Origin of the sequence: Flavobacterium panacis (genome assembly GCF_024649945.1) — a bacterium.
In the GTDB taxonomy this organism is placed as follows: domain Bacteria; phylum Bacteroidota; class Bacteroidia; order Flavobacteriales; family Flavobacteriaceae; genus Flavobacterium; species Flavobacterium panacis.
In genome coordinates this window covers 288,356-346,026 of record NZ_JANKMS010000003.1, presented here as the reverse complement: position 1 = coordinate 346,026, position 57,671 = coordinate 288,356, and the positions used below count along the sequence as shown (strand labels likewise).

Genomic DNA, 57,671 nt, shown 5'->3' with positions numbered 1-57,671 from the left:
CTGCCTCATTTGAAAAGAAAACTTTTGGAAACGAACTTGTAGCTTTTGATTTCAATGCCAATAAAAAAGATGATGCTTTTTGGAATGAAATTCGTCCAATTCCTTTAACACTTGAAGAAAGCAACGATTACGCTAAAAAAGACAGTCTTCAAACCATTAGGAAATCAAAAAAATATACCGATTCAATTGACGCCAAAAACAACAAGTTTAAAGTTTGGGATATTTTAATGGGTTATGATTATAAAAACACTTTTAAAAAATATGCTTTTGACTATAAAGGCCTTTTAAATATTACTTCTTTGAGTTTCAATACCGTTCAAGGTTTTAATCTGGATTCTGGTTTTTCTTTTAGAAAATGGAATGAAGAAGAAGGAAAAAGTACTTCCATAAGTACTACTTTCAATTACGGATTCTCTGATGAACGTTTTAGAGTTACGGGAGAATTCAGTCATCGTTTCAACACTACCAATTATGCCACAATTTGGGGATCTGGAGGAACCAAAACAGCGCAATTTAACAATGCTGAACCAATCAGTAAATTGGTCAATTCTATAAGTTCTTTATTCTTTAAAGACAATTATATGAAATTGTACAATTTAGAATTTGCTCAAATTAATTATGGTCAAGACATTGCAAACGGAATAAATCTTACTGGAAGAGTAAGCTACGAACAACGAAAACCTCTTTTTAATACAACAGATTATTCCTTCTTTAAAAGAGACGATCTTTATAGTTCTAATAATCCTTTGGCGCCAAATGATTTTACAAATCCTGCTTTTGATCAACATCATTTATTTAAAGCTCTTGTAACAACCAAAATTAACTTTGGAAATAAATATATTTCGAGACCAGACGGAAGATATAATTTTAAAGATGACAAGTATCCAACCATCTATTTAGCCTTTGAAAAAGCTTTTGCTGCAAGCGAAAAGAAATATGAATATGAAAGAATTGGCGCTTCTATTCAATATGATTTATCTTTAAATAACAAAGGAGTTCTCGGAACAAATTTTAGAGCTGGAAAGTTCTTTAATGCAGAGAATATTTCGTTTATAGACTACAGACATTTTAACGGAAACCAAACACATATTGGAACAAGCAGTCGTTACTTAAATGTTTTCAATTTAATGCCGTACTATACAAACAGCACCAACGACAGTTATTTTGAATTGCATTCTGAATACAATGACACTGGTTTTATTATGAATAAAATTCCTCTTTTAAATCTTTTAAAATCAACTCTTAACTTGGGATTTCATTCTCTAGCTATTCCAGACAAAAAACCTTATTCTGAATTTACGGTTGGTTTAGACAATTTAGGTTTCGGGAAATTCAAATTATTCCGTGTTGACTATGTGCATTCTTACCAAAGCGGCATACAGCAAAATGGAGTTGTGTTTGGAGTGAAGATTTTGAATGTATTAGACTAAGGTTCAAAGTAACAAAGTAACAAAGGGACAAAGTTATTACTGTCTTATAAAAAAGCCGCTTAAATCTTTATGTCTGGTTTCACGCAGATTTTACAGATTTAAGCGGATTTTTTTAAATTTGATTTTCTTTACGCAGGCTTCGACTTCAATCAGCCTGACAAAAATGTGATTTTTTTCAAAAGGAAAAAAAACTTAATTTCTCAGAACCTTTGTCCCTTTGTCCCTTTGTTACTTTGTTACTTTGAACCTCTAACAATGATAATCATCTGGTTCAATATGAATCAAGACATTTCCTAACTGTGGGATTTCTTCTTTTAATTTATCTTGTAATTTATGCGATAGATCGTGTCCTTCTTTTACAGAAATTTTAGCCGAAACTATTGCATGAAGGTCAACGTGGTAACGCATTCCCGCTTTTCTGATGTAACATTTTTCAGTACCTAAAATCCCTGGAACTTTTAATGCAACAACACGAATTTCTTCTACTAAATCGTCATTAAGATTTTCGTCCATGATTTCACCAAGTGCAGGTCTGAAAATTTTGTAGCTATTGTACAAAATAAAAAATGCTGCAAAAAGTGCTGCCCAGTCATCTGCAGATTCGTAACCCTTTCCCATAAGTAGCGCAACCGTAATACCAATAAATGCCGCAACAGAAGTAATTGCGTCGCTACGATGGTGCCAAGCATCTGCTGCTAAAGAAGAACTATTCGTTTGTCTACTTCTTTTCATCACCAAACGGAACGAATATTCTTTCCAGATAATAATAGCTCCTAGAACGTATAATGTCCATGATTTAGGCAACTCGTGCGAAGTTCCAATATTAGAAATACTTTCGTAACCGATAATAGTAGCTGAAGTAATTAAAAACCCAACAACCAAAAAAGTAATCAAAGGTTCAGCTCGACCATGACCGTATGGATGATTTTCATCTGCGGGTTTATTAGAATATTTGATTCCGAATAAAACCAAAAATGACGAAAATATATCTGTAGTTGACTCAATTGCATCTGCAATCAAGGCGTAAGAATTGCCAAAAAAACCTGCTAATCCTTTTATCAAGGCTAAGCAGGTGTTTCCAACTATACTAAAAATAGTAGCTTTTATAGCTTTTTGTTCGTTTGTCATATAACGGACATTTTATTTTTTTGCCACGAATTTCACAAATTATACGAAATAAACTTTGTGCTTTATTACACTAATTTTTAAAACAAGTTCGTGTAATTGAATTTCAAAGTTAAAAATTAGTGTAATTCGTGAAATTCGTGGCTAACTTTTTTATGCTCTAACAATTTTAGCACCAATTGCTCTTAAGCGCTCATCGATACGCTCGTATCCACGGTCGATTTGTTCAATATTTTGAATGGTGCTTGTTCCTTTTGCAGAAAGCGCCGCAATCAATAATGAGATTCCTGCACGAATATCTGGAGAAGACATTGTAGTTGCTTTCAATTGAGATTCGAAATTATGTCCCATAACCACAGCTCTGTGTGGATCACACAACATAATTTTTGCTCCCATATCGATCAATTTATCCACGAAGAATAAACGGCTTTCGAACATTTTTTGGTGAATTAAAACGTCTCCTTTTGCTTGTGTTGCTACTACCAAAACGATACTTAATAAGTCAGGAGTAAATCCTGGCCATGGCGCATCTGCAATCGTTAAGATAGAACCGTCAATGTCTGTTTTTACTTCATATCCATCTTTGTGAGCTGGAATATAAATATCGTCGTTACGTTTTTCGATTGTAATTCCTAATTTTCTGAAAGTATTCGGAATCAAACCTAAGTTTTCCCAGCTTACATTTTTGATTGTGATTTCGCTTTTTGTCATAGCCGCAAGACCAATCCAAGAACCGATTTCAATCATATCAGGAAGAATTCTGTGCTCACATCCACCAAGGCTTTCAACACCTTCAATAGTCAATAAGTTAGAACCAACTCCAGTGATTTTTGCTCCCATAGAGTTCAACATTTTACATAACTGTTGCAAGTAAGGCTCACAAGCAGCGTTATAAACTGTAGTTGTTCCTTTTGCTAAAACAGCTGCCATAACAATGTTAGCAGTTCCAGTTACAGAAGCTTCGTCTAAAAGCATATCTGTTCCTGTTAATCCTTCTTTTGGAGATTCTACTCCGTAAAAATGATCTTCTCTGTTATATCTGAATTTTGCTCCAAGGTTGATAAAACCTTCAAAGTGCGTATCTAATCTACGACGACCAATTTTATCTCCACCCGGTTTTGGAATATATCCTTTTCCGAAACGAGCCAAAAGCGGACCAACAATCATAATAGAACCACGAAGTGCTCCACCTTCTTTTTTGAAAGCTTCTGTTTCTAAATATCCAACATTAACCTCATCAGCCTGAAAGGTAATTGAACCTGGCTCGTTACGTTGAATTTTCACCCCTAAATTCCCCAACAAAGTGATTAATTTATTGATGTCTATAATATCAGGAATGTTATTAATTTTTACTTTCTCTCCTGTCAGCAGCACGGCACATAAAATTTGTAATGCCTCATTTTTTGCTCCTTGCGGAGTGATTTCTCCTTTTAAAGGAGTTCCTCCTTCGATTTTAAAAATTCCCATAGATTTTTTTTAGGTTCTTTCAAAGTTTCTAAGATTCTGAGACCCTAAGATTCTAAGTATAAACTCAGCAACTTAGTAGCTTAGCAACTTAGTAGCTTTTTTATTTCTGATTATTATTTTTTTGAAACGTCTTTTTCTGACCGCCTTTATTGTTGTTTTTGTTATTTTGAATTTTTGGCTGTGGACCTGAAGCTGTTTTGTTAGACATGCGTTTGTTTGTACGCATTAAATCTGTTGTATTTAACAATTCTTCTGTACTATGCAATAAATTAATCTTACCTCCCGACAATTCATATAAATGCTCAAAAATTACATCATCTTTTACTGTGTCTTTGTTCCAGCTTAAGAATGATTTTTTCATGTGGTTGGCAATCACCATTACCAATGCATTTTTCATCTCTCCGTCTTCCCATTTATTGGCAACATCAATCATGTATTTGATGTTATTTCCATAAAATCTGTATTTTGGAAAATTCTGCGGATATTGTAAAGTTTCTGGCTTTAGCTGCAAAACATCTCTTGACGGAATAGGATATGGCGATTCTACATTCAGTTTAAAATCAGACATAATAAAAAGCTGATCCCAAAGTTTGTGCTGAAAATCGGGTACATCACGTAAATGCGGATTTAAGCTTCCCATAACCTGAATGATGTATTTCGCCGCTTTGTTGCGCGTTTCATCATCTTCAATTGCAGTAGCTTGATCGATCAGTTTTTGTAAATGACGACCATATTCAGGAATAATTAAACGTTGTCTTTCAGAATTATATTCTAGATTGTAGACAACATCACTTGCGGCTTCTCTTTTATATTTTTCGATCATAAGTTTATAATGAAACTATACCTTCTATTGTAGAAACTTCTTTGTATTTACTGATTACATCATCTGAGCTGTGCATCGTAACATCTACAGAAACGCTGGTAAATTTACCTGTTTTTGATTTTGTTGTTTTAATAACTGCTCCCATTCGATCAAAAGCTTTTTCAACACGCTCTACATTATCTGCTACAGAAGGCACAATAAATTTGTACAAGTATTCTGCTGGCCAAGTATTTGCATTATCAAGCTCTACTTTTAATCTTTCGTAAAATTCGGCTGTATTTTTTTCTTTATCGTTCTCCATTCGTAATTAAAAATAAACGCAAATATACGTTTTTGATTTCAGACTTTTTAGATTTTTTCTTTCGAAAAAAGGTTCAAAGTTACAAAGTTACAAAGGTGCATAGAAAAAAGCTTTACAAGATTATTTGATTGTAAAATTTCATCTTATATTTGAGAAAACAATCTGCCGAAATCTCTCGCAAAGTCGCAGAGATGCAAAGATTTATTTTATTAAAATTATAAAACGTAATTTTTGCAAAAAAACTTTGCGTCTCTGCGACTTTGCGAGACTAAAAACACAATACAATGAAAAAAATTATCTTCTTACTTTTTACCTTTTTTACTTTTTACAACAGCAATGCACAAGAAGTCAAAACATTGACTTATTTCCAAAATGACACTTTAAAACTTGATTTAGATTTATATCTTCCAAAGAAAAAAGCAGGTGAAAAGATCCCGTTGATTCTGTTTGCTTTTGGCGGAGGATTTTCCGGCGGAGAACGCACAAGTGAAAAAGACTTCGGAAAATTTATGTCGCAAAACGGTTATGCGGTTGCGAGTATTTCATACAGTTTATACATGAAAGGAAAAGATTTTGGTTGCAAAGGAACTTTGACTGAAAAAATAAAAGCGATTCAAATTGGCGTGAGCGATATGTGGCAAGCAACAGCTTTCATGATTGAGAATGCAGACAAATACAATCTAGACACTTCAAAATTCTTCATTTCCGGAATAAGTGCTGGAGCCGAAATTGGTTTTCATGCTTCTTTTTGGGATTATAAATTAATGAATTTATACAAAAACAATCTTCCAGAAAACTTTAAATACAAAGGTTTTATTGGTGGCTCGGGCGCAATTCAAGATATTAACTTAATCACGAAAGAAAAAGCAATTCCGATGTTATTAGCTCATGGAAATAATGATGATACGGTTCCATACAGCGCAGGTTCTCACCGTTCTTGTCCGACAAATTCTTCGGGTTGGTTGATTCTTTTTGGTTCTTATGCCGTTTACAATCAAATGCAAGATTTACACAAAGACATTGAATTGATTACTTTCTGTGGAGGCGGACATGAATTTTCAGGTTATCTTTTTCATCAAGGCCAACAATATGTTTTAGATTTTGTGAATGATGTTTTGAGAGGAAAAAAATTTCAATCGCATTTGATTATTCCTTCCGATAAAAAAGGAAAGGATTCTGGAAAGTATTTGTTTTGCGAGTAAAATAAAACCTTATGAGAATGAGAATGAGCATAAAAATAATATTGTCAGTAATTATTTTGGGATTAAGCATTCAATGCAAGCAGAATGAAGAAAAACAAAAAAACAAACCGCAAAAAATTGAAAAAATATTAGCAATAAACAATTACAAATTTATAGGAAGTACAAGCTTAAAATTTCAATTCTTCTCCGATAGCTCTTACACTTTCACAATCATAAAAAAAGAAGATGACTACGAAAAGTTAGAAATTTTTAAAGGCTCTTGTTTTGTAAAAAATGACACAATTTACTTTAAACCATTTGAATTTAAATTTGATAGAAGTAGTGAGAAAGCAGTAATTAAAAACAACTTTATTGAGTTCGACAAATCAGCATTAAAAATAGAAATCAAAAAAAATCTGTTTAAGACAAAAAATGAATTAGACTTTACAAAATTTAAAGATTATGCAATTTTTAGCTTCAACCAAGAAATGCATAGTTCAGTATATTATGGTTATGAGCCCAACACAATAAAACCTTATGATCTAACACAAAAGGAGTTAGTTGAAACGGATCTAATCCTAAAGAAGTGTTTCTCTGAAAACAAATCAAAACTTGAAAAATTTGACCAATACATAAAACAATGTATTGTCGTTATAAACAAAAAACAAGAGAAAGAGGTTTGGATAAGCTGTTATTGTAATGATTTTTATTTTAAAGATACTTTCAAATATGATTTAATCAGAATGAATGACGGTGGAAATTGTAATATTAATTTAAAAATCAACTTAACCAAACACAATTACTCAGACTTAAATATTTCTGGAAGTGCATAAAAAGTTTTCAATTTCAGAAAATGCTCCAGCGGAGCAAAATATTTATAGCAAAATTCAATTTAACCCAATCAAAAGCTCCAGCGGAGCGACATAATTTAGATAGTTATATGTCGCTCCGCTGGAGCTTTTTCCCTATTGTGTTTATTTTTCTATAAATATGTCGCCCCTCTGGGACTTTTCACTTTTACTTAAAACCAAACCATTTCTTCTCCTCAATCAGCAACTTTTGTTTATTAAAATATCAAATCTTTCGTTTCTAATAAATATTCTTTTTAATTATAAATAACTTTAGGTAAATTTGCGCTTTATTTTTAGAATAGTGCAAAAAGAAATTATAGTCTTACTTGGCGGACCCGGTACTGGAAAATCAACACTTATTAACGAATTGGTAGCTCGTGGCTTTTGTTGCTATCCTGAAATCTCAAGACAGGTTACCATGAAAGCGCAAGAAGAAGGCATCGAACAATTGTTCTTAGAACAGCCTCTTTTATTCAGCCAAATGCTTTTGGAAGGTCGTATTGAACAATATAAAAATGCTCTTAACGAACCTGACAATGTAGTTTTTATTGACCGAGGAATTCCTGATGTTGTAGCCTACATGGATTATATTGGAGACGATTATCCAGAATTTTTCACCAAAGCTTGCGAAGATTATAAATATTCTAAAACTTTTATTCTACCGCCATGGGAAGAAATTTACCAAAGTGATGCAGAGCGTTACGAAAATTTTGAACAGGCAGTTAAAATTCAGGAACATCTTATTGAAACCTATAAAAAATATGGTTACGAATTGATCGAAGTTCCAAAAGATACAGTTGAGAACAGAATTCTTTATATCTTAGACAAAATTTAGCAAAAGGTTTTAAAGTTGCAAAACTAGAAGCTGTTTTCTAAATTTTTAACTTTAAAACTCACGCAATGCTCGGAGCGCAGGATATTCTTCTAAAATACTGGAAACACGACAGTTTTAGACCGTTGCAAAAAGAAATTATCGATTCTGTTTTAGAAGGACAGGATACTTTTGCAGTACTTCCGACAGGCGGAGGAAAATCGATTTGTTTTCAGGTTCCTGCCATGATGCAGGAAGGTATTTGTCTCGTAATTTCTCCATTAATTGCTTTGATGAAAGACCAGGTAATGAATCTTCAAAAAAGAGACATTAAAGCAATTGCTCTTACAGGCGGGATTCACACTGAAGAAATTATTGATCTTTTAGACAATTGCCAATATGGTAATTACAAATTCCTTTATCTTTCCCCAGAACGTTTACAATCGGACTGGATTCTGGAACGAATCAAAAATCTTCCTATCAATTTAATTGCTATTGATGAGGCGCATTGTGTTTCGCAGTGGGGGCACGATTTTAGACCGGCTTATCTTAAAATTTCGGAGTTAAAGAAATTTTTTCCTAAAATTCCGTTTTTGGCTTTAACCGCAACCGCAACTCCAAGAGTTATTGAAGATATTAGAACGCAGTTGGAATTAAAAAATCCGAGACATTTTCAGCAGTCATTTGAGCGTAAAAATATTGCTTACATGGTTTTTGAAGTGGAAGACAAACTTTACAGAACCGAACAAATTCTTAAAAAAAATCCGCAACCTTCTATTATATACGTCCGAAATCGCAAATCTTGCCTAAACATGTCTTCGCAATTACAATCGCTGGGATTTACATCGACTTACTATCATGGTGGACTTTCGGCAAAAGAAAAAGACAAAAACATGCAGTTGTGGATGTCGCAGCAAGCACAGGTTATTGTAGCAACAAATGCTTTCGGAATGGGAATTGACAAAGACAATGTCAAAACTGTTATCCATACTCAGCTTCCTGAAAATTTAGAAAATTATTATCAGGAATCTGGTAGAGCGGGTCGAAACGGCGCAAAGGCTTTTTCCGTTTTACTTTATAATAATTCGGATATGATCCAGACTGAGCAACAGTTTTTAAATATTCTTCCCGATAAGAAGTTTTTAAAAACGATGTATATAAAACTCTGTAATTATTTTCAGATTGCTTATGGCGAAGGTTTAGACGAATCATTTTCGTTTAAAATGAATCATTTTTGCAATAAATACGACTTCCCTACTGTAAAAACCTACAATGCATTACAATTTCTGAATCAGCAGGGAATCATTACGATGTCTCAGGAATTTTCAGAGAAAATCAATATTCAGTTTTTAATTGAGTCAAAAGAAGTGATTCGCTATATGAGTTTAAATCCGAATGACGAGGAAATTATTCTTGCCATTCTAAGAACTTATCCTGGTGTCTATGAGGTTAAATCTAATTTGAATTTAGGTTTGATTGCTAAAAAATCGAATCGTTCAGAAGAACAAGTTATTGCTCTTTTAGAAAAATTAAAAGAAAAAGAAATTATTGAATATAAATCTAAAAACAACGACGCTACTATTTTATTTAATGAAGTCCGCGAAGACGATCATACCATAAATAGAGTTTCAAAATATTTAGAAAAACAAAATCTAGTTAAAAAAGAACAACTTCTATCTGTCCTTCATTATATAAAAGACTCTAAAACCTGTAAAAACAGATTGGTCTTGGATTATTTTGGAGAAGAAACTAACGAAAACTGTGGTATTTGCTCCTATTGTATTACCCAAAAAGGAAAAATCACTGAAGCAGATTCTATTGCTGACAAGATTCTATCTTTACTAAAAACAGCTTCTTTAAGTTCAAGAGAAATTGAAAACCAGATCAACATGGACACTAAAGACATTGTTTCGGTTCTTCAGGAATTACTTGAAAACAATCATATTATCATACAGGCGAACAATAAATACACTTTAAAATCATAATGGAGAAATTGAGAATTATATTTATGGGAACACCAGAATTTGCTGTAGGCATTCTGGATACCATTATTAAAAACAACTATGAAGTTGTTGGCGTAATTACTGCTGCAGACAAACCAGCAGGACGCGGACAAAAAATAAAATATTCGGCAGTTAAAGAATATGCACTTGCCAACAATCTTACGTTATTACAACCTACCAATTTAAAAGACGAGAATTTCTTAGCTGAACTAAAAGCTTTAAATGCCAATTTACAAATTGTAGTCGCTTTTAGAATGCTACCAAAAGTAGTTTGGGAAATGCCCGAATTAGGAACTTTTAATCTTCACGCCTCTTTATTACCAAATTATCGTGGTGCTGCACCAATTAACTGGGCCATTATTAATGGAGAAACCAAAACCGGTGTTACTACTTTCTTTATTGATGATAAAATTGATACCGGAGCAATGATTTTAAATTCTGAAATTGCTATCGAACCAGAAGAAACGGCAGGACAATTACACGATCGATTAATGCTTTTAGGAAGCGAAACTGTAATTGACACTTTAAAAGTCATTGAAAATGGAAATGTAACAACGACAATTCAGGAAGATCATGACGACATCAAAACAGCCTATAAATTAAACAAAGAAAACTGCAAGATTGACTGGACAAAATCAGGAGCCGAAATCAACAATCTGATTCGAGGTCTAAGTCCGTATCCTGCATCTTGGTGTTTCTTAAAAGACCAAGCAGAAGAATTAAGCATCAAAATTTACGAAGCTAAACTAGTCTCAGAATCACATTCTTATGAGGTTGGAAAGTTAATTAACAGTAAAAAAGAAATCAAGATTGCAATAAAAGACGGCTTTATTCAGTTATTAAGTCTACAATTTCCAGGAAAAAAGAGAATGCTTGCCTCCGAATTATTAAATGGAGTAAGCTTTTCTGACGCTGCAAAAGTCTATTAACATCAGTAAAACAGGGGTTTGTACCTAATTTTCATCGATGAACAACATTCTTTATGAACAAAAAAAGCAAGTTATCAACAATTTTTGCTAAAATTAAAGAAAAGACTTGCACGCAACGGATTTCCTACTAAATTTGTGTATTAACAATTTTTTTTAACCAACAATTAATAACTAATTATTATGAACAAATCAGAATTAATCGATGCTATCGCTGCTGATGCAGGAATTACAAAAGCTGCGGCGAAATTAGCTTTAGAGTCTTTTTTAGGTAATGTAGGAACAACTTTGAAAAAAGGAGGAAGAGTTTCATTAGTAGGTTTCGGATCTTGGTCAGTATCTTCTAGAGCTGCTAGAGATGGTAGAAACCCTCAAACAGGAAAAACTATCAAAATCGCAGCTAAAAACGTAGTAAAATTCAAAGCTGGTGCTGAATTAGAAGGTGCAGTGAACTAAGTAAGAAAGTTCTCTAAACTTATAATATAATTAAAACCTTCCTTATGGAAGGTTTTTTTATGCGGTTTAACGATTTTTTTTGTGATTTTAATTTTTTTATGATTAAATTTAATAAAAATTGTAACCGTATGATTTCAGAAAAATTAAAAAAAGGACACCTGCTTATTGCCGAGCCTTCAATAATTGGAGATTTATCTTTTAACAGATCGGTAATTTTATTAGCAGACCATAACAAAGAAGGATCAATAGGTTTTATAATCAATAAGCCATTAAAATATACTATTAATGACTTAATACCAGAAATTGATGCTAATTTCAAAATATACAACGGAGGCCCTGTAGAACAAGACAACCTTTATTTTATTCACAATATTCCTGAGTTAATCCCAAATAGTGTTGAGATTTCGAACGGAATTTATTGGGGAGGCGATTTTGAATCAACCAAAGATTTAATAAATAGCGGTGCTATCAGCAAGAATAACATTCGCTTTTTCTTAGGTTATACTGGTTGGGACGAAAATCAGCTTGAAAATGAAATGCAGGGAAACTCTTGGATTATTGCTGATAATAATTATAAAAATAAAATTATCGGAAAATCTACCACTCATTTTTGGAAAGAGCAGATTATAGAACTTGGAGGCGACTATCTTATTTGGTCTAATGCACCAGAAAATCCATATCTGAATTAATTTTCAGAAATGGATTCATTTAGTTTTTGCACTAATAAATGCGCCAAATTTATTTTAAACTCCTTTTTTCGATATTTAGTTATCGGCTGTATCCCTGTGATTACATTGGTTAGAAATAATTCGTCTGCTTTTTGAAGATCAAACGGCGAAATTATTTCTTCTAAAACTTCTATGCCCTCTACTTTCTTAGCTAAAGCTAAAATTTGTTTACGCATTACACCATTTAAAGCTCCCTCTGAAACTGGAGGCGTAATTAGTTTATTTCCAGAAACCATAAAAATATTCCCTTGAAGGGCCTCTACTACATTTTTACTGTCATTCAGTAAAATACAGTTTGCAAGGTCGTTTTCGTGCGCGTAAATACTTCCTGTTATATTAACCATCTTATTGGTCGTTTTAAGCGACGATAATAATTGCTTGGTTACATAGAAGTCTTTGTACAAATCTACTTCGTATTCTTTTGTACTTACTGAGTAAGAAGTATTTCCAAGAACAATGGCGTTAATTAAAAATGAAATTTCGTTGCTTTTTGGAAGATATAAACCACCATCTTTTCTAAAAACAGTAATTCTAGCTCTTGCTGAAGAAGCAATATTTAGTTCTTTAACTAAGTTAAGAATTTGCTCCTCAAAGTATTCCATTGTAAAATTCATTGGAATCATCATTCGAACAACACGCATTGAAGCCATCAACCTAAAGTAATGATCTTCAAGAAACAAGATTTTTCCGTTGATAATTTTTACTGTTTCAAATATCCCATCACCGTATAAAAAAGCACGATTTTGAGTTAATACATTCTCTTCTTGCCCGATGTTTCCGTTAAAATTAATCATAAAAAAACCCTGAATTTTGTTCAGGGCAAATATAAGGTATAAAAAAGACTTTTACTAAACAGATCCAATAAGATGTTTCAGATCTGAGATCTGATTCTCCCACAATTGTTTAGCTTCGCCTATTTCTTCTCTATCCGCAAAATCAACCACCATAAGCGATACATCTTTAGTCAATTCATCCACTAAAATATGGAGTTCAAAAAAGTAATCAGTGTCTTTACTGCTTTCATCTACCCATTTAAACTTTACTTTTTCACCAGACTTTTTAGACGCTAAACGCGCTTTTTCTTGCGAATCATTCCAGATGAAAGTAAAAAATTCCCCTCTTGAGTTAACGTTGTCAGCAAACCATTCTTGTAAACCTGACGGCGTTGATATATATTGATACAATAATTGCGGCGAAGAATTGATCGGAAACTCGATTTCGTAACGTATTTTTGAATCCATGTGCTACTTTTAATTTTTTCGAAATATAAGAATATATGTCCAAAAACAATGCTTTTTTAAAAATATTTTTTTTTCTTTCTTTTTTGCTTGTATGCTTTAATATTATTTCTATCTTTGCACCCGCAATCAGGAATTCATGATAGCAGTCCAGGCGAGGTAGCTCAGTTGGTTAGAGCGCAGGATTCATAACCCTGAGGTCACGGGTTCAACTCCCGTCCTCGCTACTTAGGTAAGAGACACCACTTTTTTAAGTGGTGTTTTTTTTATTTAAAAATCTTCGTAATTTGTAGTAGATTTGTGTTTTATTTTTCAATAAACAAACCATTAAAACCGCTTTTTTCGAACTAAGTAATTTATAACCAAATGGATATAGTTAAATTCAAGATCACATCAAAAACGATAAAAGTCGAAGTACGCAATTCGAACAATTATGTTTTTAATTTTAATACTGCTTTAGAAATCGATAAAGCAGACAAAGATGTTTTATTGAAACTATATAATGCCTTAGATCTTCTTTTTAAGAAAGAAGCCACAATCGAAAACAAAAATTATATTTCTCCAAACCAAACCAATATCTTAGATCAGATTTCTGCTGCTGATTTGGAAAAGGAGGATAATAACTAAATTTACAAGAAAACACTACTTCTTGTAAACTGAAGTCATTTTTCGTTAATTCTTCAACCAATATCAGATGGCCAATAAAACCATTTCCAAAAGAATCATTGAGCTGAAAAATGCCGATCTCGAGCTGAGAGCTAAACTTATTGAAAGTAAAAAGCTTTCTGAAGGATATAAAGAAGAAATGGAAAAACTGCATCTTCAAAACGCAGCAATTTTAGAAGAAATAATAAATTCAATCGGCTATCCAACTATCGACAAAGTAGGTAAAGAAGCTAGTGAAGCCGCCTGGCTCATCATTCAGCATTCAATCGGACTGCCCGATTTTATGAAAAAATGTGCTGATCAATTACAAAATGAAGTTGATCAAAAGAAAGCAGATCCAATCCATTTAGCTTATTTAAGTGATAGAATAGCAGTCCTGGAAGGAAAACCTCAACTTTACGGAACTCAATTTGATTGGGATGAAAATGGAGATTTAAGTCCGAATTTGTTTGATGACTTATCAATATTAAATCAAAGGAGACAATCTATTGGACTCAACTCCTTGGAAGAACAAACAGAAATTATTCGCAAACGAGTAAAACAAGAAAATCAATTACCACCGAAAGATTTCGAAAAACGAAAACAAGAAGTTCTGGACTGGAAAAGAAAAACAGGCTGGATAAAATAACTTCAAATTCAACAGTAGTTCTGAATCAATCCTTCATTCAATAAAAAACTTAACGGTAATTTTTACAGATTCAATAAAAACACTACCTTTAATCTGTATCCGTAAAAAAAGTATTTTCTGTATCTGTACCCAAATCTTTAATAGCAATAATTTTGCTAAAAAAAGATATGAAATCTAAAGCATTACTACAGAAAAAACTAACATTTAGAGAAGTGTATATATTTGATATGGAAATTTTACAAAACATTTTCAGTCAAAACAAGTCTGTAAAAGCCGAAGATCAAATGCTTTTTGGTATTCCTTTTTTACTCGTTGAAAAAGAAGGCAAAATCAATTCGTTTGCCACTTTATTACTGAATTCGAATAACGAAATCGTACATCAAATTTACGATGACGGAAGTTTAACCGATAAAGACAAAACACTATTTGAGGAGTATATTTCAAATTTTCTAAAGAAAAAAAGAAGTGCGAATTTCAAAAATCCTCAACAGCTTAAACACAGCACGGATTATTTTATGCATTCTTTAAACTTTTAAACCATTAGCAAAAAGCGTCAATGAAAAATCGCGAAACATTATATTTAAAAATTGCCAAAATAATAGAAGATCAAATTCATAATGAGATTCTGGTGCTCGGCAGCAAACTGCCTTCTGTACGAAGTGCGCAAAAATTATATAATGTTAGTTTAAACACAATCAAACAAGCTTATTTAGAATTAGAAAGCCGTTCGTTGATAGAATCTCGTCCAAAAACGGGATATTACGTTAGCAAAAGTTCACAGCGTACAACAGCGCTTCCAACAATTGCCAGCATTGACAATCACGAAACCGAAAATACTCCTGAAGAACTTATCGATAAAGTTTTCAGTACCATCAACAGATCAGATGTGACCCAATTTGCATTGGGATTACCTGGAAAGAATTTTCTTCCCGTGGCCAAACTCAACAAAGGTATTATCAATGCGGTTCGCAATAGAGACGATGCAGGTACAGCTTACGAACCCGTTCAGGGATCTGAAGAACTTCGACGCGCTATTGCAAAATGGGCAATTGTGATGGAAGGAAAAATTACTGAGGATGATATTGTAATTACTTCTGGCGCTATGCACGCCATGTACAATGCACTTATGGCTGTGACATCTCCGGGAGACAGTGTTGCTGTAGAAAGTCCTGCTTATTTTGGAATACTCCAAGCCATTAAAGCATTAGGTTTAAAAGCAGTTGAAATTCCGACTCATCCTTTGTATGGAATAGATCTCGACGCTTTAAAAAAAGTACTACCTGAAATAAAAGCCTGTTGTTTTGTCTCCAATTTCAATAATCCAATGGGGTTTCAAATGCCAGACGAAAACAAACAAGAACTGGTAAGACTGATTACACAATATAACACTCCATTGATTGAAGACGATATTTATGGTAATCTTTATTTTGGTTCAGAACGACCTAGACCTTGTAAATTTTATGACGAAGCTGGCTTAGTTCTATGGATCGGATCGGTTTCTAAAACTCTTGCACCAGGTTATCGCGTTGGATGGATTGCGCCAGGAAAATTTAAAGATAAAATTATACGTCAAAAGCTAGTTCAAACGGTTTGTAATTCTTCTTTATATTCAGATGTAATTGCAGACTTCTTGGAACACGGTCGTTACGATCATCATCTGAGATCTTTTAGAAATAAGCTTTACAATAATTATCTCCAGATTAGCCGAACTGTAGAATCTTATTTTCCAGATAACACTAAAATCGCACAGCCAAAAGGCGGTTTTATGCTATGGGTAGAATTAGACGAAAGGATTTCCACAACAGAATTATATAACACTGCCCTAGCCCAAAAAATTGTATTTGCACCAGGAAGAATTTTTTCGCAGTACAATCAATACAATAACTGCATGAGGTTGACGTATGTCCTAGAATGGAATGAACGTGTAGATGCTGATTTGAAAAAATTGGGCAGAATAATAAAAAATAGTATTTAATAGCATTATGAAAAATAAGGAACAAGTAGAAATAGCGACCTATAACCCAAAGTATAAAAAAAGTTTTAAAGACTTAAATATAGAATGGATTTCAAATTATTTTGTAGTTGAACCCAACGATGTAAAAGCACTTGATCATGCCGAAGAATATATTATAAACAAAGGCGGAGAAATTTTTGCAGCTGTTTTAAATGATGAAGTTTTAGGTGTTTGCGCTTTAATAAAAAGTGATGGAAAAGATTACGATTACGAATTAGCAAAAATGGCTGTAAGTCCGAAAGCACAAGGAAAAGGCGTTGGATTATTATTGGCCGAATCAGCAATAAAATGGGCTAAAGAAAAAGGTGCTTCTAGAATTTATTTAGAAAGCAATACAAAACTTAAACCTGCAATAAAGCTATATGAAAAGTTAGGATTCAAAGAAATAACAGGTCTTTCTTCAGCTTATGATAGAGTCGACATTCAGATGATGCTTACGTTGAATTCTTAAATCTGGACTATTTCAGTAAAAGAAAAAGTGGACTATCAAAAACGTTCTTTATCCTACTACATTTGTTGTAATTTTTAGATCGAATGAACATACACTTTATACAACACGAAACATACGAAGCTCCAGGCGCGTATTTGAATTGGGCAGAAAGCAGAAATTACAAAACAACTTTCTCTAAAGTTTATAAAAATGAGGTGCTGCCAGATTCAACTGATTCTATAGACATGCTAATTGTAATGGGCGGACCTCAAAGTCCAAACACTACGCTTGAAGAATGTCCGCATTTTAATGCAGAAGCCGAAATTGCTTTAATTCAAAAATGTATTACTGCAGGAAAAGCCGTTATTGGCGTTTGTCTGGGTTCACAATTAATCGGACAAGCTTTAGGATCAAACTTTGGTCATAGTCCTGAAAAAGAAATTGGCGTTTTCCCGATTACTTTAACCGAAGACGGAATAAAAGATGAAAAAATAAATCATTTTGGATCAATTTTAAATGTGGGGCATTGGCACAATGACATGCCTGGTTTGACGAAAGAAAGTAAAGTTCTAGCTTTTAGTGAAGGCTGCCCGATTCAAATTGTTTCTTATTCTAATCTTGTTTATGGTTTCCAATGCCATATGGAACTTACAACTGAAGTTGTTTCTCTATTAATCGAAAGCGAAACAGATTTATTAACGAAAAGCAAAAAACATCGATTTGTTCAAAATCCAGAAGAAATTCTTTCTTTTGATTATAACGAAATGAATAAAAAGCTTTTTCAATTTCTTGACAAACTTGTTTTGGCTTATAACGCATCAAAATAAAAAGAAAACCCTTAGATTTCTGTCTAAGGGCTTTGATTTATTTAAAAATATTTCGAATTACTTTTCCTATCTCAACAAAATCGTCGTGACTGCTAACAGCTCTCTTTTCGGTCGTATTTTTTTCAGTTTTTGAAAAAGGATAAATCAGCATGTAATTATTATTAATTACTTTTTTATTAAGCAAATCAGGCACATCGCGCATTTGCTGAAAGTAAGAATACATTCCTTTATCTGCCATCATAATGATCAAACCTTCATCTTCTCCCAAATTGAAAGCAGTTTCCTGTGCCTGGTTCCAAGAATCAAGTATATTGAATGTGGCTTCTATAGTTGCTTTTTTTACAATTCTTTTTAAAAGCAACATGGTTTTCTCTTTTCCATAAAAGTTCATTTTTGCACCAGAATTTCGCCCAATATTCCAAATTCGAAGCATTGAATGAAAAAAACCAGCGTCTTTTTCAGCATTTTCAGGAATCAAAACTATATAATTTTTTATAGTAGAAACAGGCTGCACAGCATGATAAATCATCAGATTTATATTTTTATTTTTGAGATAACCGTTGTACAAATTATAAACGAAAGAAGCAGAGAATCCTTTTCCGCCTTCTAATCCTACAATTAAATCTGTTATTTCTTTTTCTTTAATGACGTTACTAATTCCGCTTGCTGTATCATTATCATGACGCGTAATCGGATTGAGTTTAACATCGGCCGCAGAAGCCGCTTTAACCGCTAATCCCAGAATCTTTTCTGCATTTTTTACCGACGATTCATTTTCTTCCTCATTAATCACATTGACAGCAAAAACACGATCTTTATTCGTAGATGTTTTTACAATCAGTCCGAGATTTACCATTTTTTCTACCGTCTCTTCGTGATTCAACGCCAGAAGAATATTCTCTTTTTCTTCGCTTTTGCCCGACACTTTATCATCTTTATCTGAGTCTGCAATTCGCTGGGCGCTGGCCATTGAAACAAAAGAAGAAACCGTACAAGAAATTAATATCAAAAGAATACTGCCGTTAAGAACATGATCGTTTAAAAGTCTTATCGGTTCACCTGCATCATTTTCTCCAATAATAATGTTATAACCTACCATAACAGAGGCTAATGTTGCAGCTGCAGATGCGGCGCTCATACCAAAGATCAACTGTCCCTCGTCATTTGTAAGTTTATAGGTTTTCTTGGTCAGCATGGCGGCAAAATATTTACCTCCAATAGAAGCTATAAGCATAATTGCGGCCACCCACAATGTTTCCCAACTCTGTATAAAAGCAGTAAAATCAATAAGCATTCCGACACTTATTAGAAAAAACGGAATAAAAATAGCATTCCCAACAAATTCTACTCTATTCATTAAAGATGAAGTATGTGGAATTAATCTGTTTAAAGCAAGACCTGCAAAAAAGGCACCAATGATAGATTCGATTCCGGCAAGTTCTGCCAAAAGAGCCGCCAAATAAATCATCACAATTACAAAAAGATACTGCGAGATTTTATCTTCCACATTTTTGAAAAACCATCGCGCAATAATAGGAAAGAGTAATAAAACAATCAGCGTAAAAAGCACCATAGAAACAGTTAGTTTTACCCAAAAAGCTGTACCAACTTCTCCTTGAGACATTCCGACCACAACAGCCAGGACAAGAAGTGATAGAACATCGGTAATCATGGTTCCTCCTACGGTTATGTTGACTGAAAGATTTTTAGCAATTCCTAATGCGCTTACCATTGGATACACGATCAAAGTATGTGATGAAAACAAACTGGCAAAAAGTACCGAAGTCAGGAACGAAAAACCTAATACATAATATCCTCCAACAAGACCGAGGATAAAAGGGACCGCAAAAGTATAGAGAGAAAAAACAATACTTTTCCACTTATTTTTCTTGAAATCGGCCATATCGATTTCCAATCCCGCCAAAAACATAATGTATAAAAGACCAGTAGTTCCCGTAACCACTACGCTGCTATCTCTAGAAAGCACGCCAAAACCATTTGGGCCAATAACGGCGCCAGCAATGATGAGTCCAAGCAAGTGAGGAACTTTAATCTTATTTAATAAAAGCGGAATGCATAATATTATAATAAGTTCGATAAGAAATTTTAAAAGCGGATCTTCAATAGGAAGACTAATATGATGTATACTTAAAAACATAAATTATTTTTTTGATGGCGTAAGTTCAACTGAGAATTTTGCCTTACAATTATCTTGTCCTGTGATAGTCTGCGTACCTTTTATGACATTTTTCTTAATATCATCGAGAACAACTTCAATTTTAATATTGTTTTTAGTGGAACTTTCTCTGGCAGAATCGAGCACTATTTTATTGACTAAATATTGCCCTCTAAAAACTCTTTTTATCTGATTATTACTCAATACGTTGGTATACATCCCTGTAGAATCTGAAACAAAATCCCAGATTTCGGTACGCTGATCACCAATAACATACGTACTACAATTCGATTCTCGGCAAATCATTTTACTGTTCCATTTGGTATTAAGAGTATCTGGCCACACTTTAATTTCAGGAACCGAATCTTTAAATTTACGAGTCAATTGAATGCTGTCTTTCATTTTCAATAACAATTCATATTCTGCTTCTTTATCGGCAAATTTCTTTTCGCGTTCCAAGAGAATATTCTCTCTTTCTGTAAGTTCTTGTTCTTTTTTATTATTACAAGAAATCAAAAAAGTGATCAGGATTAAAACTGAAAATCTTTGTAAAGTCATAATGTTTTGAATTTTGTTCTTTACAATTTAAGCATAAAAATTCTTTTATCCCTCTAAAATCAATAAAAACCGAACTTTTGTACAAATTTTCGCGTGTAAAATTTGTAACATTTATTCGTCAACAGCGTCAAATCTTAAATTAAATTACGGTTCTTTGTAACTTATTACATTCGTGATTTAGGATTACAAAATTTCTGAATACAATAATATTGAAACCAATGAGTTTAGATTAGTTAAAAACTAGTCGCGATATTTTTCGTTATGGACAATAAAAAGTTTATTTTAAGTTTAAAAAAAGGTAATGAAGAAGCTTTTAAAGAAGTTTACTTCAATTATTATGATAAACTGATAAACATTGCCAGACGATTTCATTCCTCTGTATTTACTCCCGAAGACTTTGTTCAGGAAACTTTCATACGATTATACAACAAAAGAGAATTGCTAAATGAAGAAGTTTTGTTTGACAAGCAAATATTTGTGATCTGCAAAAACATCATCATTAATCATGTAAACAGAGAAAATAAAATTGTACAACTTGATCCTTCACAAACTCATCATATCCTAGATGAAGAAACAGATTCAGGAATTTTTGAGGAAAGGCAAGAAAAATTACAAAATTTTATTAATCAGCTTCCTGAACAACAACAAAAAATATTCACTTTACACAAACTGGAAAACCTTAGCTATAAGGAGATTGCAGAGATGACGGATCTTTCTGAAAAGACCATCGCCAATCATATTTATCTTGCCAGTAAATTTATTCGAAAAAAAATCGAAAACCATTAGGAACTTTTTTGTTCTCGTTTGTTATCTATAAAAACAAAGAACAAAAATGCATATTGAAGCTTATAAAACCAATGTTAGAACAAAGAAAGATGCAAGCTTACTTGTAGCTTATTTACAGTTCGTTATTTCTGATTGTATTATAAATTTCGATTTCAAAAATCGCGAAAGAATTCTTAGAATCGAAACCAACAGAGAAATCAAAGAAATGGTTTATGGTGTTTTTACTAAACAGGGATTTTATTGTAAGAAGCTTTAACACCAAAAAAATATGGATAAGGAAAATTTTGATGATGAGTTTGAAAAGTTATGGAACGAAACTCCCTCTTCGCATTCAGAAGATGTAAAAAAAGCATCTTGGGAAGAATTTCATTCTAAAACTTTTAGTGAAAAGAAACGTAAACCCACACCTTGGCGCTATCTTGCCGCAGCGTCTGTTTTACTTTTTGTATTAATTGGAACAGGAATTTATTTTAACAATGAATCTGAGAATGAAAGTGAAGTCGTTGCCGAAAATGTAATAGAAAACCTGACTGATAAAATAAAATATGTGGTTTTACCAGACAGTTCGAAAGTAGAGTTGACTCCAAACTCTAAAATCTCTTACGGAACAGATTTCGCTTTAAACAGAAAAATAGAAATTGATGGTGAAGCTTATTTTAAAGTTAAAAAAGACAAACAACATCCGTTTCAGGTTTTCTGCGACGAAACTACTACAACCGTTTTAGGAACTTCTTTTATCGTGAAAGAATCTGAAAACGAAGAAGTAACTGTAGAACTTTTTGAAGGAAGCGTTCAAATGAGTATAAAAGGTCAGGATCAAAAATGGATTCTGAAACCGGGAGAAAAATTCACTTACGGAAATAAAACAGCTTCAGTTGCCGAATTCAGTCGATTTATAGATTTTGACAACCAAAAGTTGTCTGTGCTTTGTCAATATATTGAAAAAACCTATGGTTATAAAGTCAATATTCCGAAAGAAAATCTAGATCAGAACATTACGATCAGAATCAATAAAAAAGAAGATTTAAAAACAATTGTACAATTAATATCAGAAATGTATAACCTAAACTTTGAAATAAATGAAGATTTAAAACAGATTACTTTTCAATAGAAAAGAAAAAAGGATGTAAGCCGCGAAACTCCACATCCTCCTCATATTCAGGATAACACGAGGTTATTCCAATTAATAATTATTCAAAAATACAAAATTTCATGAAGCATATAATTTCAGCATGCTTTTTTTTATTCAGTCTCTGTATGTCTGCTCAGAACGTTACAGTAACTGTAGATCAAAATGTCACTTTAAAAGAATTCTTTAAGCAGATCGAAAATCAGACCGATTTCAAATTTGCTTTTACAGATCAAATTGATACCAATAAAAAATACTTTAACCAAAAAAGTTCTTTTAAGCAGACTGATATTCAAAAGCTAGTTTCAGAACTCAACAAAACTGCCTCTGTTCAATTTTCTATTGTAGGCAACAATATTTTTGTTAAACAGAAATCTCAAACTCAGAAACCAGCTAAAAAAAAAAGCAAGCTAAAAGGACAAATTTTTGATGATGAAAAACAGCCTGTTATTGGTGCCAACATTTATATTATAGAATTGGAAACGGGTACTGTGACAGATTTAAATGGAAAATACAGCATCGAAATTCCAAATGGAAGTTATACTGTTTCTGTAAGCTATATTGGATTTAAGAATAAAGAAAAACATATTAATCTTAATGAGGACATGAACCTCAACTTCAATATAGAATCTGACAGCCAGCAATTGGGAGAAGTGATTGTCATGAATAACAAAGCGGTTGATGTGAAAGCAACTCAAATGAGTGTAAACCGTCTTTCGATGCAGGAAATCAAAAAAATTCCTGTGGCAATGGGAGAACCAGATCCTTTAAAATCGATTCTGACTTTACCAGGAGTTACCAATGCCGGAGAAGCTTCTTCTGGATTTAATGTTCGTGGTGGTGCAGCCGATCAGAATTTGATTCTTTTGGATGGAGCGCCTGTTTACGCAGATTCTCACATGTTTGGTTTCTTTTCTATTTTTAATGCTGATATCGTTAATGGTTTAGATTTATACAAAGGCGGAATTCCATCTCGATTTGGTGGTCGTGTTTCTTCAGTTTTAGATGTAGCACAACAAACCGGAGATTTTGAAGAGTATAAAGTAAATGGAGGAATCGGAATTATTTCGAGTCGTCTTTTGGTTCAAGGACCAATACAAAAAGAGAAAAGTTCGTTCATCCTTTCCGGACGTGCTTCGTATGCGCATTTGTTCATGAAACTGGCAGACAATAAAAACTCTGCCATGTTTTATGATTTGAATGCTAAATTTAATTTTCGTCTGAATGCCAATAATACCTTGTCTTTTTCGGGTTATTTAGGAAATGATTTGTTTGATATTAACGAACGTTTCTCTAGTACTTACGGAAGTACAATGGGGATTTTGAGTTGGAAACATAAATTCAATAACAATTTAAACAGTAATCTTTCTGTTTTTTACAGCGATTACAAATTCAACTTAGGACTTTCTACTGAAAGTTTTGAATGGGATAGTAACATTCAAAGCTCTGGTTTAAAATATGCATGGAATTATCAACAATCTGAAAAATTCAAAATCAATTATGGTATTGATGGATTGTATTATAATTTCAATCCTGGTGTTGTGCAGCCAACAAGTGCCGATTCTCAATTTAATTACAAACAACTGGATAAAAAATATGCTTTTGAAGCTTCTGCTTATATCGATTTTGAAAATCAGATTACAGAAAAATTGAATTTCCGTTACGGACTTCGTTACAGTACTTTTTATCGTTTAGGTTCAGAAGACATTAGTACGTACGAAAATGGTCAGTCTGTTGTTTACAATCCTTTATATAAAATTTATGAAGAAGGAACTCCAACGGGAACTATTCATTATGGAAAAGGCAAAACAATCAGCAATTTTGGAAATTTTGAGCCAAGAGCCGCTTTATCTTACGCCTTTAATGACGAAACTTCTATAAAAGCAAGTTACAATAGAATGGCACAATACATTCATATTTTATCCAATACACAGTCTCCTTTACCAATGAGTATTTGGACACCGAGCGGACCTTTTACAAAACCTCAACTTTTGGATCAATATGCATTAGGTTATTTCAGAAATTTCAAAGACAAAGATTATTCATTAGAAACAGAATTATTTTATAAAAATGTACAAAATCGTATTGACTATATTGACGGGGCTGATGTTTTGGCTAATAACAATATTGAGCAGGTAATTCTGAACGGGAAAGCCAGATCTTACGGAATGGAATTATTGTTTAGAAAAAATACAGGTAATTTCACCGGATGGATTTCTTACACTTTATCAAGAGCAGAACAAAAAACAGCTGGAAGAACTCCCGAAGAACCTGGAATTGCAAATGGTGACTGGTATTTATCAGGTTATGACAAACTACATAATTTAAGTATTGTGGGAAGTTATGAACTGAATCCGAAATGGTCTTTTAACGGAAATTTCACTCTTCAATCGGGTCAGCCCGTAACATACGCCAATGGTTACTATGAATTTGGAGGAATCAATGTTCCGAATTATTCTTTGAGAAATGAAAACAGATTACCTCTTTTTCATCATTTGGATCTTGCTGCTACTTATACCCCAAAACCAGATAAAAAGAAAGGATGGCAGAGCTACTGGGTATTCAGTCTTTACAATGTTTACAACAGAAAAAATGCAGCTTCTATGAGTTTTACCACAAATGATGATACGGGAGCAAATGAAACCAGAAGACTTTCGATCTTCGGAATTGTACCTGGAGTTTCTTATAATTTTAAATTTTAATGCAATGAAAAGATTAAAAAAATATACAACAATGAATAAAGCATTAGCATTAATAACACTTTTTTCAGCACTCTCTTTTACTTCTTGTGAAGATGTTGTCAATCTTGATTTGGAAACAGGCGAAACCAGATTGGTAATCGATGCCGAAATTATGTGGAAAAAGGGAACTAGCGGAAACGAGCAAACTATAAAAATTAGTAAAACGGCACCTTATTACAACAATTCAACACCAAAAGTTTCAGGAGCGCAAGTACGTGTTGAAAACAGCAATGGAGATGTTTTTACTTTTAATGAAACAGAAGCGGGAGTTTACAAATGCACCAATTTTGTTCCTGTAATCGACGCCGATTACAAATTGTTTATTGAAGCAGAAGGCAAAAGTTTTACGGCTACAGAAAAATTAACTTCTGTAGTTCCCATTACAAAAGTAGATCAAAAAATGGTACCCGATTTTGGTGAAGATGTAATCGAAATGACTTTCTATTATACAGATCCAGTCGATCAGGTTAATTTTTATGTAACCGATTATCAAAGTGAGTTTCTAATTTTTCCTCAATATGGAATCACAAATGATGAATTCTATAATGGAAATGAAATCAACACACGATTTTCTGATGAAAATATGAAACCTGGAAATACAGTAAAAATTACACATAGAGGTGTTTCTAAAAACTTTTTCAATTACATGAAATTGATTTTGGAAGCTTCAAATTCAAATCCATTTTCTGTTCCTCCGGGAAATATTAGAGGGAATATTTTAAATACAACTAATGCGAATGATTATGCTTTGGGTTATTTTAGACTTTGCGAAGCTGATCAAGTTGATTATTTGGTGAAATAAATTCTTTTTATAAAAAATCACAAAACCCTTAAACATTCATGTCTAAGGGTTTTTCGTTTCTATAAATCTTTCCTTTTTATTCCACTTCAAAAACAGCCTGAATTTCTACAGAAGAATTTACAGGAATAGAAGAAGCTCCGAAAGTTGCTCTGGCGTGTTTTCCTTTTTCTCCAAAAATTTCAACTGTAAGATTTGAAGCCACATTCATTAAATCAGCGTGTTTCGTGTAATCGTCTTTGGCATTGAAAATTCCTGTGAGTTGTACGCAACGTTTTACACGATTCAAATCGCCGTCAACCGCTTCATTCAAAACGGAAATTACATTCAACATTGTCAGTTCAGTTGCCTCTTTTACCTGTTGTTCGTCCACATTCAATCCTAATTTTCCTGGATTGAGAATTTTTCCATTTTTTAAAGCCACTTGATTAATGAATACCAAATTTCCCGTACGCACATAAGGCATATAATTTCCAGCAGGTTTTGGCACTTGAGGCAAAACAATATTTTTCGATTTTAAAATCGCATTAATTGAAGATTCTTCTTTTACTGCAATTTCTTTTTTAGAAAAAGTTCCTTTTAAAGCCAATGCTACTTTTGCAAAGTTTTTCCCTTGTAATTCTGCTAAATAACGTTCATCTTTTGTTGGTCTTTCCACATCTTTTAAAGATGCCAAACTTGTTGTTCCTAAAACAGAATTTCCCTGCGGAATTTTCTTGTCGATTTTTTCATTGCCTCTAATTCCGTTTGGTACTAAAACCATTCCGTGAACCGCTAAACTATTCCAAAAAGATTGTAAAGCCAATTCTTTTCCTGCACCACTTCCAGCCGACATAAAAACCGTTGCCGGCATTCCTTCTAAGGCATGATTCGTCCATAAATTAACGGTTTTAGATAGAAACTCGCTCATTGTCGTACTAATGTTTCCAAAATAAACAGGAGATCCAAAAGCAATTCCGTCATAAGAGGTTAATTCGTCAACCGTTGCAACTGGAATATCTTTTAATTTTGAATTTGTTGATGACTTTACTTGCTTAATAATCGCTTTGGCATTTGCATCACTTTCAATTCCTTTGGCGATTTCTTTAGCCAATTCATAAGTTCCTCCGTTATCGGAATGAACCAGCACTAATATGTTTGTTTTTTTATTTTGTGCTTCAGTTGTATTCATGGCTAATACGGTTAAAATAGCTACTAAAATGAGTTGCAGTTTTTTCATGTTGTTGTAAATTATATTCATTTACAAAATTAAACATGACGTTTTTATTAAATTTGCCAAAAACTACATGCAGAACGCCAATTTAAAATGCGGTTTATCCGAAAAAAAAGAAGGTCAATTTGAAGACAACATACCAACAAACGCTTATGTTTGGTATGATCAAAACTGGCAGCATGACGATTACGTTCATACACACGAGCGTTACCAATTGACTTATGTTGAAGAAGGTTATCAATATTTTCATATTGAAGAAAAAACCTATCTCGTTCCGCAAAATCATGTTATTTGGATTCCGACGAAAAAAGAACACCGCATTTCTTCTGAATCTAAAACAGTCAACTTGATAATTGCATTATTCAAATCTGTTCCCGAACAGGATTTTTATCAAAACGTTCATGTTTTTTCAGTGCCAAATGTTTTAAAAGAAATGATTTTGTACGCTCAAAAATGGGATAAATTATTAACCAAAAATGAGGAACAAGCTGCTTTTTTAAATGCGATTTTAACGAGTTTACCTAACTTTTGCCAAGAAAATAATTCATTACAAATTCCAGTTCCTGCCGATAGTCGTTTGATTCCGGTTTGCGATTACATCAATAAAAATTATCAATATGCTTTTGATATTGACGAATTGGCCAATCTAGCTCAAATGTCAGTTCGCAGTTTACAAAGGATTTTTAAACAGAAAACGAATATTACGCTTCAAAAATATTTACAGCTAATTCGTATTCTAAAAAGCATTGAACTTTTAGATGCCAAACAATATACTTTAAGTCAAATTGCTCATTTGGTCGGTTACAAAAGTCTTTCTGCTTTTAGTGCTTCTTATTTTGCAGTTATTCAAGAGAAGCCGAAGTTTAGGAAACATTAAAATCCTCGCTTTCTAGATTCAACTTACATATCTTATCAAGCAACTCCATTTCATCATTTGGCAACAACTGTAAAGCAATTTCAACTAAAATCATTGGTTCTGAAAAAGCTTTTCCAAAATTTTCGTTTTGCAACATCAGAATGCTCGCTTTTAATAAAGAAGAAATCATCATATTTAATTCAGTATAATTTGGCACTTTTAATTCTGCAATAAAACATTCCTTTTCACTTTTTAATGTTTTGAAGAAATTGACTTTATTCATTAATTCCAAAAGTTCATTTATTGATTCTTTTTGATGTGTTTTCATATGTTAAATATTAGACAAAAAACAATGTTATCATATATGATAACCGCTTTGTGCAAATATATAACAAAATTTGAATTATCATAAAAGATAATTTCAAATGAAAGAAACCATTCAACAAAAAGTTGGAAAAAGAATTCTGGAAATAAGAACAGAAAAAAATATTTCTCAACAAGAATTGGCTACAAAGTGCAACTTTGAGAAAAGTAATATGTCTAGATTAGAGAAAGGAAATTCAAATGCTACACTTTCAACTCTTGAAAAAGTTTGTAATGCACTTGAAATAAATTATACCGAATTATTTAATTTTTAGAAGTTCAAATCTCTATTATAAAATGATTTATTCTAGCCAATTTGATTTATCAATTTGATACACAAAATTCAATTTTGGTTTTTCTCCAAAATAAGCGACTTCTTCTTCAGCAACTTTTTTTGCGCCTACTCTGGAAATAGCAATTTGCGAACGGATATTTTCTGCACCAATATGGAATTTTACTTTAGAAACATATTCAAAAAGATAATCGAGCATTGTCTTTTTTACACTTAGATTAAAACCTTTTCCCCAACACGAAACAGCATAAAAAGTATACCCAATAAAAATACAATCTTCTTCTTTATTGAAATCGTAAAATCTTGTACTTCCAACAACTTCTCCAGTTTCTTTGTTTATAATTTTAAAAGCGCCTTTGCTTTGCATCGCGCCTTCAAAAAACTTTTCGAAAACTTCTTTTTTCCATCGATCTTTATTCGGATGCTGTTCCCAAATTTTAGGATCAGAAGCCACTTTATATAATGCATCAAAATCTTTTTCTTCTAAAGGATACTGCATGCAGAGATTGTTTTCTAAAATGGGTTGCAAATTTAAAGCCATGATGTTTATTTTTTCAATTCTAAAATTAAGTAACTTTTATATTTTGTCAATTGAAAAAACAATAAAATCCAAATTACTATTTTTATCAAATAATTACGACAACTTAAGATGGAACAATTAGAAGAAATAATAAAAAATGTATCAAGTAAAAATAGAAGAAATCTGTTTACATTTTTAACCGGTGCAGGAATTTCTTCAGAAAGCGGTATTCCAACTTATCGTGGTGTTGATGGTATTTGGGTAAAAGGAACTCAATTTCATAAACCAGAAGAATTCGGAACTTTTAAATATTTCAAAGAAAATCCAGAAGAAGTTTTGCAATATTCTTTGTTTAGAAAAAAAATGTTTGAAAATGCCCAACCTAATACAGCTCATTCTGAATTAGTTGAAATTGAAAACATTCTAAAAGACCGATTTCATTTAATTACCCAAAACATTGATAATCTACATAGACGCAGCGGAACTGAGAGAATTTTTGAAATTCACGGAAACAACAGAGAAATAAAATGTTCCAACGGTTGTAAAGAAATAGTAAATCTTCCTGAAGAAATAAAAGGAAAAGATATCGATGAAGATTTAACGGAACGAGATATTGAACTTTTAAAATGCCCAAATTGTGGCAGCTGGATGAGACCCAATATTTTATGGTTTGATGAATATTATAATGAACAAACCCATAAAAAATTCAGCGCCTTGAAAATTGCTAAAAACTCTGGAATATTATTTATCATAGGAACTTCTGGAGCTACAAATCTTCCTATTGCTATTACCGAAACGACTTTAAAATATGGAGGAACAATCATTGATATCAATACAGAAGACAATCAATTTACGGCTTTAATTAAAGACAAAAAGAATAAAATCATCATTCGTCAAACTGCAACAGAAGCTTTAAAAACGATTAAAGAGATTATTAAAAACATATATCTTACCTAACTTATGTATCAAATTATTTTATGCGAAAAAGCAACAGGAATTGTATTAGAGCTTGATGGCAAAACAAGATATCATGCGGGTGAAAATAATAAACGCCCGTCCTTTTCTTTTGATAATCTGTTAGAAGCCGAGAATAAAGCTTACGATTTAATAAATGTGAATTCAGATTTAGAAATTTCGATATACGACTGTAATTGGGAGTATATAAAAACAATAACTAAAGAATAAGAGCTTTTAAACATTTACAACACCAATTCCTCAAAAATTGGATCCATTAAGAGCGCTGCGTACAAAGATTCCATCGAATGTTTAGAAGCATGCACCTGCCATTCTAAAGTAAGATGATCCAAAGTGCGACGTTGTCCTAGAAGTTTTGATTTTATTGAATGTTTATTAAATAAATCTTTGCATCGATTATATCCATCATCTGTTCTTTTAAAGGTAATTCGAAGTGTTTTATGTTCATTAATTAAATCGATTTTATCTTGAAGTATAGTAAGCAAAGTAAGAATTAAAAGAATCATTAAAGCCGCACAGGCCGAAGCAAAATAATACCCAGCTCCCACTCCCATACTTACTGCTGCTACTGACCAAATCGCGGCTGCAGTAGTAATGCCGCTCACATGACTGTCTGATCTAAAAATAACTCCCGCACAAAGAAATCCTAAACCTGTTACAATATTTGAAGCTATACGATCTGGATTTCCTGGCCCGCCGATCCATTCAGACATCAAAGTAAAAAAACAGGCTCCAACAGAAATCATTATCGTGGTACGAAGACCCGCTGCTTTTCCTCTATATTCTCTTTCAGCTCCGATAAGAGCTCCCCAGAATGCCGCTAAAAGAAGTCTTATGATGATTTCTAGTTCCATTTTAAGCTTTGTTTTTTTTAAATAAAATTAAGGAAAAAACATAAAAAAAACCTCCAGATTCAAAATTGATTCTGAAGGTTTTTCCACTTTATCTAAAACTTACAACTTACTTATATTCTGCTTCTTTCTTAGCGTACCAATCTTTCATTACATAAAAAGCTTTCTTTTTAATTCCCTGATCAGAAATTAAACCTTTACGGTTGAAGAAATCCTGAATGTTTGGCAATTGTCTTCTTGGCGATCTAAAATCAACTAAAATCCATGGAGAAACTCCAGCCAAACCTTCAATTCTATTGAACATTTGCGTATTTTGAATGTACAATTCTTCCTGATATTCTTCGTTCCAGCGTTCTTTTTTATCTCCATGAAGGCCTTGTAACGCTTCGCCGCCAAACTCACTGATAATAACTGGTTTGTTATACGGAATTACCCATTGCATGTCTTTGCAAGATTCGTTTGTTCCTCTGTACCAGCCTAAATATTGGTTAAAACTCACGATATCTACAAATTCATTCATATTATCATGAAGTGTATTGACATTGTTCGGACTTTTCGTAACCTCCATCGCCATACTAATCAAACGAGAATTGTCTTGTGTACGAGCGTATTTCGCCAATTTACTTAAGAAAAGATCTCTTTCATCACTATGCGGCGTTTCATTTGCAATGGACCAAATTACGATACCACAACGATTTTTATCTCGATAAATCATATCGTGCAATTGACGTTCTGCATTCGCATAAGTATCTGGATTTGTCCACGAAATCGTCCAATACACAGGAACTTCAGACCAAATCATAATTCCCATTTTTTCGGCTTCTCTAACCATTTTTTCGTTATGCGGATAATGTGCAAGACGAACATAATTACAACCTAATTCTTTCGCCCAATTCAACAACGTAATCGCATCATCTTCAGACCATGCTCTTCCTGATCTAAAAGGTGCTTCTTCGTGAATACTGATCCCGCGTAAAAAGACTTTTTTACCGTTTAAAAGAATTTCTTTTCCTTTAGTTTCAATAGTTCTAAAACCAATTTTATCTGTAATATTTTCGTCTGCTTTGCTTATAGTAACGTCGTATAATTTTGGTTTTTCTGGCGTCCATAAAACGGGATTGGCTTTGATTTCAAAATATGCCATTCCTTTTGCATCGGTCGTAACATTCTTTTTGATTTTCAATTCTGGTATTGAAACTGAAACTGATTGATTACCAGTTTCACTGTTTAATTTGACCCAGCCAGAAATTTTACCTTTTTCTTTTTTATCCAATTGAACCAGATAATCTTCGATATAAGTATTTGGTACCGAAGCCAAAGTTACATCTCTGGTAATGCCGCCGTAATTCCACCAATCCATGTTTACGGTTGGCACGTTGTCTTTATGACGCTTGTTGTCGACTTTTACAACTACGAAGTTATTTCCGTCGACTAATAAATCGGTTACATCAAAATTGAAAGGCGTATAACCTCCAACGTGTGTTCCTGCCATTTTCCCGTTTACATAGACTTTCGCATCATAATTGACTGCTCCGAAATGTAGAATCCCTTTGGTTTTAGCATCTTTTTTATAATTAAAGTTTTTCTGAAACCAAACCGTTCCTTCATAAAAGAACAATCTTTCATCTTTCGAATTCCAATCAGACGGAATATCCATTGTGGCCGAAGTCGCAAAATTATATTCGGTTAAATCTGTGGTATTCCATTTTTTGTTTTCGAAAAATCCGTTATTTTTAAAAGGCATCAAACGGTAATCGTAATAGCCATTTTCCAGCGGATCTACAATGTAACTCCATTTTCCGTTTAAAGTCATATTGTTTCTGGCTGAAATGTTAGAGACCAAAGGAATTTCCTGTGCCGTTGCCTTTCCCATTAAAAGAAAAGTAAAACACAGCATTACAATTTTTTTCATATTGTTTTTATTTTTAATTATCTGTAATTAAATTTTAACACATAGAGACATAGGATTTTCTTTGTGTATAAAAGGCGTTTCACTTGTTTAAATGCACATAGCTAGATTTTATCTGCTGATCTGCTAAATCTGCGGGAAAATTTTTTAGCTCGCAGATTTGGCAGATGAAGCAGATTTTTTAAACACATAGAAACATAGATTTACTTTGTGTTAAAAGGCGCTTCACTTGTTTAAATGCACATAGCTATGTGTGAAAAACTCCTTTATTAGAAAAAACAAACCTATGTTTCTATGTGTTTAAATATTTATTTTTTATCAAAATAACGTGTCAGTTCGTAAGCGTTGTCATTAATCACTTTCATCTCTTTTAACAAAGGCTGATACGGTTCGAAATTGCTGTTTACAATTCCTTTGTTTGAATCTCTGTTCGAATAATCGGTGCTTAAATCCTGCGGATCATTATCCATATATTTAAACCAATGCCAGCCGACGCTGTTTTTATTTTTAAGCAAATCCAAAGTGAAATTTTGATAGAAAAGTCCTCTTTCTTTTTGCGTTCGAACCAGCCATCCAGCACCTGTATTATTTGGTAAACCAGAATCTTCTCCTTTAGTATACCATTCTGTAATTAAAAACGGTTTCCCTGACCATTCTCCCCAATTGTTCATCAATTCCTGACTCGGTTCCCATTTTCTGTAATGATTGATAGAGATAATATCCATGTACTTTCCAGCTACTTTAAAAATCTCTGGGTTTGTCAATTCCTGTTCTTTATCCTGATTGAAACGGCAACCTAAATACATATGATTTGGATCTGCTTTTCTAAGTGCTTCTGTTACTTTTTTCATGTAAGTTTCAAAATAAAAAGCTGTAAAAGCCATTCTATCTTCTTGATTCACATCGGCTAATGATGCATTAAATCCTTTTCTTTCATCCAGCCAAGTTTTTGCAGCTAAATATCCCTGCTCATCTTTGGCCAATAAAGTTAAATGTTTATCTAATGCGTCGTTATACCACGGAAGTTCATTGTCAGTAAAATAACCCATCAAATACTTATCATTTTTGTATTGAGAAACCTCTTCTACCGCTTTTTGGACATAAGCGTCAAATTCTTTGTCGAAAACCATTACCAAATCAAAACGATAATTCTGCCAGCTGGCTTCTTTATATTTTCCGCCGTATTTTTTAATGTGATCGGAATGATACATTCCCATTGGCGAGATAATCACGGTATAAACCAACGGATTTTCTGCATTTCGAACCAAATTAATATTCGACCATGCTCCTACGCCATTGAACCCGTTATCACGCAATAATTTTGATTCTTGTTTTACCCAATTTTCATTGCTCCCGTATTTTTTGTCAAATGCTTTCTGCTGATTTACAGAACGTCCTGCGTTGAAAACTGCAATACCTTTATAAATAAACGGATAACCTTCGGGATCAATAATCCACCATCTATTGTCTACTTTTTCAGTTCTAAAAAATCCAGTTGCTTCTTTCTGCCAAACTTTAAAACCTCCAAAATTTGAAATTGGCTCCTGCTTTTTTATTTTAAATCCCGGAAGTTTATCAATTGTTTTAGCATCATAAGCCACCCATTTTGGATCTAATGCATTTTGTCTGGCTTCGACTTTCTGGTACGTAATTTTATTCTGTGCATGTAGTGAAATCAGGCTTATAAAACAGAACAATACATAAATGGAATGTTTCATTAAATTCGTTTTTTAATTATTTTATGAGAAATTATGGGACAGAGCAAAACTGTCCCATAATGGAAATAGTGTAATGGAGCAAAAAAAAATTATTTAGACAAATAGATATGATCAATATCGAAAGTGTAATTATTTAAAGCTCTTACGTCTTCTGGATCAACACTTCTTAATACTAAAATGTCTTTGATTTTAGTTAAATCCAATGCAGCATTTTGTTTTTTATAATCGGCAATTGGGATTTTAACCATGTTCCAAGCCCCGTCTCTTTTTAAACCGTACAAATTGCTTGTGGCATCAAATTCTACATAACCTGTGTTAGAAGCATCTTTCATTCTAAATCTGATTTTTCCTGTACTCGTTGTTCTTACTGCCATATTGATATAAGTGTAAGATGAAATATCAGTAAAGTTTACAAACTGTAGAATTGCCATTGCCCATTTTGCTTCTGTAGCCGGAGGTGTTGCTGGAAGAGTGAAATTTCTATAAGCACCTTCATATCCATCTGTCGCTACTTCTTTTATTACAAACTGATTACTAGAAACCCAGTTTAAAACAGGAGCTGTTTTAGTGAAATCAGGATTTTCAGAATAAATTTTCAGCGCATCTGTCGGAATAACAATTGGTGGTGTTGGTGGCGCTTCAACCTCAACGGTAAAAGTTTTCTTTTCGACTGTATTATCAGTATGTGTGATCTCAAGAGTTGTGGTAAACGTTCCTGCTTTGGTATATTTTACTTCCACAACTGGCTCGATAGAAGCTCCCGGAGATCCGCCTTGGAATGTCCATTTTATAGCGCGTACTTTTGTTGACGAATCTGTATACGTTACAGTTTCTCCTCCTTTAATCGCTGTATCGGTTGAAGTTGCGTTGATTTCTCCTTTTTTATAAAGATAGACTTCGCGAACATCGTCTTCGCAGGAAAACAAAACGGCAAAAAGTACGAAAAGCAAATATTTGAATTTGGCTATATGATTTAATTTTATTGTCATGATTTCGGTTTTTTTGGTTAATTTTTTTTTAAGATTTTGTAGAGGAAAGAAGCAATAGGAAAGACTTTCATCACAGGATCTTGTTTCTTGCTTCTTGTTTCTTTTTACAGAGCAAAGAAGAAAGACTTCTCACAAAATCTTGCTTCTTGCTTCTTTCCTCTCGTAGTCTATTTCAATCCATCTAAAAATCCTTGATAAGCTGGTTTTTTATTATAATCAGCATCTAGAAGCAACGGATATTCTTTGAAATGCCAGAAAGTAGTGAGCCAAGTATATTTGTCTGTAACTCCCCAAGTTGAAATAGCGAATTTTTGAGTTTGAGGCAATTCTTCGTACATCGATACAATGTATTTGTAGGTTTCAGATTGTTTCTGATTTTCAGTTTCATTAAAAACATAGGAATCTGATTTTCCTGTATTCACTTTAATATCCAATTCTGAAAGATGAATTAATAATCCTGTAGAGGCCATGTCTGTAAAACCCGTTTTCATCGTTTGTCTGTTGGTATCTGTCGCATAATGAAACTGATCTCCTAAACCATCAATTGGAACTCCATTAGCTTTAAATCTCGTTACCATTTTTTTGATTGAGGCTCTTTTTCCTGCATCCAAAACCACGCTGTAATCATTATAAAATAATTTTGCATCTGGATCTGCTGCTTTTGCATAACGGAAACATCTTCCATAAAATCCGATTGGATCTTTAAATAGCGAGTTAATTACAGTTTCGTTTCGCATAGCACCGCCATCAGCAAAAACTTCGTTGACTACGTCCCAGCTTTTTACTTTTCCTTTGTAACGACCTACAACATCTGTAATGTAAACTTTTACTTTTGACTCAAAAGCAATAGAATCGTACTTAGCATTTTTAAACCATTCTGGAAATGAATCGTACCAAACCAAAGTATGTCCGTGAACTTCCAATTTATTGTCTTGTGCAAAACCTACTAAATAATCGGCTGCCGTATAATTATATGCTGTTGAAGAAGTCCAGATACTCGCCATTTTCATTTCGAACTCAGCTGTAATTTGGCTGTAGTGTTTTAAAACGGCATTTTTATAATTGGCTTCTCCTTGCAGGTCTCTCATTTTAACTGCGGCGCCAATTTTAAATTTTGCTTTTTCTTTTAAGGTCTGCGTAATCGGATTTGGATTTCCCGTATCGCCTTCGTCTGCATTTATAAAAACCACTTTTTCGTCGTTGCTGCAAGAAGCAAACATCAAAGCAGTTAATGCTCCTAAAATATATTGTTTTACCATCGTTTTTCTTTTTTAAATTCGGAAGTCAGATCAGGATTACTCCAACTTCCGAATGGGTTATTACTAACTTTTAACCTTAACCTATTTTTTGTTTTAAGACATAGAATTATAGATTGTATATCTTAAATCAAACTTTAATAACCAACATTAAATCCAGCTGGTTTTCCCATTAAATCAATTTGTGATTGTGGAATCGGCATGTTAACCATTACTGGAGTCATTTTTAATTGTACTTCTCCAGAAATAGTTCCAGACGGACTTGAGCGGAAATACAGATTTTGTCTTTCTACCAAAAGCCCTAATCTTTTCAATAAAAACCATCTGTTATTTTCAAAAGCCAATTCTCTTGCTGATTCGTCTAAATAATTGTTTAAAGTCCAAGCTGTCAAATCGAAAGTGGTTACGGTACTTTCAGGATTTCCGGTGTAACCTCTTCTTCTTACTTTGTTCAAATAGGCCAATGCTTTTCCATCATTACCTAAATTATGATATGCTTCAGAAGCCAATAAATAGGTTTCTGCCAATCGGTAATACATATAATCTTTGTAGCTGTTTGACGTCATTGGCAGTTTTTCTGTATCATGATATTTTTTCAAACTCCAATGCCAAGCTCTGTAATTTCCGTTTGGCGCTGCGATTGCTGGATTCGTGATAGGCTGTCCGAATTTTGGATTTCCTGGAACATTGATTTTATAATCCTGATAATTATCTGAATAATAGTATGTCTTAAATCTCAAATCATTTGTTTGATCATAAAGTGATTTCAAATAATTGTTTGGATAAAACCAACCTAACGCCTGACCACCGTAAGCTACATCTTGAATCAGTTCGTTTGCATTCAATTCATAAGTCCTGTGCGTGAAAACACTGCTCAACCAAGAACCACCGCCTCCAGCTAAATTATCCTCAGGTCCTAATAAAAAATCTTTTTGATAGGTAAAAAGTGATTCTTTATGATTTCCGTTTTGCCCCCAAACATCTGCGAGTGCTACTAAACCATGAGTTCCGTCATTAATAATAGCATCAAATTGTGCTGCTGCTCCTGCCCAGTCTTGCTGCCATAAAGCGCTTTTTCCACGAATGTGTCTTGCAACTCCTTGTCCATATCTTCCTGGATCTACTTTGAAAGGAAGATTCGCAATTGCGTAATCTAAATCTCCATCAATTAATTTATATACATCGGCATCGCTTGCGACTTTGTATTCCACTGGATCGTTGATGTTTTGCGGCGTTGTTGGAATCGTATCAATTAGAATTCCTCCATACATTTGTTTTAAATCCAAATACAATTCGCCTCTTATGACACGAGCTTGTGCAACTAATCTTCTTTTGGCAGCATCGTCCATTTGAATTGATCTTGCCGAAGTAATAATAGCCGAACATCTGTCGATAATTTTATAGCCTTGAATCCATTTTGAACCGGTATACGATTGCGGATTATGACCTGTTCCATAAGGCGTGTTCCAAGTTCTGTGCAATCCTAAATCTGTTGCCACCATAAAAAATACGTTGGCCCACAAATCGCTGTTGTCTCCAGATGGCAGATTATAGAAACGCATCTGATTGTAAAGTGCATTCACTCCAACTTCCAAACCGGCTGGAGAATTGTAGATATAATCTACAGAAACCTGATCTTTTACTGTTTCTTCCAGAAAATCTTCACAAGAAGTAAGTCCTAAAGAAAGTCCGAAAATCAAAACAAATAGAAAATTTATATTTTTCATGATCTTGTTATTTTTATTTTATTGAATTAGAAACCTACTTGTAACCCGATAACACAAGTGACAGGTTCTGGATAATCGTATATTTCTTTCTCTGGGCTGTAAGATTGATAATCTGTCAGCGTAACTAGATTACTTCCTGTAACATACAATCTCATATTACTTAATCCAAGAGGTTTAAGAGTACTTTCTGGGAATTTGAATCCAAGAGAAACGTTTTGTAGACGAATGTAAGAGGCGTCTTGTAATCCTAAAGTGTTGATATACGGCGGATCATTTCCATCACGTGGTCTCGGCCAATTTCCTCCAGGATTTTCTGGTGTCCAATAATCTTGTTTGATTCCGTTTTTAACTCCTCTTAAAGATCCTCCACGAACATAATCGTATAAAAATGGATTGTCTCTTGTAATTCCTTGAACCGTATAGATATCTGCTGAAAAATCAAATTGTTTGTATTCTAAAGCAATAGAAAAAGTTCCGAACCAATCTGGCATTTTAGACGTAATCACACGATCCTGATCTGGATTTGGATTCGCTCCATTTGATGGATCTGCATCCCATAATTTAATATCTCCAGGATACAAAGTAGTTCCTGTAACCAGTGGAATATTTTCTCCTTCTTGATAAATTCCAATCGCTTTGTAACGGTAATAAACATCGATTGGTTTTCCGATAAACCATAAGTTTCCAACCGCATCATCTTCTCTTCCATCTCCATCAGCATCTTTTCCGTAGATACTCACGATACTGTTTTTGTTTTTAGTAAAAGTCGCTCCCAGATTCAGTCTAAAATCTTTCGTTTTGATCACATCTCCATTTAAAGAAACTTCTAAACCTTTGTTGTTTACTTTTCCAATATTAGAAAGTTTAGTCGTATAACCGGTGTTGGCATTCAAGGTTTCATAAATCAATAAATCTGAAGTATCCGTATTATACACCTCAACTGTACCGTTTAATCTGTTTTTGAATAAACCAAAATCGGCTGCCAAGTTTAACTGTGTTGAGGTTTCCCATCTTAAATCTGGATTTGACAATTGATTTCCTGGAACATAACCAGAAACTTTTACACCATTAATGATATAATCTCTTTGTGCAGCAGTTGCCATACTTTGATAAGGATCTTTTGGCTGATTACCCACCTTACCATAACTCGCTCTTAATTTTAAATTACTTAAAACTGGAACGTGTTCTTTCATGAATTCTTCGTTAGAAACATTCCACGCTGCGTTTACTGCTGGAAAGAATCCCCATTTGTTATTCGCTCCAAAAACTGAAGATCCATCGGCTCTTCCTGAAACGGTAACATAATATTTATTATCAAAATCGTATTCTAATTTTCCTGCGAAGGAAATCAGTGATCTCTCATTTCCACCAATTAACGGTGTATTTAAGAAGGCACTTTCTAAACCATAAATTCCTAAAATATCACTTGGAATTCTACTTGCTGAGTTTCTAAAATCATTATATTCCGATGAGGTAATCTCGTAAACTCCAGTTACGTTGAAATGATTTCTTTCGGCTACATTCAGGTTGTAATGCAAAATATTACTCAATTGATATTCTACATTATCTTTATACTCGATATAACCGCTTCCTTGCCCTGAATTCGCAATTCCAGAAAGTGATTTTGAAGTATTAAAACTCATTGCTTTGTAATTCCAAGATCTTCGGCTGGCATTCAGTTTATATGTAAAACCTTTAGCAAGATTGATATCTAGAAAAACATTCATAATATCATTTCGGTTCAACTCGTTGGTATTGGTTTCATAAACATCAATCAGCGGATTTGGGGTTTCTTGAATTCCTCCTGGTAAATAACGGAATGAACCATCTGGATTATAAACTTGTCCTAATGGAGAAGTATTAATCGCATTATTCAAAATATTCCCCACATTTGGACGATCTGATTCAGAAAACTGAAGCGAAACATTCATTCCAATTTTCAGCCAGTCTGTAACTCTTTGGTCCACATTTACTCTCATGGCTACTTTTTCAAAATTTGAATTTGGAACAACTCCAGAAGTATTGATGTAGTTGATACTCGAGAAAATGCTTGTTTTGTCTGTTCCAGACGAAATACTCAAACTATGGTTATTGGTTACACCCGTTCTTAAAACCAGTTTTTCCCAATCAATATATTTTCCAGATTGAACCGATTCTAATTCCAATGGCGTAAAAACTTGATCATCTGGTCTGTAAACACCTCCATTACTTGTTCTGTAGGCTTCTCTTTTTAGCTGCGCGAATTCTTCTCCGCTGTAAACATCAAAATTTCTGTTGATGGTTTGAACTCCCGAAAAACCGTTATAAGCAATTTTGGCTTTTCCTGTTTTTCCTCTTTTAGTTGTAATTAAGATCACACCATTGGAAGCTCTTGCTCCATAAATAGATTGTGCTGCAGCATCTTTTAAGATTTCTAAAGAAGCAATATCATTGGCATTAATATCATTAATACTTCCAATTACGATTCCGTCTGCAATTACGATTGGCTCGTTGCTTCCATTGATGGATTTTTTTCCTCTAATTTGAATGGAAGACGAACTTCCCGGACCACCATCGGCCAAACTTACTTGGACTCCGGCAGCTTTACCTCTCAACATTTCTGCAACATCCGAAGTTGCCACTTTGGTCATGTCACCAGGTTTTACCGAAGCCACAGAGCTGATTACGTCACTTTTCTTTTTGGTACCGTAACCTACTACTATGATTTCGTCTAAGGCTTGCGAACTTTCTTTAAGCACCACTTTTAGATTTTTCTTGTTTTCCGTTTCAACCGAAACTTCGTCCATTCCGATAAAAGAAAAAACTAGGGTGCTTTTTGCTGGTACATTGATTGTAAAATTTCCGTCAAAATCGGTTTGCGTGCTTTTTGAAGTTCCTTTGGCGTGTACATTTACACCCGGTAACGGAATTCCTGAATTATCGACTACTTTTCCAGTAATCGAACTTTCTTGTGCATTCGCTGTGGTTGAGAGCATACACACCAGAAATAATAAAACTAGTTTTAGATAATTTCCTCCAAGAAAAAACATCTTTACAGGTTTGTTTTTTTTCATAAGTATTTTGTTTGGTTAGTTAGATAGAAATCAGTCATGATTTATGTTGCAAATGTGATTATTAAATGACGTTTTGAGGGGAGAAAAACATTCGCTTTTAGGGGCGTGAACGTGTTTATTTACGAATTTCACCTCTTCTAAAGCCTTAAAAAACGGTATTCGTAATAAAAAACTTAAAAAATTGTCAGACATTTAATTTCTTTGACAAATAAAGGTTTTTACCGCAAAGACGCAAAGGTTTACGCAAAGTCCGCAAGGCTTTTTTTAAACTTTGCGAGCTTTGTAATACTATTCGTAATACAAATAAAATATGGAAGATTTTCAAGAGTTAATAAACTGCATAACTTAACCGCAACGCACACAACGAGAGAAAACGCAAAGTCCGCAAAGCTATTAATAAAACTTTGCGGACTTTGCGTATAACTTTGCGCCTTTGCGGTTAAAAAAACTAAGCCTGTTAATTCACATGAGAACTTTTATACTCAGTTGGTGAAAGATTATAGAACTTTTTAAATTCTTTACTAAAGTGTTTTCGATCATTAAAACCAACCATGTACGTTACTTCAGCAACAGAATAACTGGTGTTGGCTAAAAGACTCGCTGCTTTTTTTAATCGCATGTTTTTGATGAAACCTGCAACAGAATGATTCGTCAGTGTTTGCACTTTCTTATAAAGTACAGTTCGACTCATTCCTATTTCGTTGACTAAATCATTTACATCAAAATCGGTATTGTCTAGATTGGCTTCAATAATTTGAGTTAGTTTTTTTACGAATAAACCTTCTGGCGTATTTGTATTCTCTTGTTCAGCATCGCCAATAAAACCTTCACCGTATTTCTGACGCATGATTTCTTTGGCTGATAAAAGATTGGCAATCGTCAGTTTTAATTCTTCAATACTGAAAGGTTTTGAAATATAAGCATCTGCACCCGTTGAAAGTCCTTCGATTCTATTTAAAGTAGATGATTTTGCAGTCAATAAAATAACAGGAATATGATTCGTGTTTTGATTGGTTTTTAAAATTCGGCACAATTCAAAACCATCCATTTCGGGCATCATAACATCGGTTACAATTAAGTCTGGAATTTCTTTTTCCATATATTCCAACGCTTTTATACCATCTGTAAATTTCAAAACTTTATAATCAGCGTATAAAATATCATACACAAACGAAAGCACTTCTTCATTGTCTTCAATCACTAAAACAGTCTTTTTTGAAGTGTTTTCCTCGTCCAGATATTCTGGTTCGTAAAGGTCGATTTCTGTTTTAACATCAGAAATCGGATTGGCATTTTCTTCAATCTTTACGGCACTTTCTACAATTTGAGACTTTTTAAAATGCTCCTTTCCTTTCTTTAATGTAATGGTAAAAATGGTATTAAAATTAGGATCTTCTTCGGTCTGCACTTTGATTTCTCCGTGATGCAGTTCTACGATACTTTTGCTGAGCGCCAGACCAATACCGCTTCCTAAATTGGCACTTCCTCTTTCGTCTAACTGGAAAAAGTTTTTAAAGATTTTCTTTTTCCTGTTTTCTGGAATCCCAATTCCGTTGTCTTTTACCTTGATTTCGATAGCATCAGCATCTTGTTTTTGTTCTACTGCCAAAGTAATTTTACCGCCTTTGCTCGTAAATTTAAAAGCATTTGAAAGCAGATTATAAATTACTTTTTCCATCTGATTTTTATCAAAATAAACCAAAGCGGTATTGATATTGAGCACAAACTTATAATCGATTTTTTTCTCTACAGAAAATCCGCGGAACGATTCATAAATATCAAAACAGAACGACACAATATCCTGCTGTTCGCAATAGATTTTCATGCTTCCTTTTTCGGCTTTTCTAAAATCCATTAATTCATTGACCAATTTCAGTAATCGATCCGAATTGCTTTTTATGACTTTTAGTTTATGTTCGAGGTTTGAATTTTTTTCTGCACCACTCAAAAGTTCTTCTACTGGTCCTCTTATGAGCGTTAAAGGCGTTCTAATTTCGTGCGAAACATTCGTAAAGAAATCCAATTTCATTTTATACAATTCTTCCTGTCTTTCCTTTTCAACTTGTTCCAGATAAAAAGCCTGTTTCAATAATTCACGATTTCTTAAAAAGCGAAATAACAAAACTGAAGCACCAGCCAATAAGGCAATGTAAAACAAATACGCCCACCACGTTTTCCACCACGGCGGTAACATGATAATTTTTAAAGTTTTAATGGTCGGATTCCATTCTCCTCCTCCATTTGATGTTTTTATTTTCAAAAGATAAGTCCCCGAATTCAAATTCGTTAAATTGATATAATGCTGCGAACCGATAATATGCCATTCGTCTTTATTGAACGAACCTTCTAACTTATAAGCATATTCACTTTTTTCTGGCGAAATAAAATTCATCGCACTAAATTCCAAACCAATATAACCTTGATCATGTTTCAAAGTGATTTCTGTCGTCTCACTGATTCGTTTTTCTAAAGAAACCTCTTTATTTCCGGGTTTAATTTCTTCATTATTGACGATTAATTTCGTTAAAACAATTGGAGATTTATCTTCGGTTTTAATCAATTTTGAAGGATTGAAAACGATTAAACCATTCGAACATCCAAAAACAAGTTCTTTTGCATTGAGATTTGAACTGCAGTTGGTTGAAAATTGTTTCACCTTCAAACCATCTTTTGAAGAAAAAGAAGTGATTTCAAAATCTTTGATATTTAAAACCGAATTTACCTTTTTAGTTGCAATTTTATAAAGCAGATTATTGTCACTGATCCAGATATTTCCCTGCCCATCTTCAGAAATACTTTTGATGGTTTCGTCTGTAAAACCCATCGAACGATTGATTTCGAAGAAACGACCTTTTTTTTCATCAAAAATATTCACGCCTCCACTTTCTGCACCTACCCAAAATCGGTTTTTCGAATCGGTAAACATGACCGTTAAACTATTATTGGACAAACCACTTTTTGGTCCGGCTTTAAAAACTCTGGTAACTTGTTTTAGTTTTTTATCGAAATAATTCAAACCGTATTGTGTGGCAATCCAAAGTCCGTCTTTTCGGTTTACGATATCGGTAATAAAATTATCGCTGAGTGAATTAGAACTTCCATCTGCCATGTAAATTTCTACCGTTCCGTCAGGCATTACTTTCTTTAAACCGTTTCCGTTTGTTCCCACCCACAAATCTTCATTGTCCATTAATAAAGACGTAATTGGGCGTTCTCGTTCTTTGGAATCCTTCCGCGAAAGCGAAATAAACTGAAACGATTTACTGTTCTTATTGAATTTGAACAAGCCATTGAAAGTCCCACAAAATAAATTCTGCTCATTTTGGTTGACCAAAGCCGTAATCATATTAATGCTTTTGTCAAAATCATAACCTTCAATAAAATACGAAGCACTTTTATTATTTCTAAAATCGAGACAATTTAAACCTCCTCCATTGGTTCCAACCCAAATCGAGCCATCGTTTTCTCTTGCAACTGCATTTACAGTGGCATTATTTAATCCGAAGTTGGGTTTTACAACTTCTCGTACATTGGTAAAATTGGTATTTGTTTTTTGAAAAAAATTGACACCGCCGCCGTTTGTTCCAATCCAAATATCGTTATGACGGTCTTTTAAAAAACATTTTACATCATCGTCTGAAAGGCTGTAACTCTGCAACGGATTATGTCCGTATTTGGTAAATTCGTTTCTGTCTTTTTTGTAAACACATAAACCATTTTTTGTAGCAAACCAAATCGTATTATTGTCAACCGGAACAATATCGTTTACCCAATTGGAAGACAAACTTTTTTTGTTGCTGGTATTCAACAGAAAATTGGTGACCAAATTCTTATCGACATCAAAACGAAAAACGCCATTTGCTTCCGTTGCAAACCATAAATCACCATTTTTTTCTTTAATGATTTTCCAGATTTTGGATTTTAATAAAGATTCGTTTTCTGTTAGTGCTTTTGGCAACGCTTTTTTCGAGCCATTTTTAGGATCAAAACATTCTAAACCTTTAGAAGTTCCCACCAAAACCCCATAATTTTTATCATAAAACAACGACAAAACCCTGCTTTTTCTAAAGGGCGAATTATGGTCGTTGGAGATTTCTTCTAATACATATTTCTGTTTGTTTAATCGTTTAATTCCACCAAAAGTCCCAATCCAGATTCGATTTTGATCGTCTTGAATAATGGATGAAATATAGTTTCGACCGCCTTTTATTTTCTGAACATCGACTCGTAGAAAACTTCTTTCGTTTTTATTAAAAAGATTCAGTCCGTTATTTGTTCCAATCCAAATTTGTCTTTGATTGTCTTCTAAAATCACATTCACATGATTGTTGCTGATACTGTTGAGAATGTCTTTGTTGTACACATATCGCAAGAAATCATAACCGTCATAACTGATTAATCCGTTCGCCGTTCCAATCCAGATAAATCCTTTTTTGGTCTGATGAATACTGGAAATCATACTCTGCGAAAAACTCGTATCGTAATTGATATGATCAAAATACAAATCGGACTCCTGCGCCTTCGAGCCAAAAGGAAGAGAAAGAAATAAAATAAAACTTAAAAAGTAGATTCTAATGTACTGCATAAACGAAATTTAATAAAATCCGAATAATTTAATTGCAATAAACCTATGAAAAAAATCAATCGAATGTGTTGCAAAATAGCGCTTATAAGAAAAAAAGAGGTGGGAGTTTTTTCTTTTTAAGGGGTGTAGATGTACTTTTTGAAGTGATTTCTTTTAAATTTTGTGCGGGCACGAGCGGGACGCTCGCGCTAGCGATACGATATAATGCACGAGCGCTAGCGTCCCGCTCATGCCTGCATAGTGATATCTTAATTGAATTATGAATCAATATTTTAAAAAATAAGAAAGCCACTTCACTTAAGAAATGGCTTCCGTCTCTTCAATCAATCCTAAGATTTTACCGTAAGCAATTGCTGCTTTATGAACTTGAACTGTCCAATCTTCCGCAGCATTATCATCGGCTCCATCTGAAATATATTTTAAGCTTAAAAACGGAATATTTTCTTTCATTGCAATCATCGCTAAAGCGTAGGCTTCCATGTCAACCACATTGTAAGCGTCAGAGCAATGTCCCATTTCGAAATTATCGCCTGTTCCGCAAATTCCTTCTTGTAAGTTGTCCATTAACAAACCATATTCTAATATTGGCGGTAAACCAGAAAGCGGTGTTTCAAATTGTGCAAATCCTAAACCGCGAACATCCATATCTCTTTGTACAAATTTGGTACAGCAAATAACATCGCCTTTTTGAAAACAGCTACTTCCCGCTGATCCTAAATTTATAATTACAGAAGGCTTTTTCTTTAGAATCGCTTTTGAAAGTTCGTAAGCGGCGTTTACTTTTCCAATTCCAGTAATTAAAACGTTATGACCTTTAAAAACTTCTGCTGCTTCAGATTCCAATGCAAAACAGAATAATATATCTTCAAGAGCAAAAGATGCCGTTGGGTTAATTTGTATCATGCGTAATTTTTTTTCGGTTTACAAAAATACGCTTTAAAATTTACGTGGCTCTAACCTAAATTTAAAATCTAAAAAACACGTTAAAGTCTGCCATATATGGTAGATTTTGTTTCAGAAAAAATACTTTTGTTAGAACCCGTAAAAAGAAAAACTTAATCCTTAAAACCAGAAAGAGAAACTGCATGGATAATGAAAAATTTATTTTCTGCCTTGAAGGCGTTCGAGATATAGAGGATCATAACCCAACCAATGTGGTAAAATGTTTGGAAGAATTGGCGATTGACCAAGGTATTTCGAGCATTCATAAAACCTGCGACACGATTGAAGGTTTAGAAGAAAGTTTGAATGTTTTATTGTATGAAGATCATAATTTTAAGGATTATGAAATCATTTATCTGGCCATGCCAGGACAACAAAACAATATCTGCCTTCACGATTATTACTACAGTATTGAAGAAATTGCCGAATTGTTTGAAGGAAAAATGAAAGGAAAAATTATTCATTTCGCGAATCTTAAAGTTTTAGATTTAAACGAAGAAGAAGCTCAGTATTTCTTAGATATCACGGGAGCAAGAGCCATTTCTGGTTATGGTTCTACTTATAATAAAATTGCGAGCTGCAGTACGATCGACAAAGCTTTTTTTAGTCTGTATCAAGAAAACGACAATCTATTTGAAGTGGTCGAAGATCTTTATACCAAACATTACAATCTCTGCAAATTGCTTGATTTTAGATTATATTATTAAGGATGAGAACGAAGTCGGCTGAAAAAATAAAGACGTACGAAGCGAAAGGTTTCCGAGAAAAATTTCTCGGAGAAGACAATCCGATTCATTTACTTTTCAAATCCAATTCGGATCATTTTTTCTGTCTTGAAATTGAGGAAATTATGCACATGCAACATCCTGTTCCTCCTTCTAAACATTCTTGTCATACCTTGATTTTTATTACTTCTGGTCAGCATACTATGAAATTGGGTTATCAAGAATATACCACTACTGACAACGAAATAATTGTGATTCCTGCAGGTCAAATTTTTTCGCTGGATAATGTTAATAATATCCACAGCGGCTATATCTGTCAGTTTCATCCTGATGTTTTAATTCGGAAATACGGAAGCCGCGAACTTCTTAATGAGTTTGACTTTTTGAAAATTTCGGGAAGTCCTAAAATAAAACTGGCTCCAGAAGATATCGGTCCGATTACGAATATTTTAGAACGATTGAAAAAGGAATATTCAGAAACTACTATTACAGATTTGAATATTGTACAATCTTACTTGATTACTTTGTTTTATGAAATGAATAAAAATGCCGAAAAAACATCTAAAAGTATTTCGGCAGCAGAAGTGATTACGGGAAAATTCAAAGAACTGATTCACGACCAAATTAAAACACAACATCAGGTTAATTATTATTCTTCCTTATTGAATGTCACTCCAAACCATTTAAATAAATGTGTGAAGACGGTTACGGGAAAATCTGCCGTAAAATGGATTGATGACAGCATATTATTAGAAGCCAAATATTTACTATTTCAAACCACACTTTCAGTTGGTGAAATTGCAACTCAGGTAGGCTTTGAAGATCAATCTTACTTTAGTCGTTTTTTTAAAAAGCTAGAAGGAATTTCGCCTATCAGATACAGAAAATTGATTGATAAGTCCTAATCATTGATTACAGAATCCTAACAAATACATTATTGTTTTTCAGAAATTTGCTTGCTCAAAAATGCAAATTATGATTTATGTTTTTAAAACTTCCGTTGACAGCCAGGCTAAATTTGAGTCGGCTTCTGTCCTTTTAGATCAATTATTACCGGAATCGCAGTGGAATTTTGATCTTGAAGACTGTGATAATATCCTTCGAGTGGACAGTGAACTAAATGTTGCTGAATTACTTCAAAACAATACTATTTTCGACTGTATTGAATTAGAATAAACTCTTATATGCCTTTTATTTTTAATGGAAACAAAATTATACCAAAACCGAACTTTTGAAACAATCGATTATTCGGACCAAAGTTTAGATCATACCGAATTTGTAAACTGCGAATTCATTAATTGCAACTTTTCTAAAAGCGATTTAAGTCACAATGACTTTCTGGATTGCACTTTTAAAAACTGCAACCTTTCTTTGGCAACTTTACGAAATACAGGACTGAAAAACATTCAATTTATTGGTTGTAAATTAATGGGATTGGACTTCAGCGCCTGTAATAGTTTTTTGTTTTCGATGAATTTTGAAGATTGTATTTTAGATTATTCAACTTTCATTTATAAAAAATTAAAGAAAACCAATTTTACTGATTGTTCTTTAAAAGAAACTGATTTCTCGAATACCGATTTATCATTGGCGGTTTTTAAAAACTGTGATCTTTCTAGTGCCACTTTCGTGGAAAGTGTTCTGGAGAAAACGGATTTTAGAACTTCAAGAAATTATGCTTTCGATCCATCTGAAAATAAAATTAAAGGAACCAAAGTTTCTCATACAGCACTTGCAGGTTTATTACAAAAATTTGATTTTGTCATTGAATAATTGAAGCTTACATTCTCGGTTTTTAGCTCTTAATTTGAAACTGACATAAAACAGAAAGCGGAATACAATTTTACTTGTATTCCGCTTTTCCTATTTATTAACCATGAATTCTTATTTTATCCAACGAGGGTCTCCTACTTTATTGTCCATTAAAGTCTGATTACTTATTGTGAAATCTCCTGTTGCCACATTTGCAAATTGCGGATCTAGTGTTGTTGCACCAGTATCAGGTCTATTATTTGTTAATGCTGCTTTTAAATTTGGTGAATTAAAATTGTTGTTATTTCCAAATCCTGGAGCACTTGTTGCAACTTGGTTGGTGTAAATTGCCTGACCAACAGCAAACAACGTATTTCTCACTGCTAAAACATTTGATGCAAAACGTACATACAAAATTCTGCTAGAAGCTATTAATGTCGGATTGTATATCGTACATGCATCAATCACCACATTACTTGTTACACTTGTCCCAAAAGTAGTAACTGCATCTAAACGGATGAAATCACGTGATGCACAATTATGAAATGTACTTTTTGTTAAGGCAATATTTTCAACATAAGTAGTTCTGAAATCAATAAAATCAGCTCCTCCAGCAGTATTTATATTTTTAACAATACTATTGTCTACTGTGAATGATTTTAATCTAGCTGATGCGTTTCCATACATAAGTTGAGAAGGATAATCATGAACATACGAACTGCTTATAAAAACATCTCCTAAAGGTGAAGCTTGTGCTGTTAAAATTGAAATTACTCCACCAGTTAAACCAGCTCCATTTAGATCCAGATCAATCAGAGACAGATTCACTGCTTCACTAGCGTTCGAAGGATTGTTAACAAGAGTAAATTTCACATTCAGTTTTGGCTTATTCTCCGGTCTTACTCCTCTAATAATAAGTTTTTTATTTACGATTATCTCACCGCTTGTCTGATAAACACCTGGCATAAGCAATAATCTTGTATCTCCTGTTACCTGAGCTATTTTGGCATTTAAATCATCCCCAGGATTTACGATAATTCCTTTTGTCAAATCAACACCACTTGTAAAAGCTAACGTTCCTCTAGTTTTAGTTCCGTTCTTTAAAGTAACATTATAATTTGTTTCTGGAGTTAAACCAGTAACAGTTGCTACTCCAGCAGTTTTTTCTTCCGCTGTTATCGTATGCACTACATTACCTGGTTGAAATAAAATTTGAGTAACATTACTATTAGGTGTCCATCGTACAACAACAGACTGCGCTTGAATCTCTTCTGCTTTAATTGGAGAAAAAATCTGCTCAGATAATGTCGTCGCTGTAGTAATTGACCATTTAGAATCTTCAAGACCAGAAGCACTTACAGCTTTTACTCGAATATAATAAGTAGTTTCTCCTTCTAAAGGTACTTGTATTGGCAATTGTGCTAAAGAGACATTTATTGTTTTAAAAATAGTCTTGAAATCCTGATCATCTGCACTAAATTCTACGGTGTAATGATCTGCATTTTCATCAGCTTTAGCGGTCCAAGTTAATTCAACCGTAGTTGAATTCCTAACTCTGGCTGTAACACCAAGTGGGGAAAATTCTCTTGAATTTCCAACGTTGTCTAATAACTCCTCATTGTAACTTTCACAACCAGAAACTCCAACTGCAAGTAGTAATAGGGTTATTAATCCTGTAAATATATATTTTGTTTTCATCATAATACCTTAATAATTTACTATTAATTTCTAAAGATTTTAATAACCGTAATCATTTTTCAATTGGCCATTACTTCCATCAAGAAACACTTGCCATATTGGCCAGAATTGTCTGTTATCAGGATTAACCCCTGGTTTGTACAATGAGCTTATCTTAGTATCTGCAGCTGTTCCTGTCCAAGTCCAAGCAATAGAAGAATAGGTAGCTCCAGGATTTGTGGTTTCACCTCTATTTAATCCATAAATATCTAAACTTACATTATCCGATTTATACTTATAATATAGTGTTGCTGGTACAGTAGCATAACTACCAGAGCGAGCCGATAAATCTGCCATTTTTTGTTTTGCTTCGTCTAATTTTACTTTTAACAAATTCCAACGAATTAAATTTTGCTTACGCTCCATTTCTCCAGTAAACTCATATTTATTTTCTTCAACGATAGCATTAAACATCGCTTCTTTACTATTCTTAGAGTTCACATAATTCTCCACTTTTTCAGCCTGATCTGCTGAACCAAAAGATCTTCTACGAATTTCTTTTAGGTAAGGCATTGCTGCACTAGCTCCTTCCAGTTCGTTTGCTGTTTCTGCAGCAATAAGAAGCACCTCAGCATAACGCATATACATTTTGTTAACCCCGTCATCATTAGTAGAAGTTACATAACGTTTCATCCATTCATAACGATATTTACCAAAATACCATGTATCCAAAGTACCTAACTCTTGTTTAGCTATATTATTAGCTCCTGCTGTACCATATTTATAAGGAACACAAGTAACATCTCTACGTGTATCAGCTTGATCATAATCATAAAAAACAAATGGTAATGGCCCTGCTACACCTCCGCGGTTACCACCATTAGCCTGGAATTGATCAATTGCAGCGGTGTGTTTTACAGCAAACGTAAATAACATTCTACCACGTCCATCTGCAAAAGGAAGTTCCCAAAGAGATTCTCCACCAGCAGTAGTAACTTCTTCATTGTATTTTCTCCATAATCCCTCAAAAGTCGATTCTAAACGAGCAGAACCACTTTGAATTACTTCACGAGATTCTTTTAATGCCAATGCATACATATTAGCCACTGAAAGCTCTGGATCACTACTTCTTCTTACTGCATCAGGATATTGTTGATACCCACTTGCCGCCAATGCTAAACGTGCTCTAAATCCTTTTACAAAAGCTTTATTTACATGTTCTACAGTGCTTGTATAAGAAGTTGCATTAGGCCAAGCTACTAATGTCGCTGCTTCTCCTAAATCTGCAATTAGTTGTTTGTAAATAATATCTCTACTTGATTTAGGTAGATATAAAGTTGCAGTCGTAATAGGTTCAAAACGAGCTGGAACATCTCCCCATGCTCTAATTAAATCAGCGTAGTAAATAGCTCTCAATGTTAAAGCTTCTCCTAACAACTGCCCCATCGCATTACCTGGTTCTGCATTACCAAATTTTCGTATACCATCAATACAAATATTCGCTCGCTCAATACCCATGTACATCATCGCATAAGCATTAGTAATATTATTCATCTCTGTATTACTTGGTTTTGCATCATACACACACAAGTCTGCTTTATCTCCCGCTGTTTGTGAGGCATTGTACCATTCCACATCGGTATTTAGTCCATAATATGGTAAAAATCTTCCTCTATAAGAGTTTGTCTCTGCAAAAGGTACTTTTATTCCGTCAACAGCTCCTTTTGCAAGTTCAGCATCAGAAAAAATCAGTTCAGGCTTTAGTGTTGATGGCGCGTCTGTTTCTAAATAGTCGTCTTCAAATTGTTGGCAAGAACTAAATAGACTCGAAATTATCAATCCTGCTATTATTATTTTATGTTTCATTTTGTGATAATTTTAAATTAGAAATTAAGATTCATCCCAAAAACCATTTGTCTGCTTCTTGGATACGGACTTGAATCAACCCCTGGAGTAAGAGGGTTTTTTCTTTTAGTTGAAACTTCCGGATCTGACCCCGAATAGTTAGTCCAAACAAAAACATTGCTTGCCGTCAAATAGAATCTTAATTTAGAGACTCCAAGTTTAGATGTAAACATCTCAGGTGCTGTATACCCTAATGTCAAAGTATTTAATCTTAAAAAAGATGCATCTTCTACCGCCCAATCTGTAAATATAGCGCTTCTCATGTATGGAGACCACATCGTTGTATTAGCATTAAGAGCTGCCAATTGAGTAGGATCTGTAACTAATTGTCCTGTAGAAGGATCCAAATTTGTCCATCTTTTTCCATCGGCCATAGCAGAATTCAAATTTTTATACTGCCCTGAAGCCGTAGCTGTAGAAAACTCAATTTTATCAGCATTATAAACATCATTACCAATGCTCCAGTTAAAAGCTGCCATTAAATCAAATCCATAAGCGTTTCCATTGATTACAAAACCTCCAGTACTCTTAGGATTAACATTACCAATAACTGTTTTATCTTTTAAATCTACAACACCATCTCCATTAACATCTTTCAATTTCATGTCTCCTGGTTTAATAGAACTTCCATCTCCTACCAAAGTAGTAGCAGTAGGAATTACACCCGTTTTTAAAACATATTTTCCGCCAACATAATCAAAGTCTGAAACTTCGTATCTTCCATCATTTTTGTAACCATACATAGTTCCTAACGAAGAACCAACCGATATTAAGTAATCATCTCCAATTTGTGAAGAAGCCCAACCTGTAGCTTGTCCAAAATTACTCATAACACCTAATGAATTAATGCGGTTTTTGTTCATTCCCATATTGAATGAAAAATTCAATCCATATTTCGCTTTTTCAATCGCCACAACATTTATAGTTGCCTCAAAACCTGTATTTTGAGTTTCTCCCATGTTACGGTATTGGTATTCATATCCAGATCCTGGAACAGGGAAATTAATTAATAAATCACTCGTGATATTTTTATAAACATCAAAATTACCACTTAAACGATTTTTGAAAAATCCAAAATCCAATCCAACGTTTTGAGTTACTGTAGTTTCCCATTTCAAATCTGGATTAGGCATTGTTTTTGGAATTGCCCAAACACTAGTAACCCCATTAATCCAAGTTGTTGGAATAGATTGAAAGATTTGAGTTTGTTGCCCTACAGGGATATTATTGTTTCCTGCTTCACCATAACTAGCTCTCACTTTCAGAAGATCAATCCAGTTTTTGTCTTTTAGGAATCTTTCTTCAGAAATTTTCCATCCTGCTGCAAAAGCTGGGAAATATCCCCAACGATTCTGTGATAAAAATTTACTTGATCCGTCAGCACGGAATGTAGCTGATAAGATATAACGATTTTTATAATCATAATTCGCACGTCCAAAAAATGATAATAATCTGTCGTCTGGGCTATAATAGTTGTCTACTGCTTGTGGTGTCCCTTGTGAAGTTAATGTTTTTGCTTGATTAAAATCGAAAAATGAAGGATATCCATGAATAGTAGAAGTTACAGTATTCACTTCGTAATTAATACTTTCTTCTCCAATAAGAGCTGTCAAATGATGATCTTCACCCATTATTTTTTTGAAGTCATAATTCAATGTATTAGCATTTCTAAAACGTTTTTCCTTACTATCTCCCATAATCATTGCCGGCTTACCCTGTAATGTACTAGCTGGAGCATTTGCTACATAATAAGTGCTTCGTCCATAAAAACGATAATCTAAGTTGTTATAATTATCAAGACCTAAATCTACTTTCAATTTTAAGTTATCTACAATCTCCCATCCAAAACTTCCCAACATATTGAAGTTCTTGCGAAACTGCTGACGATTATTATCATAAATAGATCTTAGTGGATTGATCAAAACATCTGTTCCGTCTCCAGAAACATCATCAGAAGTCAAACCTGATACAGGAATTGGAGCATATCCAACAATAGTACGCATACGAGAATCTGATGAAGATTTTTCATTTTGTTCGTTTACTCCACCACCATCAATTTCTGTATCAGAATAACGTACTGTAAAACCAACATCAATCTTATCACTTATTTTACTTTTTAAAGCAAGAGCAAGGTTGTTTCTTCTGTAATTTGAACCTAACATAATTGCCTTCTCATCATAACGAGCATAATTGAAGTTGTAATTAAGCTTATCTGTACCACCTCTAATTCCTAAATCACGGCTTTGTACCTCTCCTCTTCTTCCAAAAATCTGTTTTTGCCAATCATTACCTTTTAAACCATTGTACATATCATGATCTTGCCAGTTTCCAAAATATTTAGTGTAAGAGTTTGGATCAGAAGCCACTTTTGTTCCTGTTTGTGAAAGCAAAGCATATTCATACTGCCATTTTGTATAATCTTCAGGAGATAAAACATCAATTTCTTTAGCCATAGTTTTCATACCATAGAACATATTGAAATTCACTGCCATTTTACCGTCTTTTCCACTTTTAGTTGTAATCAATATTACTCCATTTGCACCACGAGATCCGTATATAGCAGTTGAAGCAGCATCTTTTAAAACTGTCATTGTTTCAATATCAGATGAAGAAATATCATTCATATTATTGATTGGAAATCCATCCACAATAATTAATGGCGAAGCATCCTGAGTAAGAGATCCTCCCCCACGCACTCTAATTCGGATATCTGCATCTGGAGAACCTTCTGACGAAGTTACTTGCACCCCAGCAATACGACCTGTTAAAGCTTCAGCAACATTTGCTAATGGCACTTTTTTCAAATCGTTACCCGAAATAGTAGATACCGCTCCCGTTAAGTCGGATTTTTTAGAAGTTCCATATCCAATTACAACAACTTCATTTAAGTTGTTAGAATCTTCGGACATCGTTACATTGACTTTAGATTTTCCATCTGTAGAAGCGTCAACGCTTTTAAATCCAATAAAAGAAAAACTTAGTACCGCTTTTGGGTTCGTCAGTTTTAATTTGAAATGCCCGTCGAAATCGGTAGAAGTCCCATTTTTGGTTCCTTTCTCTAAGACATTTACACCTGGTAGAGAAAGGCCCGCAGCATCTTTCACGGTTCCCTCTATCGTTGTGGTCTGCGCATGTACTTGACTTCCGATCAATAAGCACAGTAAGAAAACAAGTTTAAAGCAAAAATCTGCTCCTTTGTTTAATAGTTCTTTAAAGTTCATGGTTGATTGTTTAAGTTATTAAAGTTTTAAATTCTGGTTTAAGTGGTTTTTTGTGGTTACTTCAATTCATTCATTCTAATTTTTACAGGTATTGTTGTTTCATATTTATTCCTTTTAATTCTTACTAAAATTGGTTAATTTTTATCTCTGTTGAATTCTTATTACTTAATCGATTTCGAACAACAAAAAAAACAGTTGTAATCGATTACACAAACATAGATATTTTTTTTAAACGAAAAATAATTTTTCATAAAAAAGTCATAAAAAAAATTACATATCAAAAATTTTATTGATTTTTTATGTGAGATATACAATTTTATCCAATATAAAATATTAAATATATTATTATTAATCGTTCATTTGATTCGATTATTGCAAAAAAAACAATCGATTACATGAATATTAATTGCGATATTATTAGGTGTATTTTTTACACTTAAAAAGTTAAAATCATCCTAAAAAAAATACTTTGTAAGTAAAAAAAAGAGCGTATTTTAAAGTAAATTTTCTTACGCAACGTTTCTTTTAAAGCAGTTTAAAGAAACAAACGTTCAATAAAGGCACAAAAAAAGCCCTTAAACAAAAGTTAAGGGCTTAAAAATTATATTTAAAAATACTTAAACGTGCTGAAGCTGCACTTGTTTTTGATGTAACCTCATCAATATGAATGTAATAATCATTCCGATTACTGACATTACAACTCCAATAAGATTTGGAGATGAATAACTAAATCCTGCTGCCAATGGCAATCCGCCTAGAAAAGCCCCTAAAGCATTCCCAATATTAAAACTTCCCTGAAGAGATGCCGAAGCAATCATCTCTGCTCCTTTTGCGGTGCGAATCATCAACATCTGAATTGGAGCAATAACCGAGAATGAAATAGCTCCAGTTAAGAAAGTTAAAAACAATGAAACATATTGATTGAATGAGAAGAAGTAAACCAGAACCAAATCTAAAGACATTACCATTAATAATGCTAATGTAGTTGGAGCTGGCGAAAAACGGTCTGCCAATTTCCCTCCTATGAAATTTCCAACCACCATCCCTA

The 57,671-nt window shown here is 33.5% G+C and carries 51 protein-coding genes and 1 tRNA gene (2 of these 52 running past the window's edge); 28 read left to right on the top strand and 24 right to left on the bottom strand.

Annotated features, from left to right (window positions below):
• Positions 1-1,430 carry the 3' portion of a DUF5686 and carboxypeptidase regulatory-like domain-containing protein gene (locus tag NQQ59_RS09660; RefSeq protein WP_144218030.1) on the top strand. It extends 1,060 nt beyond the left edge of the window, so 1,430 of the gene's 2,490 nt are visible here — the last part of the coding sequence; its start codon lies off the left edge, out of view; the stop codon is at positions 1,428-1,430.
• 249 nt (positions 1,431-1,679) lie between these two features.
• Here NQQ59_RS09660 and NQQ59_RS09655 read toward each other — a convergent pair whose 3' ends face one another.
• From NQQ59_RS09655 to NQQ59_RS09640, 4 genes are all read right to left on the bottom strand, one after another.
• Positions 1,680-2,558, bottom strand: coding sequence for a cation diffusion facilitator family transporter (locus NQQ59_RS09655; RefSeq protein WP_144218028.1), 879 nt, complete (start codon positions 2,556-2,558; stop codon positions 1,680-1,682).
• 150 nt (positions 2,559-2,708) lie between these two features.
• A complete protein-coding gene (gene murA, locus NQQ59_RS09650; protein ID WP_095929490.1) occupies positions 2,709-4,022 on the bottom strand; it encodes a UDP-N-acetylglucosamine 1-carboxyvinyltransferase in 1,314 nt (437 codons plus the stop codon).
• Positions 4,023-4,122: 100 nt separating this feature from the next.
• Positions 4,123-4,845 carry a DUF4290 domain-containing protein gene (locus NQQ59_RS09645; RefSeq protein WP_144218026.1) on the bottom strand — a complete coding sequence of 241 codons (723 nt, stop codon included), beginning with the start codon at positions 4,843-4,845 and terminating at the stop codon, positions 4,123-4,125.
• A gap of 4 nt (positions 4,846-4,849) precedes the next feature.
• Positions 4,850-5,146 (bottom strand): DUF493 family protein, encoded by a 297-nt coding sequence (locus NQQ59_RS09640; protein WP_066033683.1) that lies wholly within the window; start codon positions 5,144-5,146, stop codon positions 4,850-4,852.
• Positions 5,147-5,430: 284 nt separating this feature from the next.
• On the opposite strand from NQQ59_RS09640, the gene NQQ59_RS09635 reads away from it, so the two are divergent.
• From NQQ59_RS09635 to NQQ59_RS09605, 7 genes are all read left to right on the top strand, one after another.
• Positions 5,431-6,348, top strand: coding sequence for an alpha/beta hydrolase family protein (locus tag NQQ59_RS09635; RefSeq protein ID WP_144218024.1), 918 nt, complete (start codon positions 5,431-5,433; stop codon positions 6,346-6,348).
• 17 nt (positions 6,349-6,365) lie between these two features.
• Positions 6,366-7,160, top strand: a complete 795-nt coding sequence (locus NQQ59_RS09630; RefSeq protein WP_257698182.1) for a hypothetical protein — start codon at positions 6,366-6,368, stop codon at positions 7,158-7,160.
• A 319-nt stretch (positions 7,161-7,479) separates the two neighbouring features.
• The gene (locus NQQ59_RS09625; RefSeq protein WP_144218020.1) at positions 7,480-8,013 is read left to right on the top strand and encodes an AAA family ATPase; all 534 of its coding nucleotides are present in this window, start codon (positions 7,480-7,482) and stop codon (positions 8,011-8,013) included.
• Between the two features lie 65 nt (positions 8,014-8,078).
• Entirely contained in the window at positions 8,079-9,974 is a 1,896-nt protein-coding gene (locus NQQ59_RS09620) for a RecQ family ATP-dependent DNA helicase (protein WP_144218018.1), read from the top strand.
• Positions 9,974-10,921: a methionyl-tRNA formyltransferase gene (fmt, locus tag NQQ59_RS09615; protein ID WP_144218016.1), complete on the top strand. Its 948-nt coding sequence runs from the start codon at positions 9,974-9,976 to the stop codon at positions 10,919-10,921. The genes NQQ59_RS09620 and fmt overlap by 1 nt, the downstream gene beginning before the upstream one ends.
• 180 nt (positions 10,922-11,101) lie before the next feature.
• Positions 11,102-11,374 carry an HU family DNA-binding protein gene (locus NQQ59_RS09610; RefSeq protein ID WP_008464760.1) on the top strand — a complete coding sequence of 91 codons (273 nt, stop codon included), beginning with the start codon at positions 11,102-11,104 and terminating at the stop codon, positions 11,372-11,374.
• 128 nt (positions 11,375-11,502) lie between these two features.
• Entirely contained in the window at positions 11,503-12,063 is a 561-nt protein-coding gene (locus tag NQQ59_RS09605) for a YqgE/AlgH family protein (RefSeq protein WP_144218014.1), read from the top strand.
• On the opposite strand, the gene NQQ59_RS09600 is transcribed toward NQQ59_RS09605, so the two are convergent.
• Together NQQ59_RS09600 and NQQ59_RS09595 are read right to left on the bottom strand one after the other, a co-directional pair.
• On the bottom strand, positions 12,060-12,896 hold the full coding sequence (locus tag NQQ59_RS09600; RefSeq protein ID WP_144218012.1) for an aminotransferase class IV: 837 nt from the start codon (positions 12,894-12,896) through the stop codon (positions 12,060-12,062). The genes NQQ59_RS09605 and NQQ59_RS09600 overlap by 4 nt on opposite strands.
• Before the next feature lie 54 nt (positions 12,897-12,950).
• On the bottom strand, positions 12,951-13,343 hold the full coding sequence (locus NQQ59_RS09595) for an START-like domain-containing protein (protein ID WP_144218010.1): 393 nt from the start codon (positions 13,341-13,343) through the stop codon (positions 12,951-12,953).
• A 150-nt stretch (positions 13,344-13,493) separates the two neighbouring features.
• On the opposite strand from NQQ59_RS09595, the gene NQQ59_RS09590 reads away from it, so the two are divergent.
• The 7 genes from NQQ59_RS09590 (at position 13,494) to NQQ59_RS09560 (ending at position 17,905) form a co-directional block, all read left to right on the top strand.
• Positions 13,494-13,567, top strand: a tRNA-Met gene (locus NQQ59_RS09590).
• Positions 13,568-13,706: 139 nt separating this feature from the next.
• Complete coding sequence (locus tag NQQ59_RS09585) at positions 13,707-13,967, top strand: hypothetical protein (RefSeq protein WP_144218008.1); 261 nt, start codon at positions 13,707-13,709, stop codon at positions 13,965-13,967.
• A gap of 67 nt (positions 13,968-14,034) precedes the next feature.
• Positions 14,035-14,634, top strand: a complete 600-nt coding sequence (locus tag NQQ59_RS09580) for a DUF6624 domain-containing protein (RefSeq protein WP_144218006.1) — start codon at positions 14,035-14,037, stop codon at positions 14,632-14,634.
• A gap of 167 nt (positions 14,635-14,801) precedes the next feature.
• Complete coding sequence (locus tag NQQ59_RS09575) at positions 14,802-15,170, top strand: hypothetical protein (protein WP_144218004.1); 369 nt, start codon at positions 14,802-14,804, stop codon at positions 15,168-15,170.
• 20 nt (positions 15,171-15,190) lie between these two features.
• Entirely contained in the window at positions 15,191-16,609 is a 1,419-nt protein-coding gene (locus NQQ59_RS09570; protein ID WP_144218002.1) for an aminotransferase-like domain-containing protein, read from the top strand.
• Between the two features lie 7 nt (positions 16,610-16,616).
• Positions 16,617-17,099: a GNAT family N-acetyltransferase gene (locus NQQ59_RS09565; RefSeq protein WP_144218000.1), complete on the top strand. Its 483-nt coding sequence runs from the start codon at positions 16,617-16,619 to the stop codon at positions 17,097-17,099.
• Positions 17,100-17,182: 83 nt separating this feature from the next.
• On the top strand, positions 17,183-17,905 hold the full coding sequence (locus NQQ59_RS09560; protein WP_144217998.1) for a type 1 glutamine amidotransferase: 723 nt from the start codon (positions 17,183-17,185) through the stop codon (positions 17,903-17,905).
• Positions 17,906-17,942: 37 nt separating this feature from the next.
• On the opposite strand, the gene NQQ59_RS09555 is transcribed toward NQQ59_RS09560, so the two are convergent.
• Both NQQ59_RS09555 and NQQ59_RS09550 read right to left on the bottom strand, forming a co-directional pair.
• Positions 17,943-20,063 (bottom strand): cation:proton antiporter, encoded by a 2,121-nt coding sequence (locus tag NQQ59_RS09555; RefSeq protein ID WP_144217996.1) that lies wholly within the window; start codon positions 20,061-20,063, stop codon positions 17,943-17,945.
• Positions 20,064-20,066: 3 nt separating this feature from the next.
• Complete coding sequence (locus tag NQQ59_RS09550; RefSeq protein WP_144217994.1) at positions 20,067-20,639, bottom strand: hypothetical protein; 573 nt, start codon at positions 20,637-20,639, stop codon at positions 20,067-20,069.
• A gap of 261 nt (positions 20,640-20,900) precedes the next feature.
• Between NQQ59_RS09550 and NQQ59_RS09545 the strand changes: the two genes are divergently transcribed.
• From NQQ59_RS09545 to NQQ59_RS09525, 5 genes are all read left to right on the top strand, one after another.
• Complete coding sequence (locus NQQ59_RS09545; RefSeq protein ID WP_144217992.1) at positions 20,901-21,425, top strand: RNA polymerase sigma factor; 525 nt, start codon at positions 20,901-20,903, stop codon at positions 21,423-21,425.
• 46 nt (positions 21,426-21,471) lie between these two features.
• On the top strand, positions 21,472-21,681 hold the full coding sequence (locus NQQ59_RS09540) for a hypothetical protein (protein ID WP_144217990.1): 210 nt from the start codon (positions 21,472-21,474) through the stop codon (positions 21,679-21,681).
• A gap of 12 nt (positions 21,682-21,693) precedes the next feature.
• Entirely contained in the window at positions 21,694-22,536 is an 843-nt protein-coding gene (locus NQQ59_RS09535) for a FecR family protein (RefSeq protein WP_144217988.1), read from the top strand.
• Positions 22,537-22,637: 101 nt separating this feature from the next.
• A complete protein-coding gene (locus tag NQQ59_RS09530; RefSeq protein WP_257698181.1) occupies positions 22,638-25,256 on the top strand; it encodes a TonB-dependent receptor in 2,619 nt (872 codons plus the stop codon).
• A gap of 4 nt (positions 25,257-25,260) precedes the next feature.
• On the top strand, positions 25,261-26,097 hold the full coding sequence (locus NQQ59_RS09525; RefSeq protein ID WP_222104886.1) for a DUF4249 domain-containing protein: 837 nt from the start codon (positions 25,261-25,263) through the stop codon (positions 26,095-26,097).
• Between the two features lie 76 nt (positions 26,098-26,173).
• Here NQQ59_RS09525 and NQQ59_RS09520 read toward each other — a convergent pair whose 3' ends face one another.
• Complete coding sequence (locus NQQ59_RS09520; protein WP_144217984.1) at positions 26,174-27,313, bottom strand: Atu1372/SO_1960 family protein; 1,140 nt, start codon at positions 27,311-27,313, stop codon at positions 26,174-26,176.
• 67 nt (positions 27,314-27,380) lie between these two features.
• Here NQQ59_RS09520 and NQQ59_RS09515 point away from each other — a divergent pair, with 67 nt between their 5' ends.
• Positions 27,381-28,184, top strand: coding sequence for an AraC family transcriptional regulator (locus NQQ59_RS09515; RefSeq protein WP_144217975.1), 804 nt, complete (start codon positions 27,381-27,383; stop codon positions 28,182-28,184).
• Here the strand turns inward: NQQ59_RS09515 and NQQ59_RS09510 are convergent.
• Complete coding sequence (locus tag NQQ59_RS09510) at positions 28,171-28,491, bottom strand: hypothetical protein (protein ID WP_144217973.1); 321 nt, start codon at positions 28,489-28,491, stop codon at positions 28,171-28,173. The genes NQQ59_RS09515 and NQQ59_RS09510 overlap by 14 nt on opposite strands.
• A 97-nt stretch (positions 28,492-28,588) precedes the next feature.
• Here NQQ59_RS09510 and NQQ59_RS09505 point away from each other — a divergent pair, with 97 nt between their 5' ends.
• The gene (locus tag NQQ59_RS09505) at positions 28,589-28,801 is read left to right on the top strand and encodes a helix-turn-helix domain-containing protein (protein ID WP_144217971.1); all 213 of its coding nucleotides are present in this window, start codon (positions 28,589-28,591) and stop codon (positions 28,799-28,801) included.
• Between the two features lie 27 nt (positions 28,802-28,828).
• Here NQQ59_RS09505 and NQQ59_RS09500 read toward each other — a convergent pair whose 3' ends face one another.
• On the bottom strand, positions 28,829-29,359 hold the full coding sequence (locus tag NQQ59_RS09500; RefSeq protein ID WP_144217969.1) for a GNAT family N-acetyltransferase: 531 nt from the start codon (positions 29,357-29,359) through the stop codon (positions 28,829-28,831).
• 108 nt (positions 29,360-29,467) lie between these two features.
• On the opposite strand from NQQ59_RS09500, the gene NQQ59_RS09495 reads away from it, so the two are divergent.
• Entirely contained in the window at positions 29,468-30,295 is an 828-nt protein-coding gene (locus NQQ59_RS09495) for an SIR2 family NAD-dependent protein deacylase (protein ID WP_144217967.1), read from the top strand.
• A gap of 3 nt (positions 30,296-30,298) precedes the next feature.
• On the top strand, positions 30,299-30,523 hold the full coding sequence (locus NQQ59_RS09490; RefSeq protein ID WP_144217966.1) for a hypothetical protein: 225 nt from the start codon (positions 30,299-30,301) through the stop codon (positions 30,521-30,523).
• Positions 30,524-30,537: 14 nt separating this feature from the next.
• Here the strand turns inward: NQQ59_RS09490 and NQQ59_RS09485 are convergent, their stop codons facing one another.
• The 9 genes from NQQ59_RS09485 to NQQ59_RS09445 form a co-directional block, all read right to left on the bottom strand.
• The gene (locus NQQ59_RS09485; protein ID WP_144217964.1) at positions 30,538-31,167 is read right to left on the bottom strand and encodes an MgtC/SapB family protein; all 630 of its coding nucleotides are present in this window, start codon (positions 31,165-31,167) and stop codon (positions 30,538-30,540) included.
• Positions 31,168-31,273: 106 nt separating this feature from the next.
• Positions 31,274-33,076, bottom strand: a complete 1,803-nt coding sequence (locus NQQ59_RS09480) for a glycoside hydrolase family 2 protein (protein ID WP_144217962.1) — start codon at positions 33,074-33,076, stop codon at positions 31,274-31,276.
• 305 nt (positions 33,077-33,381) lie between these two features.
• Entirely contained in the window at positions 33,382-34,791 is a 1,410-nt protein-coding gene (locus NQQ59_RS09475; protein ID WP_144217959.1) for a hypothetical protein, read from the bottom strand.
• Between the two features lie 89 nt (positions 34,792-34,880).
• Positions 34,881-35,780: a PKD domain-containing protein gene (locus NQQ59_RS09470; RefSeq protein WP_144217957.1), complete on the bottom strand. Its 900-nt coding sequence runs from the start codon at positions 35,778-35,780 to the stop codon at positions 34,881-34,883.
• 167 nt (positions 35,781-35,947) lie between these two features.
• Positions 35,948-37,039, bottom strand: coding sequence for an endo-1,4-beta-xylanase (locus NQQ59_RS09465; RefSeq protein WP_144217955.1), 1,092 nt, complete (start codon positions 37,037-37,039; stop codon positions 35,948-35,950).
• 134 nt (positions 37,040-37,173) lie between these two features.
• Positions 37,174-38,763 carry a RagB/SusD family nutrient uptake outer membrane protein gene (locus NQQ59_RS09460; protein ID WP_144217953.1) on the bottom strand — a complete coding sequence of 530 codons (1,590 nt, stop codon included), beginning with the start codon at positions 38,761-38,763 and terminating at the stop codon, positions 37,174-37,176.
• 26 nt (positions 38,764-38,789) lie between these two features.
• Complete coding sequence (locus NQQ59_RS09455; RefSeq protein ID WP_144217951.1) at positions 38,790-41,816, bottom strand: SusC/RagA family TonB-linked outer membrane protein; 3,027 nt, start codon at positions 41,814-41,816, stop codon at positions 38,790-38,792.
• A 457-nt stretch (positions 41,817-42,273) separates the two neighbouring features.
• The gene (locus tag NQQ59_RS09450; RefSeq protein ID WP_144217949.1) at positions 42,274-46,401 is read right to left on the bottom strand and encodes a hybrid sensor histidine kinase/response regulator transcription factor; all 4,128 of its coding nucleotides are present in this window, start codon (positions 46,399-46,401) and stop codon (positions 42,274-42,276) included.
• A gap of 297 nt (positions 46,402-46,698) precedes the next feature.
• Positions 46,699-47,304, bottom strand: a complete 606-nt coding sequence (locus NQQ59_RS09445) for a 5'-methylthioadenosine/S-adenosylhomocysteine nucleosidase family protein (protein WP_144217948.1) — start codon at positions 47,302-47,304, stop codon at positions 46,699-46,701.
• 182 nt (positions 47,305-47,486) lie between these two features.
• Here NQQ59_RS09445 and NQQ59_RS09440 point away from each other — a divergent pair, with 182 nt between their 5' ends.
• The 4 genes from NQQ59_RS09440 (at position 47,487) to NQQ59_RS09425 (ending at position 49,841) form a co-directional block, all read left to right on the top strand.
• A complete protein-coding gene (locus NQQ59_RS09440) occupies positions 47,487-48,050 on the top strand; it encodes a DUF6642 family protein (RefSeq protein WP_144217946.1) in 564 nt (187 codons plus the stop codon).
• Positions 48,051-48,052: 2 nt separating this feature from the next.
• Positions 48,053-48,973: a helix-turn-helix domain-containing protein gene (locus NQQ59_RS09435; protein WP_257698180.1), complete on the top strand. Its 921-nt coding sequence runs from the start codon at positions 48,053-48,055 to the stop codon at positions 48,971-48,973.
• A gap of 70 nt (positions 48,974-49,043) precedes the next feature.
• Positions 49,044-49,244: a hypothetical protein gene (locus NQQ59_RS09430; RefSeq protein ID WP_144217945.1), complete on the top strand. Its 201-nt coding sequence runs from the start codon at positions 49,044-49,046 to the stop codon at positions 49,242-49,244.
• A gap of 24 nt (positions 49,245-49,268) precedes the next feature.
• On the top strand, positions 49,269-49,841 hold the full coding sequence (locus NQQ59_RS09425; protein ID WP_144217943.1) for a pentapeptide repeat-containing protein: 573 nt from the start codon (positions 49,269-49,271) through the stop codon (positions 49,839-49,841).
• Positions 49,842-49,952: 111 nt separating this feature from the next.
• Here the strand turns inward: NQQ59_RS09425 and NQQ59_RS09420 are convergent, their stop codons facing one another.
• The 4 genes from NQQ59_RS09420 to NQQ59_RS09405 form a co-directional block, all read right to left on the bottom strand.
• On the bottom strand, positions 49,953-51,521 hold the full coding sequence (locus NQQ59_RS09420; RefSeq protein WP_144217941.1) for a DUF4957 domain-containing protein: 1,569 nt from the start codon (positions 51,519-51,521) through the stop codon (positions 49,953-49,955).
• Between the two features lie 36 nt (positions 51,522-51,557).
• A complete protein-coding gene (locus NQQ59_RS09415) occupies positions 51,558-53,363 on the bottom strand; it encodes a RagB/SusD family nutrient uptake outer membrane protein (RefSeq protein ID WP_144217939.1) in 1,806 nt (601 codons plus the stop codon).
• A gap of 17 nt (positions 53,364-53,380) precedes the next feature.
• On the bottom strand, positions 53,381-56,623 hold the full coding sequence (locus tag NQQ59_RS09410) for a SusC/RagA family TonB-linked outer membrane protein (protein WP_144217937.1): 3,243 nt from the start codon (positions 56,621-56,623) through the stop codon (positions 53,381-53,383).
• Between the two features lie 617 nt (positions 56,624-57,240).
• Positions 57,241-57,671, bottom strand: the 3' end of a protein-coding gene (locus NQQ59_RS09405; RefSeq protein WP_144217935.1) for an MFS transporter. The gene runs 736 nt beyond the window's last position; the window shows 431 of its 1,167 coding nt (coding positions 737-1,167); the start codon falls outside the window, past its right edge; the stop codon is at positions 57,241-57,243.

Bases quoted from the DNA above. Each gene is read 5' to 3' on its own strand.
- NQQ59_RS09605 (WP_144218014.1), top strand. From the start codon at position 11,503: ATGATTTCAGAAAAATTAAAAAAAGGACACCTGCTTATTGCCGAGCCT.
- NQQ59_RS09500 (WP_144217969.1), bottom strand. From the start codon at position 29,359: ATGGCTTTAAATTTGCAACCCATTTTAGAAAACAATCTCTGCATGCAG.
- NQQ59_RS09515 (WP_144217975.1), top strand. From the start codon at position 27,381: ATGCAGAACGCCAATTTAAAATGCGGTTTATCCGAAAAAAAAGAAGGT.
- NQQ59_RS09560 (WP_144217998.1), top strand. From the start codon at position 17,183: ATGAACATACACTTTATACAACACGAAACATACGAAGCTCCAGGCGCG.
- fmt (WP_144218016.1), top strand. From the start codon at position 9,974: ATGGAGAAATTGAGAATTATATTTATGGGAACACCAGAATTTGCTGTA.
- NQQ59_RS09440 (WP_144217946.1), top strand. From the start codon at position 47,487: ATGGATAATGAAAAATTTATTTTCTGCCTTGAAGGCGTTCGAGATATA.
- NQQ59_RS09465 (WP_144217955.1), bottom strand. From the start codon at position 37,039: ATGGTAAAACAATATATTTTAGGAGCATTAACTGCTTTGATGTTTGCT.
- NQQ59_RS09575 (WP_144218004.1), top strand. From the start codon at position 14,802: ATGAAATCTAAAGCATTACTACAGAAAAAACTAACATTTAGAGAAGTG.
- NQQ59_RS09455 (WP_144217951.1), bottom strand. From the start codon at position 41,816: ATGAAAAAAAACAAACCTGTAAAGATGTTTTTTCTTGGAGGAAATTAT.
- NQQ59_RS09640 (WP_066033683.1), bottom strand. From the start codon at position 5,146: ATGGAGAACGATAAAGAAAAAAATACAGCCGAATTTTACGAAAGATTA.
- NQQ59_RS09475 (WP_144217959.1), bottom strand. From the start codon at position 34,791: ATGAAACATTCCATTTATGTATTGTTCTGTTTTATAAGCCTGATTTCA.
- NQQ59_RS09635 (WP_144218024.1), top strand. From the start codon at position 5,431: ATGAAAAAAATTATCTTCTTACTTTTTACCTTTTTTACTTTTTACAAC.
- NQQ59_RS09545 (WP_144217992.1), top strand. From the start codon at position 20,901: ATGGACAATAAAAAGTTTATTTTAAGTTTAAAAAAAGGTAATGAAGAA.
- NQQ59_RS09415 (WP_144217939.1), bottom strand. From the start codon at position 53,363: ATGAAACATAAAATAATAATAGCAGGATTGATAATTTCGAGTCTATTT.
- NQQ59_RS09580 (WP_144218006.1), top strand. From the start codon at position 14,035: ATGGCCAATAAAACCATTTCCAAAAGAATCATTGAGCTGAAAAATGCC.
- NQQ59_RS09460 (WP_144217953.1), bottom strand. From the start codon at position 38,763: ATGAAAAATATAAATTTTCTATTTGTTTTGATTTTCGGACTTTCTTTA.
- NQQ59_RS09555 (WP_144217996.1), bottom strand. From the start codon at position 20,063: ATGTTTTTAAGTATACATCATATTAGTCTTCCTATTGAAGATCCGCTT.
- NQQ59_RS09420 (WP_144217941.1), bottom strand. From the start codon at position 51,521: ATGATGAAAACAAAATATATATTTACAGGATTAATAACCCTATTACTA.
- NQQ59_RS09595 (WP_144218010.1), bottom strand. From the start codon at position 13,343: ATGGATTCAAAAATACGTTACGAAATCGAGTTTCCGATCAATTCTTCG.
- NQQ59_RS09540 (WP_144217990.1), top strand. From the start codon at position 21,472: ATGCATATTGAAGCTTATAAAACCAATGTTAGAACAAAGAAAGATGCA.
- NQQ59_RS09510 (WP_144217973.1), bottom strand. From the start codon at position 28,491: ATGAAAACACATCAAAAAGAATCAATAAATGAACTTTTGGAATTAATG.
- NQQ59_RS09585 (WP_144218008.1), top strand. From the start codon at position 13,707: ATGGATATAGTTAAATTCAAGATCACATCAAAAACGATAAAAGTCGAA.
- NQQ59_RS09505 (WP_144217971.1), top strand. From the start codon at position 28,589: ATGAAAGAAACCATTCAACAAAAAGTTGGAAAAAGAATTCTGGAAATA.
- NQQ59_RS09430 (WP_144217945.1), top strand. From the start codon at position 49,044: ATGATTTATGTTTTTAAAACTTCCGTTGACAGCCAGGCTAAATTTGAG.
- NQQ59_RS09520 (WP_144217984.1), bottom strand. From the start codon at position 27,313: ATGAAAAAACTGCAACTCATTTTAGTAGCTATTTTAACCGTATTAGCC.
- NQQ59_RS09565 (WP_144218000.1), top strand. From the start codon at position 16,617: ATGAAAAATAAGGAACAAGTAGAAATAGCGACCTATAACCCAAAGTAT.
- NQQ59_RS09425 (WP_144217943.1), top strand. From the start codon at position 49,269: ATGGAAACAAAATTATACCAAAACCGAACTTTTGAAACAATCGATTAT.
- NQQ59_RS09470 (WP_144217957.1), bottom strand. From the start codon at position 35,780: ATGACAATAAAATTAAATCATATAGCCAAATTCAAATATTTGCTTTTC.
- NQQ59_RS09410 (WP_144217937.1), bottom strand. From the start codon at position 56,623: ATGAACTTTAAAGAACTATTAAACAAAGGAGCAGATTTTTGCTTTAAA.
- NQQ59_RS09480 (WP_144217962.1), bottom strand. From the start codon at position 33,076: ATGAAAAAAATTGTAATGCTGTGTTTTACTTTTCTTTTAATGGGAAAG.
- NQQ59_RS09530 (WP_257698181.1), top strand. From the start codon at position 22,638: ATGAAGCATATAATTTCAGCATGCTTTTTTTTATTCAGTCTCTGTATG.
- NQQ59_RS09610 (WP_008464760.1), top strand. From the start codon at position 11,102: ATGAACAAATCAGAATTAATCGATGCTATCGCTGCTGATGCAGGAATT.
- NQQ59_RS09485 (WP_144217964.1), bottom strand. From the start codon at position 31,167: ATGGAACTAGAAATCATCATAAGACTTCTTTTAGCGGCATTCTGGGGA.
- NQQ59_RS09645 (WP_144218026.1), bottom strand. From the start codon at position 4,845: ATGATCGAAAAATATAAAAGAGAAGCCGCAAGTGATGTTGTCTACAAT.
- NQQ59_RS09570 (WP_144218002.1), top strand. From the start codon at position 15,191: ATGAAAAATCGCGAAACATTATATTTAAAAATTGCCAAAATAATAGAA.
- NQQ59_RS09600 (WP_144218012.1), bottom strand. From the start codon at position 12,896: ATGATTAATTTTAACGGAAACATCGGGCAAGAAGAGAATGTATTAACT.
- NQQ59_RS09550 (WP_144217994.1), bottom strand. From the start codon at position 20,639: ATGACTTTACAAAGATTTTCAGTTTTAATCCTGATCACTTTTTTGATT.
- NQQ59_RS09495 (WP_144217967.1), top strand. From the start codon at position 29,468: ATGGAACAATTAGAAGAAATAATAAAAAATGTATCAAGTAAAAATAGA.
- NQQ59_RS09445 (WP_144217948.1), bottom strand. From the start codon at position 47,304: ATGATACAAATTAACCCAACGGCATCTTTTGCTCTTGAAGATATATTA.
- murA (WP_095929490.1), bottom strand. From the start codon at position 4,022: ATGGGAATTTTTAAAATCGAAGGAGGAACTCCTTTAAAAGGAGAAATC.
- NQQ59_RS09535 (WP_144217988.1), top strand. From the start codon at position 21,694: ATGGATAAGGAAAATTTTGATGATGAGTTTGAAAAGTTATGGAACGAA.
- NQQ59_RS09450 (WP_144217949.1), bottom strand. From the start codon at position 46,401: ATGCAGTACATTAGAATCTACTTTTTAAGTTTTATTTTATTTCTTTCT.
- NQQ59_RS09490 (WP_144217966.1), top strand. From the start codon at position 30,299: ATGTATCAAATTATTTTATGCGAAAAAGCAACAGGAATTGTATTAGAG.
- NQQ59_RS09630 (WP_257698182.1), top strand. From the start codon at position 6,366: ATGAGAATGAGCATAAAAATAATATTGTCAGTAATTATTTTGGGATTA.
- NQQ59_RS09620 (WP_144218018.1), top strand. From the start codon at position 8,079: ATGCTCGGAGCGCAGGATATTCTTCTAAAATACTGGAAACACGACAGT.
- NQQ59_RS09435 (WP_257698180.1), top strand. From the start codon at position 48,053: ATGAGAACGAAGTCGGCTGAAAAAATAAAGACGTACGAAGCGAAAGGT.
- NQQ59_RS09525 (WP_222104886.1), top strand. From the start codon at position 25,261: ATGAAAAGATTAAAAAAATATACAACAATGAATAAAGCATTAGCATTA.
- NQQ59_RS09655 (WP_144218028.1), bottom strand. From the start codon at position 2,558: ATGACAAACGAACAAAAAGCTATAAAAGCTACTATTTTTAGTATAGTT.